Here is a 40,942-nt window from a genome sequence, read left to right as displayed (position 1 = left end):
CTTCATCCAAAAGGATGTATATGCGCGAGTGGCTCAGGGGTGGAGTACAACCTTGCCAAGGTTGGGGTCGCGGGTTCGAATCCCGTCTCGCGCTCTTTTTATTACCGAAATTTCTTCACAGGAATTTCGGTTTTTTGTTTTTCCAAAAACTTTTTTACCAAAGAAAGGAATTCTTATGATTCAGGACATTGCTCCGCATAAATATTATGTAGATTACCAGCCTTCTGTTCCGAACGATACGGATCTTGTTTTAATTTACGGTCATCATACAATTCTGTGCAATTTCGAAGATCCCGAGATCTGCTACCCTTCCATTGCGGAAATTGCAGCTGTTTTTCCGGAGATTAAAGAAAAGGCAAAATTTCTGTTCCGCATTGATGAGACGGACTATTATGAACTGCGCAGTCCGCAGCTTCCGGAATTTGGCATCTGGAAATACGAAAATACACTAATTCTTCGCAGCGCCGTTCCGGGATGGCTCGGGTTTGCCGGTATCACCGGTTACCAGATCCACACCTGGTACACCGACCACACCTACTGCGGCCGCTGCGGAACGAAGATGCATGCGCCTGGAAATGAACGCGCGATGCAGTGCCCTTCCTGCGGCGCGCTCTCCTATCCGGTCATCTGCCCGAGCGTCATCGTTGCCATCACCGACGGTGACCGCCTGCTGCTCACGAAGTACGCACCTTCCCACAGCAGCCACCGCCAGTACGCCCTCGTGGCCGGCTATACCGAGGTCGGTGAGACGCTGGAACAGACGGTGCACCGTGAAGTCATGGAAGAAGTCGGATTAAAGGTCAAAAATCTGAGATACTATAAGAGTCAGCCGTGGTCCTTCAGCGGCTCGCTGCTCGCCGGATTTTACTGCGATGTGGACGGCGATCCGTCCATTACCCTCGACCGCGAGGAACTCTCCGTTGCCGAATGGTTTGACCGCGATTCTCTTCCGGAGACGCCGAACCTCATCAGTCTGACCGGTGAAATGATCGAATGCTTCCGCCAGGGAAAAGAACCGAAATAAAAAATAAGAAATCATTTTGTGACTTAGTCACAGAACTTCCCGTTCTGCTGTGGTATTCTACAGTCACAACAGAAAAACACTTACCGGGAAATAAAAAATCCCGTTTTAAAAAAGGAGGACTTCTATTATGTCATTAATTCATGTTACATCCGAAAACTTTGAAAAAGCTCTGCAGGCAGCACCTGGCGTTGCCGTTGTTGATTTCTTTGCTACCTGGTGCGGACCGTGCAAAATGCTCGCCCCGGTCATCGAAGAGGCAGCTGAGGATATGCCGGAGATCCAGTTCTACAAAGTAGACGTTGACGAAGCACCGGAGCTGGCAAGATCCTTTAAAGTCATGAGCGTTCCGACCCTCGCTTTCTTCAAAAACGGCGAACTCGTAAAGAAAAACGTCGGCGCCGTTTCCTATGAGGAGCTGGAAGAACTGATTAACTCTGTAAAATAAACAGCGTAATATTGGAAATGCAAGAAAAAACGTATCGGCACAAAAACCGATACGTTTTTTCTTGCATTTCTTTCCGTTCTTTTCTATCATGGAAGAAACGGCTGCTGCCGTAGTTTACAAAAGAACGTTCTTCTTCCGAAAGGAGTTTTATTTATGTCATCTTTTCTGGAATCCTGTTTTCAGGAGCATTATCCATTTTATTCAAAGCTTACCGCCGATGAACAGCAGACACTCGTGCTCTCTTCCGTCCTGACGACGTATCAGCGCGGCGATTTTCTCTACAGCTGTGACGATGACTGTCTCGGCGTTCTGCTTGTCCTCTCCGGCAAGCTCCGCATCTTTATCCAGTCCGGCGAGCAGCGGGAAATTACCCTGTTTACCACCGGTCCCGGCGAAGTCTGCACGCTGTCTGCCTCCTGTGCGATGCAGGAAATCAGCTTTGATATTCTGATTGAGGCCGAGGAGGAGACGAAAGTTCTCATCACTCCGGCCAGCACGTTCCGCAGACTGTTGAATCAGAATATTTACGTTGAAAACTACATTTACCGGGAAACAACGGAGCATTTTTCCGAAGTCATGTGGGCGATGGGCCAGCTCCTCTTTACGCGGCTTGACCAGCGCCTTGCCGGATATCTCGAGGATGAACGCATCCGCACCGGTTCCCCGGTGCTCTCCACCACGCACGAACAGATCGCGCGGAACCTCGGCAGTGCCAGAGAGGTCGTTTCCCGCACCTTAAAGTCGTTCGAGAAAGACGGCATCGTCGCACTCTCCCGCGGCACGGTCACGATTCTCGATGTCAAAAAGCTCCGCGGCATCTGCCGGATGCGCCGATAGTTCTTCTACGCGCGCAGACATTTTCCCACAGGCTCTGCCCTGCCGCTCGAGAAAATATTTTTCAAAAGCGTTCTAACGGCACTCCATCTTAATTTCAATCTCATTTCCTTCCACGGCCACCTTCGCATAACTTCCGACGATCAGCGGCATCGCCGGATGAAGGTGTCCGATGTCGAGATCCATCACGATCGGCACGTTGTATTTTCCAAGCAGATCCGTCACGGCGCGGTACTGGTCGAGTTCCCCGAATTTCTGTCCGAACTGCAGCGGGCGGCCAATCAAAAAGCCTTTCACATATTGGAACCAGCCGGCGTGCTCCATCTGCCAGATTGCGCGGCGGATCGCAAAGACGTTCAGATCGCACGCTTCCAGAAACCAGACAAAACCGTCCTCTTTATATTTTTCCACAAAATCAACCGTTCCGTCGTACTTCGTTCCAAGAATATTGACGAGACAGTCGAGACAGCCGCCGATGAGCCGTCCCTCAAATGCACTGTCCGCATCCGGGAAGCGGCGCAGAACGCGCGGTTCTGTAATCTGGTACGGCAGATACGGATTTTCCTCGCTTCTGCCCTTCGCATCGTCTCTTTCCCATCCCTCATAGCCGCGGACGGTACGCACTTCTCCCGTCAGTACGCCAAACGCATCCGCTACGGATTTATGCCACGGCTCCATGCCGAAATCACTCGCACACGGACCGTAAACAGCCGCCGTATCGCAGATGGTCGGCAGAAGATACATAAAATGCGTATTGTCAGAATAGCCGAGATACCATTTCGCCGGTGCCTTTCTGATCTTTTCAAAATCCACGTAATCGAGATCCTCGCACATCAGCTCTCCGCCGCCGCAGGAAATCAGACAGTCATTCTTCTCACTGACATAATATTCCGTCAGCTCTTTTCCGCACTCCTCCGGTGCCGCGCTGATTCCGATGCCGTGCTCTGCATAGCAGTTTGGCCCAAGATCCAGCTGATATCCCATCTCTTTCCATTTTTTCTGTGCATTTGCAAACGCGGACTTGTATGGCTCTGTTGTGCATCCAAACGATGGTGCCACAAAGCCGATCGTTCCGCCCTTTTTCAGATTTTCCGGAAACCTCATGTCGCATCCTCCTTTATCCTAATTCTTCTGCCTCCAGATTCTTATACTGCGTCAGCTCATCCCCGAAGATCAGCTCTCCGTCGTTCTGCGCAAAGTACAGCTCCTCTTCTTTTTCCAGTTTTGCCTTTCCGTTCGTCCCCTCGGTAATCTCCGCGCAGAGACGGTCCACCTCCGTTTTCGGAACGAGAACGCGGATTTTCACCTGATCGGTGTACTCGGATTCCAGAATCGGAATCCCCCGCTGGCCGAGCAGATACTGGATTTTACCGATGCCGTTGTAATCCGTCTCAATCAACAGCCGCACGCCGCAGATCTCGTCAATCAGAACACTGTTTGCCAGCCCCTCCTGCACCGCCTGCGAGTACGCGCGCACCAGGCCGCCCGTTCCCAGCAGCGTACCGCCGAAATACCGCGTCACCACAACAAGCACATTGCGGAGGCCTGCTCCCTGTACCACATCGAGCATCGGCCGCCCTGCCGTGCCGGAAGGCTCCCCGTCGTCGCTGCAGCGCACCGTCTCCTGATTTTCTCCAATAATATACACAAAACAGTTATGCCGCGCATCCCAGTATTTTTTCCGCAGAGCTTCCAGGCAGGAAAGTGCCTCCTCCTCAGATTCCACCAGACGCACCGTCGCAATAAAACGTGATTTCTTCTCCACGATTTCCCCGGTTCCACCCCGGTAAACCGTCCGAAACTGATCGATCATATGTCCTTACTCCTTCACCCAAATATGTACCTATCTTACCATATCATTTCTGAAAAATCAGCATTCTTTTCAGAAATACTTTTATTCCAGCCCTTTGTTTGGTATAATAAAAATAAGTATACCCTGCTTTTTGCAGGGCAGGAACACCATTGATTACTGAACTGAATCAGTTTTGCAGGAACATGACATAAGGAGGATTTTCTATATGCACTTTGGAAAAAGTCATCTGGAAGACAAACGTGAAGATCTGCGGTCCCATTACGGAAAGATTGAAAAGACGGCCGGCGTGACGGCGCTGCGCATCGCGTTCTGTCTTCTTCTTGTCGTTCTCGTCTGCGGTGCCGGGCTTGTGATCGGCGCTGTCCGCGGCGTGATTGACAGTGCCCCTGATATCTCGGAGGCAAATATCATGCCGCTCGGCAACGCGTCGTTTATCTACGATGCTGACGGCAACCAGGTACAGAAGCTGACCGGGGCTCAGGGAAACCGTGTCTCGATTTCGATTGAGGAGATTCCGCTCGATATGCAGCACGCGATCGTCGCGGTTGAGGATGCCCGTTTTTATGAGCACAACGGCATCGATCCGAGCGGTATCATCCGTGCTTTCGTTGTCGGCGTCAGCCACGGCTTTCATTTTACCGAGGGCGCCAGCACGATCACACAGCAGCTCTTAAAAAACAATGTTTTCACTGACTGGATGGAAGAGACGCGGATGCAGAGCTTCAAGCGGAAGATCCAGGAACAGTACCTGGCGCTGAAGCTGGAAAAAACACTGACCGCAGAGGGTGAAAACGCCAAAGACGTTATTCTGGAAAATTATCTGAATACGATCAACTTAGGTTCCGGCTGCTACGGTGTCCAGACGGCAGCGCAGACGTATTTCGGAAAGGATGCAAAAGATCTGACGCTCTCTGAATGCGCCGTTCTTGCCGCAATTCCAAAGGCGCCGACGGCATATAATCCGAAAAACCACCCGGAGAAAAACCAGCAGCGCCGCGACAAGATCCTGAACAACATGAAAGAGCAGGGCTACATCACCGAAGAAGAATACACCATTGCCATGAACGACAATGTTTACGACCGCATCGCCATGCACACGCAGTCCCAGGCGGAGAGCGCGCCGTACTCCTACTTTATCGATGAAGTCATCACCAACCTGATCAACGATCTGATGGTACAGAAAGGCTACACCGAAGTGCAGGCAAAGAACGTTGTCTACAGCGGCGGCCTCAAAATCTATACCACACAGGATTCCTACATGCAGTCGATTCTCGATACGGAATTCCAGAATCCGGAGAACTTCCCGGCGAACACGCAGATCGGTCTCGACTGGGCGCTCACCGTAGAGCAGGCAGACGGCGAGGTACAGAACTACAGCAAAGAGATGCTGCAGCTCTACTTCCGCAACAGCGATCCGAATTTCGATCTGCTCTTTGACTCCCAGGAGGAGGCACAGAGCTATATCGACCAGTACAAAGCCGCTATCATGCAGGAGGGCGATACGATTGTTGCCGAGCGCAGCAGCTTCACCCCGCAGCCGCAGGCGTGCATGACCGTTATGGACCAGCGCACCGGTTACGTGAAAGCCATCGTCGGCGGACGCGGCGAAAAAACAGCAAGTCTTACCTTCAACCGCGCAACCGATAATTATTCCCAGCCGGGTTCCACGTTCAAGATTCTTTCCGCGTACGGACCGGCGCTCGACCTTGGAAAGATTACACTCGCTACGGTAATTAAGGATGAGCCGTTCAACTACAGTGACGGCACACCGCTGCAGAACTCGGATCTTACTTACCATGGTGATGTTACCGTCCGCCAGGCGATCATCAATTCCATCAATATCCCGGCCGTCAAGGTACTGACCGAGCTTACGCCGAAGGTCGGCTTTGATTATCTGAAGAAGCTTGGTTTTTCCAAACTCTCCGAGGAATACGATGTGATCCAGCCGCTGGCTCTCGGCGGTATCACCTACGGTGTCAGTGATCTCGAACTGACGGCAGCCTACGCGGCAATCGCAGACGGCGGCCAGTACCGCAAGCCGGTGTTCTACACAAAGGTTACCGACAGCAAGGGAAATGTTTTAATTGACAACACAGAAAACAAGGCAACGCAGGTCTTCAAGGCAAGCACTGCCTCCCTCCTCACCAATGTCATGGAGGATGTTCTGGAAAAAGGTACCGGTGTTGCCGCCCGCCTCGACAATATGCACGCAGCCGGAAAAACCGGTACGACGAATGAGGCCAAGGATCTCGTCTTTGCAGGCTTTACACCATATTATACCGCTGCCATCTGGGCAACGTATGATACACACGCGGAGTTTCCGGAGAGCGACCGTGAATTCCACAAACGTCTCTGGGCAAAGGTCATGAATGAAATCCACGAGGCCTTGCCGATATGGATTTCGAAACTTCCGCAACAGTACAGGAGGCAACGATCTGTACGAAGACCGGCCTGCTCGCCCGCTCAAGCTGCCCGTCCATCACCGAATACTTTGCGGTATCCGATCTGCCGACCGAGCGTTGCAAGGGCCACTACACCGCGCCGGCCTCAACACCGACGCCGACCAGAACCCCTTCTGCAGCATCAACTCCGCAGGCAACCCCGACACCGACGGAGGCACCGCAGGAAACTCCGGCTCCGCCCGAAACACCTGCCGATCCGCCTTCTAATACACCGGAGACTCCTGACACACCGGAGACTCCTGACACACCGGAGACCCCTGATGCACCGTCAGAACCGGATACCCCGGCGGAGATATCGGAAGTACAGCCGCAGTCCGAAGAGAGCGGCTCTTCCGAATAACTTTTTCAGTCAGTCTATACACAAAAAACCGGCCCTCTGGCATATGCCAGCAGGACCGGTTTTTCTATACTTCTTTTTCCATCTGAATCAATTAGTCAATCAGCATTTTTGCTGCGCCGTAGATACCAGCATCGTTTCCAAGGGAAGCGAGTACGATCGGGGTATCTTTGCATGCGATGAATGCTGCTTCACGGTAGTATTTAGCTACGCCGTCGATCAGGATCTGGCCTGCTTTGGATACACCGCCGCCGACTACGATAACTTCCGGGTCAACAACGCATGCGAATACTGCAAGTGCTCTTCCGAGGTACTCGGAGAACTCCTGAACGATTGCTTCTGCTGCTGCATCGCCTTCTTTTAATGCATCAAAGACAGCTTTTGCACTGATGGACTCTCCTCTTTCTCTTAAAGAAGACGGAGTATCATGGGATGCCAGATATTTCTTTGCCAGACGAACGATACCGGTTGCAGATGTCATCTGCTCGAGGCATCCGTGGTTTCCGCAGTTGCAGACCGCTTCTTCTTCCGGCTCAACACATGCATGACCAACCTCGCCGCCTGCGCCGTGAGCACCTGCTACGATCTTGCCGTCCACGATGATTCCGCCGCCGACACCGGTTCCAAGGGTAACCATAACCAGGTTCTTGCTTCCCTTTCCGCCGCCTGCCCACATCTCACCGAGAGCTGCTGCGTTTGCGTCGTTTGCTGCTTTTACTGCCATTCCGCCGAGTTCGTCGGAAAGCTCTTTTACGATATTTTTATATCCCCAGTTCAGGTTGACTGCGATGGAAAGCTCACCTTTGTCATTAACCGGGCCAGGTACGTCAATGCCGACACCGGCAACATCATCTGCTGCGATACCCTTCTCAGCCATTTTTGCTTTTACGCTTTTTGCGATATCCGGCAGAATTTCGCTTCCGCCGTTTTCGGTGCGGGTCGGGATTTCCCATTTTTCCAACAGAGTTCCGTCTGTCTGGAACATTCCGCATTTCACTGAAGTACCCCCAACATCGATTCCAAATACATAGTTTGCCATTTTCTTACTTCTCCTCTCTTTTTTTCACTAAGTTAGCCTGTACACGGCGGTACAGCTCCTGTGCGGCATTGTAGCCCATCTTCTTCTGTCTGTGGTTGACAGCAGCGGTTTCTACGATGATCGCCAGGTTACGGCCCGGACGGATCGGAAGGGAATGGCAGACAACCTTGTTTCCAAGGAACTCAATATACTCTTCTTCCAGGCCCAGACGGTCGTATTCTTTCTCTTTGTCCCACTCTTCAAGCTTGATAACAAGGTCGATAGACTGGGTATCCTTTACGCTCTCGACACCAAACAGCGTCTTGACGTCGATGATACCGATACCGCGCAGCTCGATAAAGTGACGCGTGATATCCGGTGCCGTTCCGACCAGCGTAATGTCGCTGACACGGCTGATTTCAACCACATCATCGCTGACGAGACGATGGCCTCGTTTGATCAGCTCCAGTGCAGCCTCGCTCTTTCCGATTCCGCTCTCGCCCATGATCAGAACGCCCTCGCCGAATACATCGACCAGCACGCCGTGGATGGAGATCATCGGGGCAAGCTGGACATTCAGCCAGCGGATGATTTCAGCCATGAAAACGGAAGTCGATTTGTCTACCGCAAAGGCCGGTACCTGATAACGATTGCACAGCTCCAGAATTTCCGGTCCCGGAATCATCTTCGTGGTGAAAATGACACATGGGATCTTGCGGCTTACAAACTCTTCAAACGCGCGGACGCGCTCGCTCTCTTCAAGATGCTGCAGATACGTGAACTCTACATAACCTATGATCTGCACACGCTCATTGGCAAAATGCTCATAGTAACCGGTCAGCTGCAGTGCAGGACGGTTGATATCCGGTGTGGCAATGACAAGATCTGTCATATCAACCTCTGGTGTCAGGTTGCGGAGATCCATTTCCTCCACCATTTTGGTCATTTCAATTTCTTTCATTTTCCTGTCCTCCGACTTCATTCGACGTCTTTTTAAATCCGTCTCTTCTATGATTTTAGCACAATAAAGCATCACGGGCAACCTAGAAATTTAACTATTTTGACGAATCCTCATTTTCCTCCTGTGCAAGTGCGTGAAAGAATGTGTAGACCTGCTCCGCCGCCTTTTTATTCATGCCCGGAAGTCCGGAAAGTTCTTCCACGGTTGCCGCCTTGATATCATCAATTCCCTGAAAGTGGCGCATCAGTTCTTTCCTTCTTGTCGGCCCGATGCCCGGGATGTCGTCGAGAATCGAGTGGACCTGACCCTTGCTCCGCAGCAGGCGGTGGTATTCGATTGCAAAGCGGTGCGCCTCGTCCTGCACGCGTGTGATCAGTTTGAAGCCCTCGCTGTTCCGGTCGATCGGGATTTCCACGTTTCGGAAATACAGCCCCCTCGTGCGGTGCTTGTCGTCCTTTACCATACCGCAGACCGGAATCGCAAGATCCATTTCTTCAAGCACCTCAAGCGCAATGTTAACCTGGCCGCGTCCGCCGTCCATCATGATCAGGTCCGGCAGCCGCTCGAAACCGCTGTCCTCCTGGATGCCGCGCAGAAAACGGCGGCTTAAGACCTCTTTCATACTGGCGTAATCGTTCGGTCCCTCGACGGATTTGATCTTGAATTTTCGGTAATCGGCGCGCTTTGGCTTTCCTTTCTCGTAGACGATCATTGAGCCGACCGACTGGAAACCGCTGATATTGGAGATATCGTACGCCTCGATGCGGTCGATCGACGGTAGGTTCAGCCATCTGGCGATCTCTTTTACGGCACCGACCGTCCGACCCTCTTCCCGCTTGATCCGCTCGCGGTCCTGGTCGAGAACGATCTGTGCGTTCCGCTCTGCCAGTTCCACCATTTTTTCCTTGCTGCCCTTTTTCGGCACGCGGATGCGGACCTTCTGGCCCCGTTTGCTGCTTAAATACTCTTCCATCAGCTCCTGCTCGGCAATCTCCTCGGAAATCATGATTTCCCGCGGGATGAACGGCGTGCCGGAATAGAACTGTTTCATAAACGTGAGCAGCACCTCGCTTTTCTGCTCCTCCTCGCCAATCCGCAGATAATAATGCTCCCGCCCGATCAGCTTTCCGTTCCGGATAAAGAAGACCTGCGCCACCGCATCCTCTTTGTCCATCGCAAGCGCAATGACATCCTTGTCCTCGCCGTCACTGTTCGTAATCTTCTGCCGCTCGCCGATCCTGCGCACGCTGTCGATCAGATCACGGTACTCCGCCGCCTGCTCGAACCGCATCTCCTCAGCCGCCTCCGTCATTTTTCCAGTCAGCTCTTTGATCATGTCATTGTAATTTCCATTCAGAAAACTGATCGCCTTTTTGATCTGCTCGCCGTACTCTTCTTTGGAAATGTATCCCTGGCACGGCGCCTTACACTGGTGGATGTGATAGTAAAGACACGGGCGGTCCTTGCCGATCTCCTTTGGCAGGCTCTTATTGCAGGAACGGATATCGTACAGCTTCCGCAACAGTTCGATCGTATCTTTCACAGCTCCGGCGCTCGTGTACGGGCCGAAATATTTCGCCTTGTCCTTCTTCATCTGATGGGAAAACAGAATGCGTGGAAAATCCTCGTTCACGGTCACCTTAATGTACGGGTACGCCTTGTCATCTTTCAGCATCGTATTGTATTTCGGACGGTGCTCTTTGATAAGGTTGCACTCCAGCACGAGCGCCTCCAGTTCGGAATCCGTCACAATATACTCAAAACGGGCGATATGCGTGACCATCCGCTCAATCTTCGGCCCTTTGTTGCGGCTCGTCTGGAAATACTGGCGGACACGGTTTTTCAGCGAAATCGCCTTTCCTACGTAGATAATTGTATCGTCCGCGTCGTGCATCAGATAGACGCCGGGTTTCCCCGGCAGTTTTTTCAGTTCTTCCTGGATATCAAACGCCATATGACCCTCCTCTTTTTGGGACTGTAATGTTGAAAATGCCCAGCGTGCAGAGATCGTTTTCTCTGCTCCCGCCGGGCCTTTTCGCTTTCTTTTTATACTTCTGGATTTTCAACCGCTTCTTCCGCGTTTCCATTCCGTTTTGCAATCACCTGATGAAAAATCTCCATAAATTCTTTTCCGGTGATCGTCTCTTTCTGGATCAGGTAAGCTGCGATTTCATCCATCGCATCGCGGTTAGCTGCCAGAAGTTCTTTTGCCTGCTCATACGACTCTTTCAGGATCTTCATGACCTCGTGGTCGATTTCGGTTGCTGTGGCATCGCCGCAGTTTAAGACCATTCTTCCGTCGAGGTACTGATTCTGCTGGGTCGCAAGACCGATCAAACCGAATTTCTCCGACATACCGTACTGCGTGATCATCGCGCGGACAATCTTCGTCGCTTTCTCGATATCATTCGAAGCTCCCGTTGTCACGTTGCCGAATACGATCTCCTCTGCCGCTCTTCCACCGAGGCATTCGACGATCATCGCCTCGAGTTCGCTCTTCGTGTTGAGGTATTTCTCCTCCTCCGGCACCTGCATGACGTAGCCGAGCGCACCCATCGTACGCGGCACAATCGTGATTTTCTGTACCGGCTCGGAATCCTTCTGCAGTGCAGTAACAAGTGCGTGGCCTACCTCGTGGTAGGAAACGATCTTTCGCTCTTCCTGGCTTAAGATGCGGTCCTTCTTCTCTTTTCCGACGAGGACAACCTCGACTGCCTCGAGAAGATCCTTCTGGGAAACGGCTTTTCTTCCGTTCTTGACCGCAAGAATCGCTGCCTCGTTGATCATATTTGCAAGATCAGAACCAACGGCTCCCGATGTCGCAAGTGCGATGCCGTCGAGATCAACCGTCTCATCGAGCGATACGTTCTTGGCGTGTACTTTCAGGATTTCCACACGGCCTTTCAGGTCCGGTCTTTCTACGATAATCCGGCGGTCAAAACGGCCTGGACGCAGCAGCGCCGGGTCAAGAACCTCCGGGCGGTTTGTGGCCGCAAGGATCAGAATACCCTTGGAGCTGTCGAATCCGTCCATCTCGGCGAGGAGCTGGTTTAACGTCTGCTCCCGCTCGTCGTTGCTGTTGTAGCTGTTGTCACGGCTCTTTCCGATCGCATCGATCTCATCGATAAAGATGATGCACGGTGCGTTTTTCTTTGCTTCCTCAAACAGGTCACGCACACGCGATGCACCGACACCGACGAACATCTCGACAAATTCCGAAGCGGACATCGAGAAAAACGGTACGTGCGCCTCACCGGCTACGGCTTTGGCAAGCAGTGTTTTTCCGGTTCCAGGAGGGCCTACAAGAAGCGCTCCTTTCGGAAGTTTTGCACCGATTGTCGTGTATTTTCCAGGGTTATGCAGGAAATCCACAACCTCCTGGAGCGATTCTTTTGCCTCGTCCTGTCCCGCAACATCGCGGAATGTCACGCCGGTTTCTTTCTGTACGTAGGCCTTTGCTCTGCTCTTTCCTACGCCCATGACTCCGCCGCCTTTGTTCATGCTGCGCATCACCCATACCATGACAGCGACAAGCATCACAACCGGCAGAATGACGGTCAGCAATGTGTAAATGATCGTTCCGGTAGAATCCGGCGGATCTTTGTGGTACGTAATGCCTTTCTCCTGTAACAGATCGACCAGCTCCTGCTCATCTCCCATCATCGTTACCTGATAGGTGATTCCCTCCGATTTCTGGTCTTTCGGCGTTACGGTCAGTGTTCCCGATTTCAAGACAACTTCCTGCACTTCATCGTTGTTTACCATGTCCAGGAATTTGCTATAGTCAAGATCCTCGGAAGTAATTCCCCCAAGGGCATTGTTCAGAAGTCCCATCACCATCAGGCTGACGAGGAGGCAGATCAGGATAATGAGTATCGTCTGTCTGTTTTTCGGTCCTCCCCCGGAGCCTTTTTCTGGTTCCCGGTTCTGATTTTTTCTATCGTCCATGCTTTTCCTCCTTGTATGTCAAACCGCCCCTCTTTTTTTACGGACACTTTAACTCTTACATTATATCGGATTCCCTCTTAATTAGCAAGCCGGACTTTGTGAAAAAAGACTGAATTTATCTATACAAAAACGGCCCGCCGACACTCTTTCAAGTATCGGCGGACCGCCAGATAACGCTCACATTACATTAGTCGTTATATCCGTTCGGATTCTTCTGCTGCCAGTTCCAGGAATCGGCACACATCTCCTCGATGCCGTACTCAGCCTCCCAGCCAAGCTCCTCTTTTGCTTTGTCGCATTTGGAGTAGCAGGTTGCGATATCACCATCACGGCGCGGTTTGATTTCGTATTTCAGCGGATGGCCGCATGCTTTCTCGAATGCGTGGATCACATCGAGTACGCTGTAGCCTTTGCCGGTTCCGAGGTTGTAAATGGAAACGCCCTCGTTGTCAGCCAGTTTCTGGATGGCTTTTACATGGCCGCGTGCCAGGTCAACAACATGGATGTAATCGCGGACACCAGTTCCGTCCGGAGTATCGTAGTCATCACCGAAAACGCCGATGCACTCGAGTTTTCCGATGGCAACCTGTGCGACATACGGAAGCAGGTTGTTCGGGATGCCCTTCGGATCCTCTCCGATAAGGCCGCTCTTATGCGCTCCGATCGGGTTGAAGTAACGAAGCAGGATAACATTCCATTCCGGATCTGCGGTGTGGATGTCGGTCAGAACCTGCTCGAGCATGCTTTTTGTCCAGCCGTATGGGTTGGTCGGGGTTCCCTTCGGGCACTCCTCGGTGATCGGAATCTGTGCCGGATTGCCGTATACGGTTGCAGAAGAACTGAAGATGATGTTCTTTACGCCATGGTTTCTCATCTCATCGCAGAGAATCAGGGTTCCGGTCATGTTGTTGTGATAATATTCAATCGGTTTATGTACGGACTCGCCGACTGCTTTTAAGCCTGCGAAATGGATGACAGCGTCAATTTTCTCGTTGTCGAAAATTTTCTTTACGCCTTCGCGGTCCAGCATATCGGTTTTGTAGAAGGTTACTTTCTTTCCGGTAATCTGTTCTACACGCTCGATGGCTTTCTCGCTTGCATTGTAAAGGTTGTCCATGACAACAACGTCATAGCCTGCGTTCAGCAGTTCCACACAGGTGTGGCTTCCAATATAGCCTGCACCGCCAGTAACTAAGATTTTCATTTTGGTATCCTCCATGTTTTCCTTCGCTGCTGCTTTTTTGCCGCAGCGGGTTAATTGAAGCATTTAGTTTATTCTACAACGTTTCCATGAATTTTGCAAATGCACTTCTGCCTTCCTCGGTGCACTTGTAAACGCCGGCATCCTCGAGTACGCCGACAAAGACTTTTCCGACTTCCTCTTTCAGGATATCCATCACATTTTCGCTGTTCAGCTCCGGATGGCGCGGCAGGAATTCGTCTACCCAGTCGGCATGTTTCTCCAGCTCTGCGACAGCGCGGACATCTTTTCCCTCTACAAGGCATTTGGAAAGCTCTTCCAGCTCATCTTTTAAGCGCGCCGGCAGAATCGCAAGTCCCATAACCTCAATAAGGCCGATGTTCTCTTTTTTGATGTGATGATACTGTGCATGCGGATGGTAAACACCGAGCGGGCATTCGTCCGTCGTGATGTTGTTGCGCAGTGCCAGATCGAGTTCGAACGTATCGCCCACTTTTCTTGCGATCGGCGTGATCGTGTTGTGCGGCTCTCCGTCAGTCTCGGCGAATACAAACGCATCCTCATCCGTGTAACCTCTCCAGCAGTTCAGGATATGCTCTGCCAGATCGATCAGCCGTTTCTCATCTTTGTGGCGGATCCGGATGACGGACAGCGGCCATTTGACGATGCCGGTTTCCACATCCTCGTATCCTTTGATGGTAAAATGGCGCTCGATCGGCGCTTTCGCCATTGCGAAGGTATAGTGACCGCCCTGATAATGATCGTGGCTTAAAATGGAGCCTCCCACGATCGGCAGATCCGCATTGGAACCGATGAAGTAGTGCGGAAACAGCTTGATAAAGTCAAACAGCTTCACAAAGGTCGCGCGCTCGATCTTCATCGGGTTATGCTGGAAATTGAACACGATGCAGTGCTCATTGTAATACACATATGGCGAGTACTGGAATCCCCACTCCGTCTGATTGATCGTCAGCGGAATGATGCGGTGGTTCTGGCGCGCCGGGTGGTTGACGCGTCCCGCATAGCCCACATTCTCCTTGCAGAGCAGGCATTTCGGATAACCGCTCTGTTTTGCCAGTTTTGCAGCCGCGATCGCCTTCGGGTCCTTCTCCGGTTTGGAGAGGTTGATCGAGATATCGATATCGCCGTAGGCACTCGGTACGCTCCAGCGGATATCCTTTGCGATGCGGTATCTGCGGATGTAGTTGGAATCCTGGCTCAGTTTGTAGAAGTAATCGGTTGCCTCCTGCGGGCTCTTCGCATAGAGTTCCTCAAACTTCTTTACCACCTCTCCCGGGCGCGGCATCAGGCAGTCCATCAGTTTCGTATCGAACAGATCGCGGTAAACGACGCTGTTGTGTTCGAGAAGACCGCGCTTAGCTGCATCATCAAGCAGTTCATTTAAAGTCTCTTCCAGATCCGGGGTCTCCGGAATCTGCTCCGGCTCTTCGTAATCGGAAATCTGCATGACTTCCAGAATCCGGTTTGTCGCATAGATTTTATCCAGTCCCGAAACAAGACCGGCATTTTCTCCATATTTTACCAGTTTTGCAATACTCTCGTTAATCACTGTAGCTTCCTCCCTGCTGCCGATCCAGCTTTTTTATTTCTTATTTTAATACGCCTGCGCCGTCTCCGATGTCTACGACATAGAAGTCTGCGGCATAGCCGATTTTTTCTTTGTAAGCTGCGCCTACTTTTGCGATGAAGTTGTCAATATCTTCTGTTTTTACGATGCTGACGGTGCATCCGCCGAAGCCTGCGCCTGTCATACGGGATCCGATGACACCCGGGCAGTTCCATGCTTCTTCCACAAGAGTATCCAGCTCGATGCCGGTTACCTCATAGTCATCACGCAGGGAAACGTGGGATGCGTTCATCAGCTCGCCGAATTTTGCGATGTCGTTTGCCTTTAAAGCTGCAACGGCCTGAACGGTTCTCTGGTTCTCGTAAACAGCATGTTTTGCACGTTTCTGGCGGACCGGATCTTTGATGGCATCTTTCACTGCCTCAAACTCTTCCTCGGTCAGCTCGCCAAGGCTCTTGATGTCTTTGACTTTCTGAATCTCAGCCAGAGCAGTCTCGCACTCGCTGCGGCGCTCGTTGTATTTGGAGTCGCCAAGGCCGCGTTTCTTGTTGCTGCAGGAGATGACAATTCTTGCGCCTTCCAGTTTAACCGGTGCGTACTCATATTTCAGATCGCTGGTGTCAAGGAAGATCGCACAGTCCTTTTTGCCCATGGCGATGGCGAACTGATCCATGATACCGCAGTTGACGCCGTTGTAGTTGTTCTCGGAGAACTGGCCGTACAGAGCGATGTCGATCATGGAGATGGTGTCGTAGCCGAACATGTCACGCAGCATTACGCCGGTTACGGTCTCAACGGATGCGGAAGAGGAAAGGCCGGAGCCGTTCGGAATGTTTCCGTAGAGCACGATATCGAAGCCCTGCTCTACCGGGAAGCCCTTCTGGCAAAATGCCCACATCATTCCCTTCGGATATGCGGTCCAGTTGCCTTCTTTTCCCATCAGGAATTCATCGAGAGAAGATTCTACCACGCCGAGTTTTTCAAAGTTCATAGAGTAAAAACGAAGCTTTCTGTCGTCACGTTTTCTTGCTGCCATGTAGGTTCCGATGGTCAGTGCGCATGGAAACACGTGGCCTCCGTTGTAATCCGTGTGCTCACCGATCAGGTTCACACGTCCAGGTGCGAAGTAGGTGCGGATGTCGCCCTCTCCCCCGAACAGTTTTGCAAAACAATCCAGTACCTGCTGTTTCATTTTGTTGTCTCCTTTTCTTTTTGGTGTGTTGTTTTCGTGGTTTCGTTTTGTGTGTTGTGTGTGTTGTGTGTTTTTTCTTATCTTCTTAAGTATCATTATAGTGAGCCATACGCCCATCTGCAACAACAATATTTGGGCAAACGATAATTATATTGAGATGATCTTCGATTTTTTCTTGTTTTTTTTCCCTTTTTGCCGCATACTTTACTTATCGTATGATTTTTAACGGATTTTATGGATTGGAGGTACGTTTCATGCAGATCCGCATGGATAAAGAAAACCGTGAACTGAAGGCCCACGGCAGCTATGAATTTCCTGTCAACATCAGTTACGAACAGCTCTCCCGCTACGAGCGCGGCTCCTTTTCCTGGCACTGGCACCCGGAAATTGAGCTGACGTTTGTCCTCTCGGGGCAGATCGGATATCAGGTCAACGGCAAATCGTATGTCTTAAAAGAAGGGGACGGCATTTTCTGCAACACGAATGCGCTTCACAGCGGCCACATGATCGACGGGATGGACTGCGTCTATATTTCAACCACGTTCGCCCCGCGCTTTCTCTATGGTTTTTCAAACAGTGTGATCCAGACGCGCTACGTCGAACCGGTGCTGACGGATATGCAGCTCGCCTCCATCGTCTTTTCGCCGGAGATCGACTGGCAGAACCAGGTACTTGCCTGTATGCACCGCATCTACGACCTCTCGCTTTCACAGCCGTCCGCGTTTGAGATGGAAATCCAGGAGCTTCTGCTGTCGATCTGGATTGAGATTTACCGCCACGCATCGTTTTCCGGTGAATCCCAGAACACGGCGGCAGCGCGTGATGTTGAGCGGCTCCGCATTCTGCTCGACTACATCCACCGCCATTATATGGAGCATCTGACGCTCGAGGATCTCGCCGCACAGATCCACATCTGCCGCAGTGAATGCTGCCGTTTTTTCAAGAAATGCATGAACGAATCCCTGTTTGACTATCTTCTCGATTACCGTATTGAAAAAAGCCTGCCGCTCCTTCTCGAGCGCCAGGCCAGTATCACTTCCGTAGCGGAACAGACAGGATTTTCCAGTCCTGCCTATTTTTCTAAAATTTTCCGGCAGCAGATGGGCTGCTCGCCGAGCGAATACCGGAACCGCGCGGATCACACGTAACGTTCAGCGCTGCACCGAGATTTCATTTCCTGCTGCCCGGCTTTTGATCCGCTCTCACAATCCACCCTCTCCCAAAACGAATGGATTACCTCCGGGAGGCTGCTGCGCTGCACAATCCGGCAGTCCTCCCATTCTCTTGGGAACAGCTCGCGGTACTCCCGGTTTCGGAACCGCTCGTCGAGCAACAGAATCACACCCGTGTCCTCCGTCGTACGGATCACGCGCCCTGCCGCCTGCAATACTTTATTCATGCCGGGATAGCGGTACGCGTAGTCGAAACCGTTCTCTCCGCTGCGGTCAAAATATTGCTTTAAAAGTTCTCTCTCCGGCCCCACCTGCGGGATTCCGGCTCCCACAACGGCCGCGCCGATCAGCTTTTCCCCGTCCAGATCAATTCCCTCCGAGAAAATGCCTCCCATGATACAGAATCCCACCAGCGTTTTCTCGTTGTCTTTCGCAAACGCTTCCAGAAACGCTTCTCTCTCCTGCTCCCGCATCGCCGACTCCTGGATCAGGCAGGTCACGTTTTCATCTGCATACAGTTCCTCATAGACCGCATAGACATCCTGCATCAGGCGGTATGACGGGAAGAACGCCATATAGTTGCCCTTCCGGCTCTGGATCATCTCGTTCAGATAGGCAGCGATCTTCTCAAACTCTGCGCGGTTTCTCCGCTGATACTTCGTGCTGACCTCGCTTCCGATCGCCAGACACCGCTTCGCGGGATCAAACGGGGACTCCACGTAAATCGCGTAATCGTCCGTATTCGTGCTGAACATCTTCTTATAATACTGCACCGGCAGCAGCGTCGCGGAAAAGAAGACGGCCGACCGCCCCTGGTTGATACACTGCTGCAGATTCTCCGCCGGGTTGACGCAGAACAGGCGCAGTGCAAAATCGCCGTTATCGAGATAACTCGTGTAGATCAGATAATTTTCATCCACTAGATTGTAAATCTCGGAAAAATTTCGCAAGTTAAAGTAAAATTCCAGAACCTGCTTCCGGATTTCGCTTGTCTTATGCGCTTCCAGCCAGCCCGCCAGTTCTTCCAGCAGCTGATTGACCATCATAAGAAACGTCGATACGCTTTCCAGCTCCGTGCAGGAATCGCACTCTCTTTTGTAGACGAGCATCTGGTGATTGCAGCGATTCAGCGCCTTCTCGAGCTTTTTGCCCGGTGCATACGGGCGGAGGAGCTGGCGGACCTTTAAAATCTCCTCTTTGACGAGCGTGGCACTGAACATATCGCGGCCCCGCTCGACCAGGTTGTGCGCCTCGTCGATCAGAAAGATGTAGTCACCCTTCGTTCCTTCTGCGAAAAAGCGTTTTATTTCGAGGTCGGATCAAACGCATAGTTGTAATCGCAGATCACGCCGTCCACCCACGAAGCCACATCAAACTGGAACTCGTGCGGGCAGACGTTCCATTTTTCCGCCTGGCGCAGGACTTCCTCTCTTGTGTAGGAATCACATTCCGTCAGCATCTCGTACACCGCCGCGTTGATCCGGTCAAAATGACCTTTCGCGCGCGGGCAGTGGATCGGATCGCATTCGGGCTCATCGAGGATGCACATTTTTTCTTTTGCGGTCAGCGTGATTGCTTTGAACTGCAGTCCCTTCTCTTTTAGAATGGAGACCGCCTCCTCTGCCACGGTACGGGTGATGGTTTTCGCAGTCAGATAAAAAAGACGGTCGCCGCAGCCCTCTCCGATTGCGCGGATGGCCGGAAAGACCGTGGACATTGTTTTTCCGATGCCGGTCGGCGCCTGGACGAAGAGTTCTTTTTTCCGCAGAATGGTACGGTAGACGCCGCTCACCAGTTCCCGCTGGCCTTTCCGGTACGGGAAGGGGAATTCGAGGTGCTGCATTGAGGCATCTCGCGCTTTCTGCCACTGGTACTGGAATTCCGCCCAGATAAACCAGGCGTCGAGTAGCTCATCGAACCACTGCTCCAGTTCCGGGAGCTTGTACGTCTGCAGAAAATGGCGGATGCGCCAGTTGGAGTGCTCCGGCTTTACCTCTTCTTTGGTGAGCGGGCGCAGAAGGCCTTCCTCCTCGGAGGAGAGCAGGGTGTACGTCATCAGCACGCCCATCTCCTCTTTGCGGTTCTGAGGCCGTAGATGTAAGCGTAGCACTTCGCCTGTGCCAGATGTACCGGAACCGGCTCTTCCATCGTTTCGAGGTCACGGTACGTTCCCTTGATCTCCTCGATCACGGTCGTGGTTCCGTCCTCGTACATGCCGTCTGCTCTTCCCTCGACGCGCAGAATGAAATGCTCATATTCTTTTTCGTGAACCAGCGGAACCTCCGCACGGTAATCGGCGCCCCGTTTTTTCTGAATCTGCTGATGCACCCGCGTTCCCGCCTGCATGGCATCGCGCTCGCCAAAACCTCCCGACGAGTTGTCCAGATCCCCGCTGCGCAGAATAAACTCCACCAGATTCCGCACGGAAATCCGGATCTCTTTCTTCTTCTCTTCCACTAGCCCGCTCCTTTTCTAACCAGACTATTCAGAGCCCCATCTCGATTCCGCTGCGCTGCATCTCGATGTGGCTTCTCGCCATATGAAATTCCAGAAAAGAACGCTCATTCATGCAAGCATGATTCGTGTCCTTTTCTGGAATTTCGCATGGCTCTGAATAGTTATCATTATACAGAAAAAAGGAGACTGCCGCAACAGTCTCCTTTTTTCTCTCTGAAGTTATGTGTCTCGTGTGATTAGTTTTTCTTCAGAAAGTCCCCTGCGCAAATTCTGTCTCTACTCTCGCTGGCGGCGCAGGCTGAATTTTTTTCGTTTCCCTTAATAAAATTTATGCTACAGCAAATTTCTGCAGGGTTTTATTGAATGCCGGACTGTCACCATAGCAGTGTACGGTGAGATCACGGTTCAGATCCATGCTGAGGATGCCAAGAATGGATTTTGCATCAATAATAACGCGGTTGTAAAAAATGTCAATATCAAAATCACATTTGGAAGCTGCTTTTACAAACTCCTCTACTTCCTCAGTTCCATTGAGTCTTACTACGCAGTGTGACATACGATTCACCTCTTTCTTAATCAATAGCTGTTTGTTTTCCTATCGTTGAGGTAGATTATGCACTTTTTCTCTTTAAATGTCAATATTGAATTTATTTCCTTGTTTTTGCCATATTATGCATGTTTTTTATGCAAGTTTTTCTCATTAACCCTTCATATTTGTCGCTTTTTGTCTCATTTGCGCAGTCGTGTGTAACCGGTTACACAAAATCCGTTTAAAATAAAATAGTTTTTGCCAAAAGAAACGTAAAAATCTTGTCAAAAAAACCCGCTTTTCCTTGTAAAATCAAGGAAAAACGAGTTTTTCATGCCATTACTTGCTTCTATATTTAATGATTAGATGTTGATCTTTGCAATATCGGTGTTATCCACTTCTGCAAATCTTCCTTCGTCCACCAGCTCGGCAAACTCCGGATGAATCGGCATTTTGCCGAGAACCGGCACGCCGATCTCGGCTGCGATCTCATCGATGTGGCTTTCGCCGAAAATGGACAGCTTTTTGCCGCAGTCCGGACATACGAGGTAGCTGTAGTTCTCTACGATACCGAGCACCGGAACGCTCATCATCTGTGCCATCTTGTAGGCTTTCATGACGATCATGCGCACCAGATCCTGCGGGGAAGATACGATCACTACGCCGTCTACCGGAAGAGACTGGAAAACGGTCAGCGGAACATCACCGGTTCCTGGCGGCATATCGACGAAGAGATAGTCCAGGTCGCCCCAGATGACGTCGGTCCAGAACTGTTTTACGGTTCCTGCGATGACAGGTCCTCTCCAGATGACCGGCTCTTCCTCGCCCGGAAGCAGGAGGTTGATGGACATTACCTTTACGCCGTTTGCTGCAACTGCCGGGTAAACGCCCTTGTCATCTACGTTTGCAGGTCCTTTCAGGCCATACATTTTCGGGATGGACGGTCCTGTGATATCGGCATCGAGGATACCAACCTTGTAGCCCTCTTTTGCTTTCTGGTTTGCCAGAGATGCGGTTACCATGATTTACCAACACCGCCCTTGCCGCTGACAACGCCAATGACATGTTTGATCGAAGAATCGGCATTCAGATCAATATGAAAATCCGGTTTGCCCTGTCCTGCTTTGCTTGGACATCCTTCGCAGCTTTCTTTGGAACAGCTCGAATTGCTGCATTCTTTTGCCATGTTTCTTTCCTCTTTTCTTGTTTTTCTTGCTTATTTGACAAAGCGGTCGATCGCCTTATTCAGCTCCTGAATCGCTTTTGTGTCCCCATGCTCGACTGCATCGACGATGCAATGTTCAATGTGATCCTCCAGGATAATTTTTCCTGTATTGTTAATGGCCGCCTTCACGGCAGACAGCTGGATCAGAACCTCAGTGCAGTCCCGGCCTTCCTCTACCATCCGCTTGATCGACTCCATGTGTCCGATCGCGCGGGAGAGGCGGTTTAAGACTGCTTTTGTATTTGTATGATGGTGCCCGTGGGCGTGATCGTGGGAATGCTCGATCACGGTGCCGTCTTCCAGCACATGCACATGCGTGTGTTTTTCTTCACTCATCGTTTTTTTCTCCGCTTTTCTGGTATTTTCTGCGCGATTCAGATTTCTGTAAACGTAAACCGCTGGCGGATGCCGGAGGTCTCAATGTCAAAGACCAGAGATCCGTCCGCTTCCACCGTTTTTTCATATTTTAAGTTTTTGTCCGGAAATTTCTGACGGATATACGCCTCCGGGTCATCCGTCTCGATCTCGTCGAAAAAGACGTCCCGCATCTGATTATTGGCACACTCATTAAAAATCTCCCAGACGGTCTCGTACTCTTTTTTCATCCTGTCACTCTCCGTTTCGTAAGACTTCTCCGCACTGGCTCCACTCGCCAAGCAGCCGCTCCACAGACCATGCGGCGTTCGCGGGACTCGTCGACGGAAGGCGAACCGCTTCCCGTCCCAGCTGCTTCTCCTGGTACTTCCGGTAATACTTCCACGCGGTCGCCCCGTTGCAGTAAATCTGCCGAATATCGGCGCATTCCAGAATGTCCTGCAGCGGATTCGGCACAACATCGCGGATGCTCGCATCGCTCGAGCCTGTGATGACGCAGGACGCGATCACATCCCAGACAGCGATATGATTCCGGAGCAGAAACGCCTTCTTCTCTTCCACGGTCTGCGGCACCTCTTCCCCGCACACGGCTGCCGTCACTTTCCAGAAACGGTTCTGCGGATGGCCGTAAAAAAATCCGGTCTCCCTGGATTTTACGGACGGAAAACTGCCGAGAATCAGAATCCGGGAATCGGCGCGGTAAACCGGCGGAATCGGATGCACCACCGGGTGCTCATTTTTGTTCTCGTCAGGTCGGCTCATCTTCATCAAACTCCACTACCGTATAGAATCCTCTCGGTGTCTCTTTTACTTCTTTTACGATTCCCTTCCGGGACTGCAGCCTCTCATACGCCTGATAATTCCTGCTCATGGCCACTGCCGGGGTAATCGTATAATAATAGGAGGTAGGCAGTGCGCTTTCTGTCACGTTGACTTCCTGGCCTTCCTCGAGAAGTCCCTGTCGCTCCATTTTAAATTCCATCTGCCGCATATTTCTCATCCTCCTTTTTGCAGCGGGCAAAAGATACGCCCATGGGGTATTTTATCACACTTTTCCGAAAAAGAACAGGGGTTTTCGACAGAAAAAGGGCGGTACCGCCCTCTTCCTGCTTATTTTTTATTCTTCAGAAAGTGCTACTCTCTCTTTGATGATACATGTGCGAAAAAAAGAAAGAATCCGGCCGCCCAGAGACCGGATTCTTTCTTCTTATATAAATATAAAACGCATTTCTTTTTAGTGATGGAACAGACGGATTCCTGTAAATGCCATCGCCATGTTGTACTTGTTGCAGCACTCGATGACAGCGTCATCACGAACCGATCCGCCCGGCTCTGCGATGTACTGGACGCCGCTCTTGTGTGCGCGCTCGATGTTGTCGCTGAACGGGAAGAAGGCATCGGAACCTAAGGTTACGCCCTTCATCTGGTCGAGCCATGCACGTTTCTCTTCTCTTGTGAAGACTTCCGGTTTTACTTTGAAGATCTTCTCCCATGCGCCGTCTGCGAGAACATCCATGTACTCCTCGCCGATGTAAACGTCGATCGCATTGTCACGGTCTGCGCGGCGGATGCCGTCTACGAACTGCAGATCCAGCACCTTCGGGCACTGACGCAGGAACCAGTTGTCGGCTTTCTGTCCGGCAAGACGGGTGCAGTGCACACGGGACTGCTGGCCTGCGCCGACACCGATGGCCTGACCGTCTTTGACGAAGCATACGGAGTTGGACTGGGTATATTTTAAGGTAATCAGTGCAATCTTCAGATCGCGTTTTGCTGCTTCCGGAATCTCTTTGTTCTCGGTTACCACGTTGGAGAGCAGCTCATCGTCGATCGGCAGCTCCTGGCGGCCCTGCTCAAAGGTAATGCCGAAGACCTGTTTGTGCTCGAGCGGAGCCGGACGGTAATTCTCGTCGATTTTGATGACGCAGTAGTTACCTTTTTTCTTTGCTTTCAAGATTTCCAGTGCTTCATCGGTAAATCCCGGAGCGATGACACCGTCAGAAACCTCACGTTTGATCAGAGATGCGGTGTCTTTGTCGCAGACATCAGAAAGTGCGATAAAGTCGCCGAAAGAAGACATACGGTCTGCGCCTCTGGCTCTTGCATAAGCGCATGCTAACGGAGAAAGCTCTCCCATATCGTCTACCCAGTAAATTTTACGCAGGGTCTCGTCCAGCGGAAGACCTACGGCTGCACCTGCCGGGGAAACGTGCTTGAAGGAAGTTGCTGCCGGAAGACCGGTGGCTGCTTTCAGCTCACGTACCAGCTGCCAGCCATTGAAGGCATCCAGAAAATTGATATAGCCCGGACGGCCGCTTAATACTTCGATCGGAAGATCCCTGTCATCATCCATGTAAATTCTGGAAGGTTTCTGGTTCGGGTTGCATCCGTATTTTAACGCTAATTCTTTCATGATTTTCTCCTTTCGCAAAACACTCGATTTCTTATTTATTTTTATTCACGATTCTTGTCTCATACTTGCCGGTTGCAATGTCGATATAGCGTGTGAAGAGGGACACCTTGTTGTCCTCGTTTAAGCTGCTCCAGAGCAGTTCGGTGAAGGCATCGATGTCATCCGGAATCTCGACCAGTTTTGGCTCACCCTCAAAGCTTGGCAGCGGATTGCCGTCGTGCATGTAGGTGTGGATGAAATGGCCTTCCCCTGCTACACAGTTATCATAGGAGAAGGTGTAGCGGTTGCACTGGGACGGATCGCCGTTATTGCTCTTTAAGATCGACATCTGGTAGCCGTACGTTCCGTTCTCTACGTGCATCACACCGGAAATACGAGGAGTGTAGTTCGGTGCATCCGGCTCAAACTCTCTGCTTCGAAGGGATACCTCAAACGTTTTTCCCTGCTCCAGTCCTTCGTATACGGTATCGGTCTGGTCTCCGTTTGTTACGATCGTATCATTTCCCAGAACGCGTACTGGTGCGTAGATGATCAGGCTCGGATCTTCCAGCTTCGACGGATCAAACGCCTGTGTGCGGATTCCCTCACCCTCCTCAACAAAGACACGGTTGCGGCTGTTCTGGCTTCTGCCCATAATAAAGTATCCGGCAACGGCTTTTGTGCCGTCTTTGGATCTGCCGATCACAATTCCTCTTCCTGGATATGCATTTCCTTTTAATTCCTGTTCCAGTGATACTTTTTTCATCTTCTGATCTCCTTTTCAAGGTGGCTGGAATGGGATTTTCTGTTTTTGGATAAAAAAACAGACCCACTCCCCCAAGCATTCTTCTGCCCAGACGGTCGGCCTCTTCTCACGCTATACTCCCTGTGGTCATTTCCACTTCCGTCAGTCGTATAACTGCCTTTACCTTAACATGGAAAATCCCGCCTGTCAAGGGACACGGCGGGATTTTCTTAAAATAAAATTTTCAGAATGCACGAAGACAGCTCCGGTGGATTCTGCAAATGTGCGGGTGAACGTCAACTTAGAACCCCTCTCTGTGACGCTCTTTTCGCAGTTCATAGCGGCGTTTTCCGCCCTCCCACTCGGCCTCCTGCTCCGGGGATTCCAGAATCAGGCCCGGGACGGGAAGTGCGCGGCCGTTCTCGTCGATGGCCACCATCACCACGTAGGCACGGTTGATCATTTTCCGAATGCCGGTCGCAAGCTCTTCCACGTACGTGTCGACGCGCACCTCCATTGAGGTGCGTCCGACATACGTCACTCTTCCGACCAGTACGACGGTGTCGTTCAGAAAAGCAGGATGCTTGAAGTTCAGATTGTCGATGCACGCGGTGGTGATTTCGTGGCCGCAGTGGCGGCGTCCCACCAGACCGGCAAGCTCATCGATCCACGCGACCAGCTGGCCGCCGAACAGACGGCCATAGCCGTTGATATGGCGGTGCATCAGAAGATACGACTGCTCTGTCTCAGAATCTTTTACGCGTTTCTTTGCCATTTCTTCCATTTTACCAATACGCTCCTTTTCACATCCTGTTTTTTGTATCTTTATACGTTCGCAAGCGCCTGATCAAGGTCTGCAATGATATCGTTCACATCCTCGATGCCGACTGACAGACGGATCAGATCCGGCAGAACACCGGCTTCGATGAGCTGCTGATCGTTCAGCTGGCGATGGGTATGGCTTGCCGGGTGCAGAACGCAGCTTCTTGCATCGGCAACGTGTGTTACAATTGCTACCATTTTCAGGCCGTTCGTGAAGCGCATCGCGCCGTCTCTTCCGCCCTTTGGTCCGAAGCAGAGAACGCCGCAGGTTCCGTTCGGCATGTATTTTTCTGCCAGCGCATGGTATTTGCTGTCTGCAAGGCCTGCGTACTCAACCCATGCTACCTTCGGGTGGTTTTTCAGGAACTCTGCCACTTTCTCGGCATTTCTGCAGTGACGCTCCACGCGCAGGTGCAGGGTCTCCAGACCGACATTCGTCAGGAATGCATTCTGCGGGGACTGGCACGCTCCCATATCACGCATCAGCTGTGCGGTTGCTTTTGTGATATACGCTTTTTTACCGAATTTCTGCGTATAAATCACGCCGTGGTACGATTCGTCCGGTGTGGTAAGGCCCGGGAATTTGTCTGCATGCGCATCCCAGTCGAAGTTTCCGGAATCGACAATCGCTCCGCCGAGCGCCATTGCATGGCCGTCCATGTATTTTGTGGTGGAATGGGTGACAATATCTACACCGAACTCGAACGGACGGCAGTTGATCGGGGTTGCAAAGGTGTTGTCGCAGATCATCGGAACGCCGTGCTCATGTGCAAGTTTAACAAACTTGTCAATGTCAAGTACAACACCTGCCGGGTTGGAAATCGTCTCGGCAAAGACAGCTTTGGTGTTCGGCTGGAATGCTTTTTCCAGCTCCTCTGCCGGCGCATCCTGGTCCACGAGGGTAGTCTCGATGCCGAATCGTTTTAAGGTAACGGCGAGCAGGTTGGAGGTTCCTCCGTAAACCTTTGCCGCGCAGACAACGTGGTCGCCTGCCTCACAGATGTTGGTAACAGCAAGCATCGTTGCCGCCTGGCCGGAAGATGTGAGCATGGCTGCCACGCCGCCCTCCAGATCGCAGATTTTCTGTGCTACGACGTCGTTCGTCGGGTTCTGCAGACGGGAATAGAAATATCCCTCCTCCTCCAGATCGAACAGTTTTCCCATTTCCTCGCTGGTTGCATATTTGAATGTTGTGCTCTGGTAAATCGGAAGTACACGCGGCTCACCGTTTTTCGGCTGCCATCCTCCCTGTACACAGATTGTGTCCTGGCTGTATCCCATAATTTTTCTCCCTTCTGTAAGTGAAACCGGTCCACCGGGCCGATTTCTGCTGTGCTCAGCGCCATAATAATACCCCCACCCGGGATGCCCGGGCGAGGGTATCGCTTTTTCCTATTATAACTCTGTTTGTTCTTTCCTGCAACTATATGCGCACAGATTTAGGAGAGATATTCATCCACATATTTCTGGATATTGGAAGCATTCACAATCTTCTGCGCCTGGCCGTCCTCCACAACGAGAAGAGTCGGTGCCTGCATGATGCCGTACTGTGCGGCAAGATCCGGGTGACGCTCTGCGTCGATCACCTCATACTGCTCCTCGGCGAGCATTTCTTTTGCCATTTTGCAGTTCGGGCAGGTGCTTGTCGTGAACAGGTACATGCCGTCTTCCTCGATTTTATCTGCTGCTGCAGCGGCTTTCGGCTCTTCTTTTCCAGCGGCCTGCTCTGCCAGTTTCTCTGCTGCACCGTACGATTTCATTTTCTGCTCCGGCGATTTGGAGTGGATGATATCATATACAGTTCTGTTCTTGTACTCCTGGCGTTTTCCGTCGTTCCAGTTCTTGACCGGACGGTAATATCCCGTGATACGGCTGTAAACCTCTGCCTCTTTTCCGCAGATCGGACATGTAAAGTGCTCGCCGGCGAGATAGCCGTCGTTCGCACAAACAGAATACGTCGGGGACAGCGTGTAGTACGGCAGTTTGTAGTTCTCTGCAATCTTCCGCACAAGGGAAGCTGCTGCTTTCCAATCCGGCAGTTTTTCGCCAAGGAACGCATGGAAGACAGTTCCCGAGGTGTACAGCGTCTGCAGATCATCCTGAATATCAAGCGCAGAGAAAATATCCTCGGTATAGTCCACCGGCAGATGGGAGCTGTTGGTGTAGTACGGGGTATCTCCCTCATGGCCTGCGGTCTTGATATCCGGCCATTTTGCACGGTCGTGTTTTGCCAGACGGTATGCGGTCGACTCCGCCGGAGTTGCCTCAAGGTTGTACAGATCGCCGTACTCCTCCTGGTAATCAGAAAGACGCTCTCTCATATGGTTCAGAACTTCTTTCGTAAACTGCTGTGTCTTCGGATCCTCCAGACCCTTTCCGAGCCATGCGGCATTTAAGCCGGCCTCGTTCATACCGATCAGACCGATGGTTGAGAAGTGGTTCTCAAACGTTCCAAGGTACCGTTTCGTATATGGATACAGTCCCTCGTCCAGGAGGCGGGTAATGACCTCACGTTTCGTCTTTAACGAACGTGCGGCAATATCCATCATATGATCGAGACGGCGGTAGAACTCTTTCTCATCTTTGGACTGATATGCGATACGCGGCATATTGATAGTGACAACGCCGACCGATCCGGTGCTCTCGCCGGAACCGAAGAATCCGCCGGTTTTCTTTCGAAGCTCACGCAGATCCAGGCGGAGACGGCAGCACATGGAGCGCACGTCGCTTGGTTTCATATCGCTGTTGATGTAGTTGGAGAAGTACGGGGTACCGTATTTTGCAGTCATTTCGAACAGCAGACGGTTATTCTCCGTATCGGACCAGTCAAAATCGGATGTGATGGAGTAGGTCGGGATCGGGTACTGGAAGCCTCTTCCGTTGGCATCTCCCTCGATCATCGTCTCGATGAACGCTTTGTTGACCATATCCATCTCTTTTTTACAGTCTTTGTACTTGAAGTCCATCTCCTTGCCGCCGACGATCGCCGGAAGCTCCGCGAGGTCATCCGGTACGGTCCAGTCGAGTGTGATGTTGGAGAACGGTGCCTGGCTTCCCCAGCGGCTCGGTGTGTTGACGCCGTAGATAAACGCCTCGATGCACTTCTTCACTTCGCCGTAGCTTAAGTTGTCCACTTTGACGAACGGCGCCAGATACGTATCAAATGAAGAAAATGCCTGCGCACCTGCCCACTCGTTCTGCATAATGCCGAGGAAGTTGACCATCTGGTTGCACAGAACCGAAAGATGTCTTGCCGGAGAAGAAGTAATCTTTCCGTTGATGCCGCCAAGTCCTTCTTTGATGAGCTGTTTTAACGACCATCCTGCACAGTAGCCGGTCAGCATCGACAGGTCGTGGATGTGAATATCCGCGTTGCGGTGTGCCTCGGCGATCTCGTCATCATAAATCTCTGATAACCAGTAGTTGGCTGTGATCGCGCCGGAATTGCTTAAGATCAGACCGCCGACAGAATACGTTACGGTCGAATTCTCTTTGACACGCCAGTCCTCTACTTTTACGTAGCTGTCCACGATCTCTTTGTAGTCTACGATCGTCGATTTCATGTTGCGGATTTTTTCCCTCTGCTTGCGGTACAGAATGTAAGCTTTTGCCACTTCTGCGTAGCCGCACTGGATCAGCACGTTCTCCACGCTGTCCTGAATTGCCTCCACTGAAATTTTTCCGTCTTTGATCTTGGACTGAAAGTCCGCTGTTACGCGCAGTGCCAGCATCTGAAGCATGTCATCGCTGAACTGCATATCTTTTGCGCCGAATGCTTTTCCAATCGCATCGGTAATCTTTTTCATCTGGAACTCTGCAATCGTTCCGTCTCTCTTTTCTACCTGAAACATGGAATCCCTCCTGTTAATTCAACCGTTTCTGCAAGGCCTTTTTAAGGTTCCACTCTTTGCAGTGTCTGAACCATATGATAGCAGAGCATGTTCCTCCCGTCAATAGTAAAAAGTACCATATCTAGTGTGAAATTTTCTAACATCACTAGATATGGTACTTTTACTTGTATTCTGTCCCTTCCATTTTTCGGCGCTGTACGGCGCTTAAAGGGATGTACTGCCGTTTTTAAGCCCGCTTGCCATACCTCTATACCCTCGGATAGATATCCTTCGGTACATAGGCTTTTACGCGGATGCCTTCCGGCAGATATTCTTCTTCGAGCAGAATTCCGTATCCGCGGATCAGTGAAATCGTTCCCGCCTTATCGTACGGATAGAGGCGCTCGATATAGATTTTTCCCTCCATCATCCACGAGGAGAGTAAATTTTTGAGGTCTTCGAGTCCCTGTCCTGTTTTGGCAGAGACCGCAAGGCTCGCGTCTGCCCGGAAATCTTTTACAACCATCGGGGCGAGAAGCTTATCCTGCTTGTTCAGCAGGGTGACGATCTTTTTGTCCTCAACTTTCAGTTCCCGCAGCGTATCGTACACGACCTGCATCTGCAGCTCCATCTGCGGATTTGACGTATCCACAACGTGGAGAATATAGTCGGCATACCGTGCTTCCTCCAGCGTACTGCGGAATGCATCGATCAGATGATGTGGCAGCTTATTGATAAATCCAACCGTATCGGTCAGCAGGATTTCCTGTCCATCCGGAAGGGTCAGTGACCGCGTCGTCGTATCCAGCGTGGAAAACAGCATTGCATCTGCCAGAATTTCCGATCCTGTCAGTGCATTTAAAAGACTGCTCTTTCCCGCTGACGTATAGCCTACGAGCGCCGCTACCGGGATTTTGGAACGTTTTCTGCCTTCACGAAGGAGCTCTCTGTGCTGGCGTACTTCCTCAAGCTCACGTTTTAACTGCGTAATACGCGTGCGGATCAGGCGCCGGTCGGTTTCCAGCTTTTTCTCTCCCGGTCCTCTCGTACCGATTCCGCCGCCGAGACGGGAAAGCGATGTGCCAAGGCCGGAAAGTCGGGACGCACGGTACTTTAACTGGGCCAGCTCAACCTGGATTTTACCCTCGCTGCTCACGGCGCGCGCCGCAAAGATATCCAGGATCAAAAGCGTACGGTCCATGATCTTGCATTCCAGTGCTTCCTCCAGCCCTTTTAACTGGATCGAGGAGAGCTCATCGTCGCAGATGATGCCCGTCGCATCGCAGGCGCGCACCAGAATTTTCAATTCCTCTAATTTTCCTTTTCCGATGTACGTTCCCGGATGAATGGCCTCTCGCACCTGCACCAGGCGGCCCTCCACCTTCGCACCGGCGGTGCTGGCCAGTTCCGCCAGCTCGTCGAGCGATTCTTCTGCGTTTGCGCCGCCGTTTTCCTGTACGCCGACCAGAATCACGCGCTCCTGTTCTTCTCTTAAATCAAACAATCCAACTTCCTCCGTCTGTTATCGGTTCTGGAGAAACGTATTTTCCCGCTGCGCCGCGGTGTTTTCCGGGTATGCTGCCAGAAAATCCGCCATCAGCGACTTCGCGGTATCAAAATCCGCCCGTTTTTCATAGGATACAATCTGGTTGAACAGCAGATTTTCCCGGTCGGAATCCTCTGCCGTTTTGAGTCCTTCCTCGATATACGAGAGTGCACTGTCCGTGTCGTTTTCCGCAAGTGCGCAGAGCGCCAGCCCGTTGTTTGCTGCCGCCGCAAAGCCATCTGTCGAAAGATACGAAGAAAACAGTGCTTTCGCCTCGTCGTTCTGACCATTGGAAAGGTAAACCTCGCCGAGCATTTCCATCGCCGCGCTGCTGCCGTCCTTCATTGCCTTCGAGAACGCTTTGACCGCCTCGTCCTGCTCCTCCAGATAGTAGTATGCGCAGCCGATGTTATAATAATCCTCGGTCGTTTTCGGCTCAATCTTCACTGCCGCTTCGAGGTAACGGTCTCCGTCCGCCTTCATGCTGCTCTCCTGATACAGCTCGTAAATGTCAAGGCAGAGCTGATAGCTCTCCTTCGTCTCCACTGCCGCATCAAAATCCACCTTCGCCTGCTCGTAATTCTTCTGCAGGAAGTACGCGCGTCCCCTAAGGAACAGCGCATCGGCATCGGCCTTTTCTTCCTGAATATTGGTGCAGATCTCAATGGCTCCATCCAGATCTCCGGCCTGTACGCAGGTTTCCGCCTCGTAATACATGACATCGCGCGAAAACTCCGCGTCTTTGTGCTTCATGCTCGAAAGACTGCTCTTGAAAGCCTCTTTTGCCTTGTCATACTCCTGGCTTTTCAGATAAGCGATGCCGAGCGACCGGTAGCTCTCCGCCAGTCGGTCGCCTGCCTTTACGGCTCCCTCCAGCATCGCAATCGACGTTACGTAGTCCTTCTGTTCGAGCGCCTCGATGCCCTTTTTATAAAGCTTTGAATTTTTATTTTCACAGCCGCCAAGCACCATTGCCGCCGCCAGAAAAAAGATTACCAGTCTTTTTTTCATTCTGTCACAAGTCCTTCTTTATGCATCACAGAAACAACCTGGTCTACGTATTTTGCACACGTTGCGTCGTCCGGTGCTTCCACCATGACACGGATCACCGGCTCGGTGCCGCTCTCTCTTACGAGGATGCGTCCGTCATCGCCCAGGGCCTCTGCTACGTCTTCTACTGCTTTCTGTACTGCCGGGTTGGCCTTTGCAGCTGCTTTGTTTGCCACGCGGACATTCTTTAAGAGCTGCGGGTAAATCACTACCTCGGCTGTCAGGGTGCTGAGCGGGAGTTTCTTATCCATCAGCACTTCCATCACCATCAGGGAGGTCAGGATTCCGTCACCGGTCGTCGCGTGCTTGCTGAAAATGATGTGGCCGGACTGCTCTCCGCCGAGAGAATAGCCGTTTGCCATCATGTTCTCGCACACGTATTTGTCGCCGACTGCCGTCTTCTCATACCGGATACCGGCGCGGTCACACGCTTTGTAAAGACCGAGGTTTGACATGATCGTGGTCACGATCGTATCTCCGTTTAACTGGCCTTTTTCTTTTAAGTATTTACCGCAGACGTACATGATCAGGTCTCCGTCTACCACATTTCCCAGGTCATCGACAGCGATGCAGCGGTCTGCGTCTCCGTCGTAGGCAAATCCGACATCGAGGTGTTTCTCTCTTACGTATTTCTGAAGCTCTTCGATGTGGGTGGAACCACAGCCGCGGTTGATGTTTGTTCCGTCCGGCTCGTTGTGGATCACATATGTCTTGGCGCCGATGGCATCAAACACGCTCTTGGCTACGGAAGAGGCACTTCCGTTGGAGCAGTCGAGTCCGACTCTCATGTTTTAAAGGATTTTGTCGGAATCGAGATCAGGTGTCCGATGTAGCGGTTTCTTCCGGCTGCAAAATCCACGGTGCGTCCGATGTCTTCTCTCGTTGCGAACGGGATCTTCGGTGTTCCGTCGTCGATGTAGGCTTCGATCTGCGCTTCGATGTCGGCTTCCAGTTTCTGTCCCAGGCCGTTGATGACTTTGATTCCATTGTCATAGAACGGGTTGTGGCTGGCGGAGATCATAATTCCGCAGTCAAAGTTTTCGGTACGGACAACATAGGAAACGCTCGGTGTGGTCGTTACGTGCAGCAGATAAGCGTCTGCTCCCGATGCGGTCAGTCCTGCTACCAGCGAATATTCGAACATGTAGCTGGAGCGTCTGGTGTCTTTTCCAATGACGATCTGTGCTTTGTGGTCTTTTCCGAAATACCATCCGAGGAATCTTCCCACTTTATATGCATGCTCAACCGTCAGATCAATGTTTGCTTCTCCGCGAAATCCATCTGTTCCAAAATATTTACCCATGGTATGCTCCTTTCCCCTTTCGGGCAGAAAGCGTGTCTGAAATTTTTTGCAATCATTCAAACACGCTTTTTCTGGTTATTCACTCAAATAACAAAATATCGTAATTAGTCGTACAGCTTCTCGCTGTATACGCCGTCCGCAATCAGTTTGCGGAATGCTTCTGTTACGGAAGCTTTGTCTTCCTGATACGTTACGCCGAACCACTCTGCGTCGGTCGGAAGAACTTTTACTTCTGCTTTTCCTGCGTGCAGCAGCTCGTCGATGTAGATCGGAAGGAGGTACTCGCCTTTTACATCTCCCTCTTTCTGTGCAGAAAGGAATTCAACAAAGCCTTTCTCCAGAAGATCAATGAACTCCGGCTGCAGTCCCCACATGTTCATGGAAACAAGGGAGTTTTTGTCGATCGGATCAACCGTTCCGTCTTCTTTTTCAACGCCTGCGCCCTCTGCGGTCTTTACGATGTTTTTCGTCTCGTTGACACCGGTCAGGTTTCCGTTTTCATCAACGACGCAGACACCTCTTGTAACACCGCCGTTGTCACTTAAGGTGTTTCCAAGCACGAATCCTGCCATGGAGATCGGCATAACTTCATCCACATCATGCTCCTGTACGAGGTAGTCGTGCAGTTTTACGAACGGATCTTTTCCGTAATAGTCATCAGCATTGATAACAGCAAACGGCTCTTTTACAAGACCTTTGCAGGCAAGAACGGCCTGGCCGGTTCCCCACGGTTTGGTACGGCCTTCCGGTTTTGCAAAGCCTGCCGGCAGATCATCGAGCTCCTGGAATGCATATTCCACCTCTGTGATTTTGCTGATGCGGTTGCCGATGACTTCCTTGAAATCTTTCTCCAGATCCTTGCGGATGATGAAGACTACTTTGTTGAAGCCGGCTTCCAGTGCATCGTGGATGGAATAATCCATGATGATCTCCCCGTTTGGTCCTACTGGCTCAAGCTGTTTGATTCCCTTTCCAAATCTGCTGCCGATTCCGGCTGCCATGATCACAAGTGCTGTTTTCTTCATAGCGTTTTCCCTTTCTCTTTTCCCCTTTTTTCTCCTGTTTATTCTATCAACAATCGATCCTGTAGACCAATCGTGATTCGCAGCGTTTATTATTATGCTTCTTCCTGCATGCTGCTCAGCTTTGCGGCCTGATCGGCTGCAATCAGACTGTCGATGATTTCATCCAGATCGCCGTTCATGATGGCGTCCAGTTTGTATAAGGTCAGTTTGATTCTGTGATCCGTCACACGTCCCTGCGGGAAGTTGTACGTACGGATCTTCTCGGAGCGGTCTCCCGTTCCGACCTGGCTCTTTCGAAGCTCGGCCATCTCATCGTGCTGTTTCTGCTGCTCTAAGTCGTACAGACGGGCACGCAGAATCTTCAGTGCCTTGTCCTTATTCTTTAACTGTGATTTCTCATCCTGGCAGGAAATGACGATGCCGCTCGGGAAGTGGGTCAGACGGACTGCTGAGTCGGTCGTATTGACACACTGGCCGCCGTTTCCGGAAGCACGGAATACATCGAATTTGTAATCTTTCGGGTCGATCTGTACTTCGACGTCGTCCACCTCCGGCATGATCGCTACGGTCATGGTTGAGGTATGGATTCTTCCGCCGGACTCGGTTTCCGGCACACGCTGTACGCGGTGTGTGCCGCTCTCGTACTTCATCCGGGAGTACGCGCCTGCTCCGTTGATCAGAAGTGTTGCGTCTTTAAAGCCGCCGATTCCGTTTTCATCGGCGCTGGTCAGCTCTGTTTTCCAGCCGCGGCTCTCTGCGTATTTGATGTACATACGGCAGATTTCTGCGGTAAAGAGTGCCGCCTCGTCTCCGCCGGCACCTGCGCGGAACTCTACGATAACGTTCTTGTCATCGTTCGGGTCTTTCGGCAGAAGCAGGACTTTGAGTTCCTGCTCCAGCTCCTCTACGCGTTTTTTCGCATCGGAGAGCTCTTCTTTCAGCATTTCGCGCATCTCTTCGTCGGATTCCTCCTCGAGAAGCATCAGGCTCTCTTCAATGGTCTGTTTCTGTGTTTTATAGTCCTTATATGCGTCTGCGATCGGCTGGAGTTCTGCCTGCTCCTTCATCAGCTTCTGGAACTTCGCCGCATCGGCAGCGACGTCCGGCTCGCTTAACTGATTCAGTACCTCCTCGAGACGCATGAGGATATCATCAAGTTTATCAAACATAAAATGACTGCTCCTTTTTGCTGTTTTCGTCTGTTTATGATGTCATTATGGTGTCAAAATTAAAATTCATTTCTGTCAGGGTTTTTTGTGCCAGATACCGGTCACCACGCGGTCCAGGCCTGCCAGATCTTTCAGAACCTGTACATCGGCAAAGCGTGGGTTTCCATCAGCTCCCGCACTTCATCTCCCTGATCATATCCAATTTCAAAACAGAGCTTTCCGCCCTCTTTTAAATAGCTTCCTGCCTGCTCTGTAATCTTCCGGTAAAAGACAAGACCGTCCGCACTGCCGTCGAGTGCCATCCGCGGCTCATGGTCGCGCACCTCCGGCATCAGCGTTTCAATCACATCCGTGCGGATATACGGCGGATTGCTTGCGATCACATCGAAGGTTCCCTCGATGTTTTCAAATAAGTTGCTCTTTACGAACGATGCCCGTCCGCCCACCTGTGCGCCGTTCTTTTCCGCAACCTGTAAGGCTTTCTCGGAGAGATCCGCGCCGATTCCCGTGCAGTCCTCTCTCGTTACAAGAAGCGATATGAGAATGCATCCCGAACCGGTGCAGAGATCGAGAATCCGTGCATCTTTTGGAAGGCCGCGGAGCGCTTCCTCCACAAGAATCTCGGTGTCCTGCCGCGGAATCAGTACATGCTCATTCACAAAAAACGGAATTCCGTAGAACCACGCCTCTCCGGTCAGCTGCTGCAGCGGAATGTGTTCGCCGCGCTTTCTGACCAGCGCTTCGTACTGCTCCTGCTGTTCTTTTGGCATTTCATCTTCACTGTGTACAAAGTAGGTGCTGTGGCTGATCCCGCAGACATACTCCAGTAAAAGCCATGCGTCCTGCCGGGCTTCCTCCACCCCCTGCTTTTGTAAGTACAGAATAGCGGATTCCAGTGCAGATTTCAAGTTTTTTCTATCGTGCACACTCATCGGTCACGGCTCCTCATGTTCTTTCTTTTCGGTTTTGGCCGGGTACGTATAACCAAAGTTTTCGTTCAGATACGCTCTCCAGTCAAACACAGCCTCCACAGCGGCGATCGCAACCTCTGCCATCTCGGCATCCGGCTCGCGCGTCGTCAGGCGCTGCAGCATCAGGCCCGGTTTACTGATCAGGTTGACCAGTTTATTGTCACTTTTTCCCGCCAGGCGGATAATTTCATACGAAACGCCCGCGATCACCGGAATGAGAAGCAGGCGGATCACAATTTTCAGCAGCGGGGAATCGACCCGGATGAACATGAAAAAGATGATGCTGATGACGATGACGTACATCAGAAAGCTCGTTCCGCAGCGCTTGTGCTCCCGGGAACTCTTTAAGACGTTTTCCACGTTCAGTTCCAGACCGTGCTCAACGCAGTTGATGCATTTATGCTCGGCGCCGTGGTACATGAACACGCGCTGAATGTCTTCCATACGGGAAATGGCTGCCAGATAGCCGAGGAACAGTGCCACACGCACAAAGGCCTCTGCCACCGCGGTCAGTGTCGTTCCGGCTCCCGCTTTGTGCAGCAGTTCGGACAGGAAGTACGGCACCATCAGAAAGAGAACGACGGCGATGACAACGGAAAATGTGACGGTTCCGTACATCATCAGCCTGTCTGTCTTTTCTTTTTTCGCTTTCTGCTGCTCCTCTTCCTCTTTCGTCGCCGGCTTTTTCTTTTCCTCCTCGTCCTCATAGAACGAAGCGGAGTACATAAGGGAACTCATGCCGACGATCATCGAATCGGCAAAGCTGAAGACACCGCGCAGAATCGGAACTTTTAAGAGCTCCTTGTGCTTCGTCAGCGGCTTGTGCTGCTCTACTTTAACCTCAATCTCCCCGTCCGGCCGGCGTACTGCGACGGAATAGCGGTCCTTGTTCATCATCATGACGCCTTCCATCACGGCCTGGCCGCCAATATTGGATGATTTCATAATTTACGTTTACCTCCTCAAAGGGGATTTTCTGCATCCGTAACGCAAGAACGGGCTGAGATCTTCCAACCTCAGCCCGTTTTTCATCTTGCTTGATTCAATTCTTATTTCATGCCGTATTTCTTGTTGAACTTCTCGATACGTCCACGAGCTGCAGCAGCTTTCTGCTGGCCAGTGTAGAACGGATGGCATTTAGAACAGATCTCAACGTGGATCTCTTTCTTGGTAGAACCTGTTACGAAAGTATTTCCGCAGTTGCAGGTAACAGTTGCCTGATGGTATTCTGGATGGATTCCTTCTCTCATTTTATTCACCTCTTCTTAATATTGTTATCTTCTCAGATTTACTCTGATGATTTCGTATTTCAGGCTGACAAAATCTCATCAACCTTGCACAGCTTTCTCATTGTATCACACAATTTTGAAAATTGCAAGCCTTATACTATTTTTTGTTTCTTTAAAATTTGAATCAGTTCGCCGTTGTTTCTGGTGCGGGCAAACATATTCAGAATATTTTCCACGGCTTCCTCGGATTTCATGCCGTTTAATGCCTTCCGCATATTGTAAACGGCCTCCTGCTCATCCGGTGTCAGAAGCAGATCTTCTCTTCTTGTTCCCGATTTGGCTATGTCGATGGCCGGGAAGACGCGGCGTTCCTGCAGTTTCCGGTCGAGCACGAGTTCCATGTTTCCGGTGCCTTTGAATTCCTCGTAAACGACATCGTCCATCTTGCTTCCGGTGTCCACAAGCGCCGTTGCAAGAATCGTCAGACTTCCGCCCTCACGCATGTTTCTGGCCGCGCCGAAGAACCGTTTCGGCATGTAGAGTGCTGCCGGATCGAGACCGCCGGAAAGGGTACGGCCGCTCGGCGGAACGGTCAGGTTGTAAGCTCTGGCGAGACGTGTGATGCTGTCGATGAAGATCGTAACGTCTTTTTTACTCTCCACAAGACGTTTCGCGCGCTCAATGACCATCTCGGACACGCGTTTGTGGTGCTCCGGCTGCTCATCAAACGTGGAATAAATAACCTCCACATTGGAGCCCTGGATCGCTTCTTTGATGTCGGTGACCTCCTCCGGCCGCTCGTCGATCAGAAGGATGATCAGATACATCTCCGGGTTGTTCCGCAGGATGGATTTTGCCGCATCCTTCAAAAGCGTCGTTTTTCCGGCTTTCGGCGGGGAAACGATCATGCCTCGCTGACCTTTTCCGATCGGACTTACAAGATCCACGATCCGCATCGCCATGCTTCCGCCCGGGCGCTCAAGGCGCAGCCGCTCATCCGGGAAGACCGGTGTCATATCTTCGAAATTGCCGCGGCGCATGATCTGGTCGAGCGGCAGATTGTTGACGCTCTTTAAGTATAAAAGGGCGCTGAATTTTTCGGTTGCGGACTTTACTCTCGTGTTTCCGCGGATGATATCTCCCGTTTTCAGTCCGAAACGGCGGATTTGGGACGGGGAAACGTAGACATCGCTGTCGCCCGGCATATAGTTGTCGGAGCGGATAAATCCAAATCCGTCCGGCATGACCTCGAGGATGCCGCAGGCCTCCTGGCCGCTGTCGAGCGTGCTGGTTTCCTGACGCGGTTCCTGTCTCGTCTCTGGTCTTGCTTCCTGACGCAGCGGCTCCTGTCTCATTTCCTGCCCTGCTTCCTGATGCGGCTCCTGTCTTTGCTCTTCCTCACGGTTATTCTGATTATAATTCCGTGGTTCCTGAAATCTACGCTCATTGAAACGCGGCGCTCTTGGACGGTACTCCTGGCGCTCTCCGTTTTCACTGTGCTCTTCCCGGCGGACATACCGCGGTCTCTGGTACGGGCGTGCGGTGCCGTTTTCCGAGGTTTCCCGATTCTGGCGCTCCATACCGTCCTCCCGCTTTTCCTGCGGTTCCTGATTCTGATCCTGTACAGTTTCCGTCTTTTTTTCCTCTTTTAGAACCGTCGGCTCTTCCATGTTTTTCTGGTTTTCTTTCTGATCTTCTTCCAGCATCCGCTCAATCAGCGCTTCTTTCCGCAGGGTGGAAATCCCCTTCATGTTTCTGGATTTTGCCAGCGCTTTCAGCGTGCTCAAAGGCAATGACTCATACTTTTCTCTTGTCATACCATTTTTCCTCTATCTATTCTCTATTTGATTTTCGGTTCTGTTTGGAGTTTTTAAGATATTTGATGCGCGAATATTTTTGCTGCAATTATTTAGAATCTGATTTTTGTCATTTTACTGCTGTGGATTTTTCTGCGGTTAGTGGGACTCGAACCCACACGCCGAAAGGCACAGGAACCTAAATCCTGCACGTCTGCCAATTCCGTCATAACCGCATATTATTTTTTCAAGAAAAGAAAAACCCCATAGAAAACCTCCATGGGCGTTTTCTATGGGTTATTTAGTGAAGCATCGGGGATTCGAACCCCGGACAACTTGATTAAAAGTCAAGTTCCCTTACCGCCTAAAATGCCCGCAAATACGCCATTTTTGCGAAAGCCCATGACACAAAAATGACACATTCAGATCTTAGCACATTGTGTCTATCCTGTCAAATAAAAAACCGCGTCAATTTTTGACACG

The 40,942-nt window shown here is 51.4% G+C and carries 30 protein-coding genes, 3 tRNA genes, 5 pseudogenes and 1 riboswitch; of the genes and pseudogenes, 6 read left to right on the top strand and 32 right to left on the bottom strand.

The window, feature by feature from the left end; all coding sequences use genetic code 11:
• Positions 1–22: 22 nt before the first annotated feature.
• The 4 genes from DW965_RS15175 to DW965_RS15160 all read left to right on the top strand — a co-directional run bounded on the left by DW965_RS15175 (position 23) and on the right by DW965_RS15160 (position 2,306).
• A tRNA-Gly gene (locus tag DW965_RS15175) sits at positions 23–94 on the top strand.
• 81 nt (positions 95–175) lie between these two features.
• Positions 176–1,024 (top strand): NAD(+) diphosphatase, encoded by an 849-nt coding sequence (gene nudC / locus DW965_RS15170; protein ID WP_117509657.1) that lies wholly within the window; start codon positions 176–178, stop codon positions 1,022–1,024.
• Between the two features lie 127 nt (positions 1,025–1,151).
• Positions 1,152–1,469 carry a thioredoxin gene (gene trxA, locus DW965_RS15165; protein ID WP_117509658.1) on the top strand — a complete coding sequence of 106 codons (318 nt, stop codon included), beginning with the start codon at positions 1,152–1,154 and terminating at the stop codon, positions 1,467–1,469.
• Between the two features lie 153 nt (positions 1,470–1,622).
• A complete protein-coding gene (locus tag DW965_RS15160; protein ID WP_117509659.1) occupies positions 1,623–2,306 on the top strand; it encodes a Crp/Fnr family transcriptional regulator in 684 nt (227 codons plus the stop codon).
• Between the two features lie 72 nt (positions 2,307–2,378).
• On the opposite strand, the gene DW965_RS15155 is transcribed toward DW965_RS15160, so the two are convergent.
• The gene (locus tag DW965_RS15155) at positions 2,379–3,407 is read right to left on the bottom strand and encodes a S66 family peptidase (protein ID WP_119198576.1); all 1,029 of its coding nucleotides are present in this window, start codon (positions 3,405–3,407) and stop codon (positions 2,379–2,381) included.
• A gap of 13 nt (positions 3,408–3,420) precedes the next feature.
• The gene (locus DW965_RS15150) at positions 3,421–4,116 is read right to left on the bottom strand and encodes a YigZ family protein (protein WP_117760495.1); all 696 of its coding nucleotides are present in this window, start codon (positions 4,114–4,116) and stop codon (positions 3,421–3,423) included.
• A 205-nt stretch (positions 4,117–4,321) separates the two neighbouring features.
• On the opposite strand from DW965_RS15150, the pseudogene DW965_RS15145 reads away from it, so the two are divergent.
• Positions 4,322–6,439, top strand: a pseudogene (locus DW965_RS15145) (transglycosylase domain-containing protein); the annotation flags it as partial.
• Between the two features lie 570 nt (positions 6,440–7,009).
• Here the strand turns inward: DW965_RS15145 and DW965_RS15140 are convergent.
• The 7 genes from DW965_RS15140 to DW965_RS15110 all read right to left on the bottom strand — a co-directional run bounded on the left by DW965_RS15140 (position 7,010) and on the right by DW965_RS15110 (position 16,823).
• Positions 7,010–7,954 carry an ROK family glucokinase gene (locus DW965_RS15140; RefSeq protein ID WP_117760497.1) on the bottom strand — a complete coding sequence of 315 codons (945 nt, stop codon included), beginning with the start codon at positions 7,952–7,954 and terminating at the stop codon, positions 7,010–7,012.
• Positions 7,955–7,958: 4 nt separating this feature from the next.
• Positions 7,959–8,894, bottom strand: coding sequence for an HPr(Ser) kinase/phosphatase (hprK, locus tag DW965_RS15135; RefSeq protein WP_022463126.1), 936 nt, complete (start codon positions 8,892–8,894; stop codon positions 7,959–7,961).
• Between the two features lie 94 nt (positions 8,895–8,988).
• Complete coding sequence (gene uvrC, locus DW965_RS15130) at positions 8,989–10,848, bottom strand: excinuclease ABC subunit UvrC (protein ID WP_119198575.1); 1,860 nt, start codon at positions 10,846–10,848, stop codon at positions 8,989–8,991.
• A gap of 92 nt (positions 10,849–10,940) precedes the next feature.
• On the bottom strand, positions 10,941–12,842 hold the full coding sequence (ftsH, locus tag DW965_RS15125) for an ATP-dependent zinc metalloprotease FtsH (RefSeq protein WP_055219748.1): 1,902 nt from the start codon (positions 12,840–12,842) through the stop codon (positions 10,941–10,943).
• 187 nt (positions 12,843–13,029) lie between these two features.
• Positions 13,030–14,046 (bottom strand): UDP-glucose 4-epimerase GalE, encoded by a 1,017-nt coding sequence (gene galE / locus DW965_RS15120; protein WP_022463123.1) that lies wholly within the window; start codon positions 14,044–14,046, stop codon positions 13,030–13,032.
• Positions 14,047–14,119: 73 nt separating this feature from the next.
• The gene (gene galT, locus DW965_RS15115) at positions 14,120–15,613 is read right to left on the bottom strand and encodes a UDP-glucose--hexose-1-phosphate uridylyltransferase (protein WP_055219747.1); all 1,494 of its coding nucleotides are present in this window, start codon (positions 15,611–15,613) and stop codon (positions 14,120–14,122) included.
• A gap of 40 nt (positions 15,614–15,653) precedes the next feature.
• Entirely contained in the window at positions 15,654–16,823 is a 1,170-nt protein-coding gene (locus tag DW965_RS15110) for a galactokinase (protein ID WP_022463121.1), read from the bottom strand.
• 254 nt (positions 16,824–17,077) lie between these two features.
• On the opposite strand from DW965_RS15110, the gene DW965_RS15105 reads away from it, so the two are divergent.
• Positions 17,078–17,971: an AraC family transcriptional regulator gene (locus tag DW965_RS15105; RefSeq protein ID WP_055219743.1), complete on the top strand. Its 894-nt coding sequence runs from the start codon at positions 17,078–17,080 to the stop codon at positions 17,969–17,971.
• On the opposite strand, the pseudogene DW965_RS22650 reads toward DW965_RS15105, so the two are convergent.
• The 23 genes and pseudogenes from DW965_RS22650 to DW965_RS14980 form a co-directional block, all read right to left on the bottom strand.
• Positions 17,962–20,452, bottom strand: a pseudogene (locus DW965_RS22650) (ATP-dependent DNA helicase). The gene DW965_RS15105 and the pseudogene DW965_RS22650 overlap by 10 nt on opposite strands.
• Before the next feature lie 328 nt (positions 20,453–20,780).
• Complete coding sequence (locus DW965_RS15085) at positions 20,781–21,008, bottom strand: HPr family phosphocarrier protein (protein ID WP_022463118.1); 228 nt, start codon at positions 21,006–21,008, stop codon at positions 20,781–20,783.
• A gap of 335 nt (positions 21,009–21,343) precedes the next feature.
• Positions 21,344–22,167: pseudogene (locus DW965_RS15080) on the bottom strand (P-loop NTPase).
• Positions 22,168–22,197: 30 nt separating this feature from the next.
• Positions 22,198–22,542, bottom strand: a complete 345-nt coding sequence (locus DW965_RS15075) for a metal-sensing transcriptional repressor (RefSeq protein WP_055219739.1) — start codon at positions 22,540–22,542, stop codon at positions 22,198–22,200.
• Positions 22,543–22,580: 38 nt separating this feature from the next.
• Complete coding sequence (locus DW965_RS15070) at positions 22,581–22,811, bottom strand: hypothetical protein (RefSeq protein WP_022463115.1); 231 nt, start codon at positions 22,809–22,811, stop codon at positions 22,581–22,583.
• Between the two features lie 4 nt (positions 22,812–22,815).
• On the bottom strand, positions 22,816–23,343 hold the full coding sequence (locus tag DW965_RS15065; protein WP_022463114.1) for a DNA-deoxyinosine glycosylase: 528 nt from the start codon (positions 23,341–23,343) through the stop codon (positions 22,816–22,818).
• Positions 23,330–23,572, bottom strand: a complete 243-nt coding sequence (locus DW965_RS15060; RefSeq protein WP_022463113.1) for a hypothetical protein — start codon at positions 23,570–23,572, stop codon at positions 23,330–23,332. The genes DW965_RS15065 and DW965_RS15060 overlap by 14 nt, the downstream gene beginning before the upstream one ends.
• A 243-nt stretch (positions 23,573–23,815) precedes the next feature.
• Positions 23,816–24,994, bottom strand: coding sequence for a phosphoribosylaminoimidazolecarboxamide formyltransferase (locus tag DW965_RS15055; protein ID WP_117760499.1), 1,179 nt, complete (start codon positions 24,992–24,994; stop codon positions 23,816–23,818).
• A 31-nt stretch (positions 24,995–25,025) separates the two neighbouring features.
• Positions 25,026–25,739 carry an IMP cyclohydrolase gene (locus DW965_RS15050; RefSeq protein ID WP_022463110.1) on the bottom strand — a complete coding sequence of 238 codons (714 nt, stop codon included), beginning with the start codon at positions 25,737–25,739 and terminating at the stop codon, positions 25,026–25,028.
• 78 nt (positions 25,740–25,817) lie between these two features.
• A riboswitch (ZMP/ZTP riboswitch) is annotated at positions 25,818–25,898 on the bottom strand.
• A 121-nt stretch (positions 25,899–26,019) separates the two neighbouring features.
• The gene (locus DW965_RS15045) at positions 26,020–26,502 is read right to left on the bottom strand and encodes an acyl-CoA thioesterase (protein ID WP_022463109.1); all 483 of its coding nucleotides are present in this window, start codon (positions 26,500–26,502) and stop codon (positions 26,020–26,022) included.
• A 41-nt stretch (positions 26,503–26,543) separates the two neighbouring features.
• Entirely contained in the window at positions 26,544–27,821 is a 1,278-nt protein-coding gene (locus tag DW965_RS15040; protein ID WP_022463108.1) for an O-acetylhomoserine aminocarboxypropyltransferase/cysteine synthase family protein, read from the bottom strand.
• A gap of 158 nt (positions 27,822–27,979) precedes the next feature.
• Positions 27,980–30,391 (bottom strand): ribonucleoside triphosphate reductase, encoded by a 2,412-nt coding sequence (locus DW965_RS15035; RefSeq protein WP_055227013.1) that lies wholly within the window; start codon positions 30,389–30,391, stop codon positions 27,980–27,982.
• 247 nt (positions 30,392–30,638) lie between these two features.
• Positions 30,639–31,874: a GTPase HflX gene (gene hflX, locus DW965_RS15030; RefSeq protein ID WP_055227015.1), complete on the bottom strand. Its 1,236-nt coding sequence runs from the start codon at positions 31,872–31,874 to the stop codon at positions 30,639–30,641.
• An 18-nt stretch (positions 31,875–31,892) separates the two neighbouring features.
• Positions 31,893–32,927 (bottom strand): tetratricopeptide repeat protein, encoded by a 1,035-nt coding sequence (locus tag DW965_RS15025; RefSeq protein ID WP_055219726.1) that lies wholly within the window; start codon positions 32,925–32,927, stop codon positions 31,893–31,895.
• Positions 32,924–34,269 (bottom strand): annotated as a pseudogene (glmM, locus tag DW965_RS22245) (phosphoglucosamine mutase). Before glmM ends, DW965_RS15025 begins: the two are co-directional and overlap by 4 nt.
• Positions 34,270–34,373: 104 nt before the next feature.
• Positions 34,374–35,294 (bottom strand): nucleotidyltransferase family protein, encoded by a 921-nt coding sequence (locus DW965_RS15015; protein ID WP_055219722.1) that lies wholly within the window; start codon positions 35,292–35,294, stop codon positions 34,374–34,376.
• 92 nt (positions 35,295–35,386) lie between these two features.
• Positions 35,387–36,463, bottom strand: a complete 1,077-nt coding sequence (gene prfA, locus DW965_RS15010) for a peptide chain release factor 1 (protein ID WP_022462136.1) — start codon at positions 36,461–36,463, stop codon at positions 35,387–35,389.
• 75 nt (positions 36,464–36,538) lie between these two features.
• Positions 36,539–37,395: pseudogene (prmC, locus tag DW965_RS15005) on the bottom strand (peptide chain release factor N(5)-glutamine methyltransferase).
• Positions 37,396–37,398: 3 nt separating this feature from the next.
• Positions 37,399–38,379, bottom strand: coding sequence for a DUF1385 domain-containing protein (locus DW965_RS15000; RefSeq protein WP_117760502.1), 981 nt, complete (start codon positions 38,377–38,379; stop codon positions 37,399–37,401).
• 104 nt (positions 38,380–38,483) lie between these two features.
• Entirely contained in the window at positions 38,484–38,684 is a 201-nt protein-coding gene (gene rpmE, locus DW965_RS14995) for a 50S ribosomal protein L31 (protein WP_022462139.1), read from the bottom strand.
• A 131-nt stretch (positions 38,685–38,815) separates the two neighbouring features.
• Positions 38,816–40,480, bottom strand: a complete 1,665-nt coding sequence (rho, locus tag DW965_RS14990) for a transcription termination factor Rho (RefSeq protein ID WP_117760503.1) — start codon at positions 40,478–40,480, stop codon at positions 38,816–38,818.
• Positions 40,481–40,613: 133 nt separating this feature from the next.
• Positions 40,614–40,695: transfer RNA gene (locus DW965_RS14985), tRNA-Leu, on the bottom strand.
• Positions 40,696–40,764: 69 nt separating this feature from the next.
• Positions 40,765–40,834 (bottom strand) — tRNA-Lys (locus tag DW965_RS14980).
• Positions 40,835–40,942: the final 108 nt, after the last annotated feature.

Source organism: Blautia sp. AM47-4 (genome assembly GCF_003479865.1).
GTDB classification, from domain to species: domain Bacteria; phylum Bacillota; class Clostridia; order Lachnospirales; family Lachnospiraceae; genus Fusicatenibacter; species Fusicatenibacter saccharivorans.
Note: the sequence above shows the minus strand (reverse complement) of the source record. Positions and strands in the feature narration are given on the sequence as shown.

Coding starts and splice junctions, on each gene's coding strand:
- DW965_RS15025 (WP_055219726.1), bottom strand. CDS start 32,927: ATGAAAAAAAGACTGGTAATCTTTTTTCTGGCGGCGGCAATGGTGCTT.
- DW965_RS15015 (WP_055219722.1), bottom strand. CDS start 35,294: ATGAAGAAAACAGCACTTGTGATCATGGCAGCCGGAATCGGCAGCAGA.
- nudC (WP_117509657.1), top strand. CDS start 176: ATGATTCAGGACATTGCTCCGCATAAATATTATGTAGATTACCAGCCT.
- uvrC (WP_119198575.1), bottom strand. CDS start 10,848: ATGGCGTTTGATATCCAGGAAGAACTGAAAAAACTGCCGGGGAAACCC.
- rho (WP_117760503.1), bottom strand. CDS start 40,480: ATGACAAGAGAAAAGTATGAGTCATTGCCTTTGAGCACGCTGAAAGCG.
- DW965_RS15065 (WP_022463114.1), bottom strand. CDS start 23,343: ATGAGCCGACCTGACGAGAACAAAAATGAGCACCCGGTGGTGCATCCG.
- galE (WP_022463123.1), bottom strand. CDS start 14,046: ATGAAAATCTTAGTTACTGGCGGTGCAGGCTATATTGGAAGCCACACC.
- DW965_RS15060 (WP_022463113.1), bottom strand. CDS start 23,572: ATGCGGCAGATGGAATTTAAAATGGAGCGACAGGGACTTCTCGAGGAA.
- ftsH (WP_055219748.1), bottom strand. CDS start 12,842: ATGGACGATAGAAAAAATCAGAACCGGGAACCAGAAAAAGGCTCCGGG.
- DW965_RS15105 (WP_055219743.1), top strand. CDS start 17,078: ATGCAGATCCGCATGGATAAAGAAAACCGTGAACTGAAGGCCCACGGC.
- DW965_RS15155 (WP_119198576.1), bottom strand. CDS start 3,407: ATGAGGTTTCCGGAAAATCTGAAAAAGGGCGGAACGATCGGCTTTGTG.
- DW965_RS15140 (WP_117760497.1), bottom strand. CDS start 7,954: ATGGCAAACTATGTATTTGGAATCGATGTTGGGGGTACTTCAGTGAAA.
- DW965_RS15150 (WP_117760495.1), bottom strand. CDS start 4,116: ATGATCGATCAGTTTCGGACGGTTTACCGGGGTGGAACCGGGGAAATC.
- DW965_RS15075 (WP_055219739.1), bottom strand. CDS start 22,542: ATGAGTGAAGAAAAACACACGCATGTGCATGTGCTGGAAGACGGCACC.
- DW965_RS15000 (WP_117760502.1), bottom strand. CDS start 38,379: ATGAAATCATCCAATATTGGCGGCCAGGCCGTGATGGAAGGCGTCATG.
- DW965_RS15160 (WP_117509659.1), top strand. CDS start 1,623: ATGTCATCTTTTCTGGAATCCTGTTTTCAGGAGCATTATCCATTTTAT.
- prfA (WP_022462136.1), bottom strand. CDS start 36,463: ATGTTTGATAAACTTGATGATATCCTCATGCGTCTCGAGGAGGTACTG.
- trxA (WP_117509658.1), top strand. CDS start 1,152: ATGTCATTAATTCATGTTACATCCGAAAACTTTGAAAAAGCTCTGCAG.
- DW965_RS15045 (WP_022463109.1), bottom strand. CDS start 26,502: ATGGAAGAAATGGCAAAGAAACGCGTAAAAGATTCTGAGACAGAGCAG.
- rpmE (WP_022462139.1), bottom strand. CDS start 38,684: ATGAGAGAAGGAATCCATCCAGAATACCATCAGGCAACTGTTACCTGC.
- DW965_RS15035 (WP_055227013.1), bottom strand. CDS start 30,391: ATGTTTCAGGTAGAAAAGAGAGACGGAACGATTGCAGAGTTCCAGATG.
- hprK (WP_022463126.1), bottom strand. CDS start 8,894: ATGAAAGAAATTGAAATGACCAAAATGGTGGAGGAAATGGATCTCCGC.
- DW965_RS15085 (WP_022463118.1), bottom strand. CDS start 21,008: ATGTCACACTGCGTAGTAAGACTCAATGGAACTGAGGAAGTAGAGGAG.
- DW965_RS15070 (WP_022463115.1), bottom strand. CDS start 22,811: ATGAAAAAAGAGTACGAGACCGTCTGGGAGATTTTTAATGAGTGTGCC.
- DW965_RS15055 (WP_117760499.1), bottom strand. CDS start 24,994: ATGAAAGAATTAGCGTTAAAATACGGATGCAACCCGAACCAGAAACCT.
- DW965_RS15040 (WP_022463108.1), bottom strand. CDS start 27,821: ATGGGATACAGCCAGGACACAATCTGTGTACAGGGAGGATGGCAGCCG.
- DW965_RS15050 (WP_022463110.1), bottom strand. CDS start 25,739: ATGAAAAAAGTATCACTGGAACAGGAATTAAAAGGAAATGCATATCCA.
- DW965_RS15110 (WP_022463121.1), bottom strand. CDS start 16,823: ATGAAACAGCAGGTACTGGATTGTTTTGCAAAACTGTTCGGGGGAGAG.